34 protein-coding genes and 1 pseudogene are annotated in these 45,328 nt (G+C 45.5%); 20 read left to right on the top strand and 15 right to left on the bottom strand.

Features of this window, described 5'->3' with window-relative positions:
• The coding region (locus tag C8R30_RS12160; protein WP_143068222.1) for a transposase at window positions 1-156 on the top strand (156 nt) is incomplete at its 5' end.
• A gap of 211 nt (window positions 157-367) precedes the next feature.
• On the opposite strand, the gene C8R30_RS12155 is transcribed toward C8R30_RS12160, so the two are convergent.
• Together C8R30_RS12155 and C8R30_RS12150 are read right to left on the bottom strand one after the other, a co-directional pair.
• Window positions 368-1,225 carry a PEP-CTERM sorting domain-containing protein gene (locus C8R30_RS12155; protein WP_181258743.1) on the bottom strand — a complete coding sequence of 286 codons (858 nt, stop codon included), beginning with the start codon at window positions 1,223-1,225 and terminating at the stop codon, window positions 368-370.
• A gap of 256 nt (window positions 1,226-1,481) precedes the next feature.
• A complete protein-coding gene (locus tag C8R30_RS12150; RefSeq protein ID WP_107790221.1) occupies window positions 1,482-2,261 on the bottom strand; it encodes a hypothetical protein in 780 nt (259 codons plus the stop codon).
• A 338-nt stretch (window positions 2,262-2,599) separates the two neighbouring features.
• On the opposite strand from C8R30_RS12150, the gene C8R30_RS12145 reads away from it, so the two are divergent.
• Both C8R30_RS12145 and C8R30_RS12140 read left to right on the top strand, forming a co-directional pair.
• Window positions 2,600-3,448 carry a transposase gene (locus C8R30_RS12145; RefSeq protein WP_107790220.1) on the top strand — a complete coding sequence of 283 codons (849 nt, stop codon included), beginning with the start codon at window positions 2,600-2,602 and terminating at the stop codon, window positions 3,446-3,448.
• A gap of 398 nt (window positions 3,449-3,846) precedes the next feature.
• Window positions 3,847-5,118, top strand: coding sequence for a pectin acetylesterase-family hydrolase (locus C8R30_RS12140; RefSeq protein WP_107790219.1), 1,272 nt, complete (start codon window positions 3,847-3,849; stop codon window positions 5,116-5,118).
• Between the two features lies 1 nt (window position 5,119).
• Here the strand turns inward: C8R30_RS12140 and C8R30_RS12135 are convergent, their stop codons facing one another.
• Window positions 5,120-6,061, bottom strand: a complete 942-nt coding sequence (locus C8R30_RS12135; RefSeq protein ID WP_107790218.1) for an N-acyl amino acid synthase FeeM domain-containing protein — start codon at window positions 6,059-6,061, stop codon at window positions 5,120-5,122.
• A gap of 558 nt (window positions 6,062-6,619) precedes the next feature.
• Here C8R30_RS12135 and C8R30_RS12130 point away from each other — a divergent pair.
• The gene (locus C8R30_RS12130) at window positions 6,620-8,098 is read left to right on the top strand and encodes a Ni/Fe hydrogenase subunit alpha (protein WP_107783512.1); all 1,479 of its coding nucleotides are present in this window, start codon (window positions 6,620-6,622) and stop codon (window positions 8,096-8,098) included.
• A gap of 17 nt (window positions 8,099-8,115) precedes the next feature.
• On the opposite strand, the gene C8R30_RS12125 is transcribed toward C8R30_RS12130, so the two are convergent.
• Window positions 8,116-8,907 carry an SH3 domain-containing protein gene (locus C8R30_RS12125; protein ID WP_181258742.1) on the bottom strand — a complete coding sequence of 264 codons (792 nt, stop codon included), beginning with the start codon at window positions 8,905-8,907 and terminating at the stop codon, window positions 8,116-8,118.
• Window positions 8,908-9,160: 253 nt separating this feature from the next.
• A complete protein-coding gene (locus C8R30_RS12120; protein ID WP_338065857.1) occupies window positions 9,161-9,898 on the bottom strand; it encodes a cytochrome C assembly family protein in 738 nt (245 codons plus the stop codon).
• Between the two features lie 246 nt (window positions 9,899-10,144).
• Between C8R30_RS12120 and ffh the strand changes: the two genes are divergently transcribed.
• Complete coding sequence (ffh, locus tag C8R30_RS12115) at window positions 10,145-11,497, top strand: signal recognition particle protein (RefSeq protein WP_107790216.1); 1,353 nt, start codon at window positions 10,145-10,147, stop codon at window positions 11,495-11,497.
• A gap of 135 nt (window positions 11,498-11,632) precedes the next feature.
• Here the strand turns inward: ffh and C8R30_RS12110 are convergent, their stop codons facing one another.
• From C8R30_RS12110 to coaBC, 3 genes are read right to left on the bottom strand one after another with little or no spacing between them, the layout of a single operon-like run.
• Entirely contained in the window at window positions 11,633-12,082 is a 450-nt protein-coding gene (locus C8R30_RS12110) for a DUF192 domain-containing protein (protein ID WP_107790215.1), read from the bottom strand.
• Window positions 12,076-12,525 (bottom strand): dUTP diphosphatase, encoded by a 450-nt coding sequence (gene dut, locus C8R30_RS12105; RefSeq protein ID WP_090671252.1) that lies wholly within the window; start codon window positions 12,523-12,525, stop codon window positions 12,076-12,078. Before dut ends, C8R30_RS12110 begins: the two co-directional genes overlap by 7 nt.
• A 13-nt stretch (window positions 12,526-12,538) precedes the next feature.
• A complete protein-coding gene (gene coaBC / locus C8R30_RS12100; RefSeq protein ID WP_107790214.1) occupies window positions 12,539-13,744 on the bottom strand; it encodes a bifunctional phosphopantothenoylcysteine decarboxylase/phosphopantothenate--cysteine ligase CoaBC in 1,206 nt (401 codons plus the stop codon).
• Window positions 13,745-13,880: 136 nt separating this feature from the next.
• Between coaBC and radC the strand changes: the two genes are divergently transcribed.
• From radC to rpmG, 3 genes are all read left to right on the top strand, one after another.
• Window positions 13,881-14,555 carry a RadC family protein gene (radC, locus tag C8R30_RS12095; RefSeq protein ID WP_090671256.1) on the top strand — a complete coding sequence of 225 codons (675 nt, stop codon included), beginning with the start codon at window positions 13,881-13,883 and terminating at the stop codon, window positions 14,553-14,555.
• Window positions 14,556-14,618: 63 nt separating this feature from the next.
• Window positions 14,619-14,855, top strand: a complete 237-nt coding sequence (gene rpmB, locus C8R30_RS12090) for a 50S ribosomal protein L28 (RefSeq protein ID WP_090671258.1) — start codon at window positions 14,619-14,621, stop codon at window positions 14,853-14,855.
• Between the two features lie 48 nt (window positions 14,856-14,903).
• The gene (gene rpmG, locus C8R30_RS12085) at window positions 14,904-15,059 is read left to right on the top strand and encodes a 50S ribosomal protein L33 (RefSeq protein WP_090671260.1); all 156 of its coding nucleotides are present in this window, start codon (window positions 14,904-14,906) and stop codon (window positions 15,057-15,059) included.
• A 178-nt stretch (window positions 15,060-15,237) separates the two neighbouring features.
• Here rpmG and C8R30_RS12080 read toward each other — a convergent pair whose 3' ends face one another.
• Together C8R30_RS12080 and tsaE are read right to left on the bottom strand one after the other, a co-directional pair.
• Entirely contained in the window at window positions 15,238-16,572 is a 1,335-nt protein-coding gene (locus C8R30_RS12080; protein WP_090671262.1) for an N-acetylmuramoyl-L-alanine amidase, read from the bottom strand.
• Complete coding sequence (tsaE, locus tag C8R30_RS12075) at window positions 16,554-17,042, bottom strand: tRNA (adenosine(37)-N6)-threonylcarbamoyltransferase complex ATPase subunit type 1 TsaE (protein WP_258192032.1); 489 nt, start codon at window positions 17,040-17,042, stop codon at window positions 16,554-16,556. Before tsaE ends, C8R30_RS12080 begins: the two co-directional genes overlap by 19 nt.
• 12 nt (window positions 17,043-17,054) lie before the next feature.
• Between tsaE and queG the strand changes: the two genes are divergently transcribed.
• The gene (gene queG, locus C8R30_RS12070; protein ID WP_239654270.1) at window positions 17,055-18,119 is read left to right on the top strand and encodes a tRNA epoxyqueuosine(34) reductase QueG; all 1,065 of its coding nucleotides are present in this window, start codon (window positions 17,055-17,057) and stop codon (window positions 18,117-18,119) included.
• A 102-nt stretch (window positions 18,120-18,221) separates the two neighbouring features.
• Here the strand turns inward: queG and C8R30_RS12065 are convergent, their stop codons facing one another.
• Window positions 18,222-18,584: an exosortase system-associated protein, TIGR04073 family gene (locus C8R30_RS12065; RefSeq protein WP_090671269.1), complete on the bottom strand. Its 363-nt coding sequence runs from the start codon at window positions 18,582-18,584 to the stop codon at window positions 18,222-18,224.
• A 165-nt stretch (window positions 18,585-18,749) separates the two neighbouring features.
• Window positions 18,750-20,435: a glutamine--tRNA ligase/YqeY domain fusion protein gene (locus C8R30_RS12060; protein WP_107790212.1), complete on the bottom strand. Its 1,686-nt coding sequence runs from the start codon at window positions 20,433-20,435 to the stop codon at window positions 18,750-18,752.
• A gap of 174 nt (window positions 20,436-20,609) precedes the next feature.
• Between C8R30_RS12060 and lysS the strand changes: the two genes are divergently transcribed.
• From lysS to C8R30_RS12045, 3 genes are read left to right on the top strand one after another with little or no spacing between them, the layout of a single operon-like run.
• Complete coding sequence (gene lysS / locus C8R30_RS12055; protein ID WP_107790211.1) at window positions 20,610-22,118, top strand: lysine--tRNA ligase; 1,509 nt, start codon at window positions 20,610-20,612, stop codon at window positions 22,116-22,118.
• 44 nt (window positions 22,119-22,162) lie between these two features.
• On the top strand, window positions 22,163-23,626 hold the full coding sequence (locus tag C8R30_RS12050) for a TrkH family potassium uptake protein (protein WP_107790210.1): 1,464 nt from the start codon (window positions 22,163-22,165) through the stop codon (window positions 23,624-23,626).
• Complete coding sequence (locus C8R30_RS12045) at window positions 23,626-24,285, top strand: potassium channel family protein (RefSeq protein WP_107783522.1); 660 nt, start codon at window positions 23,626-23,628, stop codon at window positions 24,283-24,285. The genes C8R30_RS12050 and C8R30_RS12045 overlap by 1 nt, the downstream gene beginning before the upstream one ends.
• Window positions 24,286-24,322: 37 nt before the next feature.
• Here the strand turns inward: C8R30_RS12045 and C8R30_RS12040 are convergent, their stop codons facing one another.
• Window positions 24,323-26,509, bottom strand: coding sequence for a copper-transporting P-type ATPase (locus C8R30_RS12040; RefSeq protein ID WP_276527289.1), 2,187 nt, complete (start codon window positions 26,507-26,509; stop codon window positions 24,323-24,325).
• Window positions 26,510-26,869: 360 nt separating this feature from the next.
• Here C8R30_RS12040 and C8R30_RS12035 point away from each other — a divergent pair, with 360 nt between their 5' ends.
• From C8R30_RS12035 to C8R30_RS12005, 7 genes are all read left to right on the top strand, one after another.
• Window positions 26,870-27,076, top strand: coding sequence for a hypothetical protein (locus C8R30_RS12035; protein WP_107790209.1), 207 nt, complete (start codon window positions 26,870-26,872; stop codon window positions 27,074-27,076).
• Window positions 27,060-27,998, top strand: coding sequence for a DUF4007 family protein (locus C8R30_RS12030; protein ID WP_107790208.1), 939 nt, complete (start codon window positions 27,060-27,062; stop codon window positions 27,996-27,998). Before C8R30_RS12035 ends, C8R30_RS12030 begins: the two co-directional genes overlap by 17 nt.
• Window positions 27,995-31,489, top strand: a complete 3,495-nt coding sequence (locus C8R30_RS12025) for a hypothetical protein (protein ID WP_107790207.1) — start codon at window positions 27,995-27,997, stop codon at window positions 31,487-31,489. Before C8R30_RS12030 ends, C8R30_RS12025 begins: the two co-directional genes overlap by 4 nt.
• Window positions 31,486-32,277, top strand: a complete 792-nt coding sequence (locus C8R30_RS12020; RefSeq protein WP_107790206.1) for a phosphoadenosine phosphosulfate reductase family protein — start codon at window positions 31,486-31,488, stop codon at window positions 32,275-32,277. The genes C8R30_RS12025 and C8R30_RS12020 overlap by 4 nt, the downstream gene beginning before the upstream one ends.
• 116 nt (window positions 32,278-32,393) lie before the next feature.
• Window positions 32,394-34,166, top strand: a complete 1,773-nt coding sequence (locus C8R30_RS12015) for a hypothetical protein (protein ID WP_219908865.1) — start codon at window positions 32,394-32,396, stop codon at window positions 34,164-34,166.
• On the top strand, window positions 34,163-35,695 hold the full coding sequence (locus C8R30_RS12010; RefSeq protein ID WP_107790204.1) for a hypothetical protein: 1,533 nt from the start codon (window positions 34,163-34,165) through the stop codon (window positions 35,693-35,695). Before C8R30_RS12015 ends, C8R30_RS12010 begins: the two co-directional genes overlap by 4 nt.
• Window positions 35,692-41,433, top strand: a complete 5,742-nt coding sequence (locus C8R30_RS12005; RefSeq protein WP_204800371.1) for an FtsK/SpoIIIE domain-containing protein — start codon at window positions 35,692-35,694, stop codon at window positions 41,431-41,433. The genes C8R30_RS12010 and C8R30_RS12005 overlap by 4 nt, the downstream gene beginning before the upstream one ends.
• A gap of 375 nt (window positions 41,434-41,808) precedes the next feature.
• Here C8R30_RS12005 and C8R30_RS12000 read toward each other — a convergent pair whose 3' ends face one another.
• Window positions 41,809-44,349 (bottom strand): DNA phosphorothioation-associated putative methyltransferase, encoded by a 2,541-nt coding sequence (locus tag C8R30_RS12000; protein WP_219908864.1) that lies wholly within the window; start codon window positions 44,347-44,349, stop codon window positions 41,809-41,811.
• A 190-nt stretch (window positions 44,350-44,539) separates the two neighbouring features.
• Window positions 44,540-44,794: a hypothetical protein gene (locus tag C8R30_RS11995; protein ID WP_107790203.1), complete on the bottom strand. Its 255-nt coding sequence runs from the start codon at window positions 44,792-44,794 to the stop codon at window positions 44,540-44,542.
• Window positions 44,795-44,886: 92 nt separating this feature from the next.
• On the opposite strand from C8R30_RS11995, the pseudogene C8R30_RS16445 reads away from it, so the two are divergent.
• Window positions 44,887-45,003: pseudogene (locus tag C8R30_RS16445) on the top strand (IS1182-like element ISCARN109 family transposase); the annotation flags it as partial.
• Window positions 45,004-45,328: the final 325 nt, after the last annotated feature.

Genomic DNA, 45,328 nt, shown 5'->3' with positions numbered 1-45,328 from the left:
CAGTTTTCCAGCGGAATTGTCGAGGGTTTCAATACCAAAGCAAAACTGATTACGAGAAAAGCCTATGGCTTTCGAACCTTTCATGCTACTGAAATTGCTCTGTATCATACCCTTGGCGAACTACCTGTGCCTAAAACTACCCACGAATTTTTCTGACGAGGCAAAAATTTTTGAGATTGCTCAAATCAGGAATTTTTGATCTTATAGCAAATTGCTCTCTTGTGTAGGCTAAAATTGAATCTTTGCGCTGTTTTTTATCACCGACTACGGGGCTGTGTGAATGTAATCATTGAAACAGGTACAACTTAAACACTTTATACGAAACGCTCATATTGAAGCTGTGAGCGTTTCGTTTCTCATTACTTGATTATTGATAAAATCTTTGTCTGCGGCTTGCAAAAGTCAAGCCAATTAGACCAATACCGAGCAGGGCGATTATGGATGGCTCTGGAATTTCTGTGTTGCCCCGTATGTTAGCGGTTCCTTGGAAGCACCAATCGCCACTTTGTGGTGTGGCGCTTCCGCAGCTACCGGTAAGTCCGGCTGAAATGTCATTCGGATTTAATATTAAGTTGTTAGCTGATGAGGTGATCGCAACATCGGCAAAGCCACCGAGTGAATCTGCAATGGTATTAGCATTTAAAAAGTCAGCAACACCTGGCAATCCTGATCCTCCAACTACATCTAGCAAGCCGCTACCAAGAAAAGAAAGGCTTGCTCCAGCGAATGTACCAAAAGCATTCAACACTGCATTGGCACTTGCAGGGTCTCCAAGGCCGGCATGTCCTGTGAAGCTTACCCATGGAGTTAAGTCATCTATAAAATCGATATTATTGGGGGAGTTATCAAACGTCAATAAATTTACTTGAGGTTGGTTACTGTAATAAAGATCTACCGTGGCCCCCGTAAACTCCACATAGCCACTAGAAAAATTCTGGGAGCCAGTAAAATTTGCAACATAGTAAAGGGAGCAAGAGCTATCGCCTGCAGCACCGCAATAATTAGAAGATCCGTTTACAGTACTAATGACGCCATAGGCAAGTGAACTTTGACCATCTCCAGTAACAATTTGCTGTGCAAGCGTTGCTGTTTCCAGGTGGATTCTGGATGGATCGCCGCCTAATGCACCAAAATTAATGCCACCTATAACTACAGCTGATGCGGGCGTAACTATAGCTATACCCATAGCTGCAAGCAGTGATGCAAGCATGTTAGATTTTTTCATGATTCTCTCCATAAAAGATGTTTTTTTACAACATAAAAGGCAATATTTTTACCCCATTAATAAATAAGCAAGATACGTGCCGAAATGTGTATTAGGTATTTGTTAAGTTATAATATATTGATTATTAATGATAATACCGTAAATATTGTGAGCTTCTAGTTTTTGGCTATTCATTATATTTTTGTGAATGTAAAATTTTTCGACAATTCCTTTTGTTGAAATTTGTGTGCATTAAGCTTGATAGCCTTGAGCCTATCTATTTTTCTTTGGCTGGATATCCTACTAAAAAAGTTACAGGCAACCCTTTATGGCGGTATTTTCCTGTTTTCCAGATATAGTGTTTAGCATTTGTTTGGTGGGCCATATTCATGAGCTCCTCTGGGGTATAACAGCGTAATATCGAAACTAAGCTGTCCCATGATACTACTATTGGGGCGATAGGAATCAAGTAAGTCAATATTAGTCTTGTGATCGATCTGGGCTGAACCCATGGGGTTAGTAGTAATAAATTTATGGGTGTTAGCATAAAATAAAAAAAATCAAACCATGTCCGCTGAAGAATTTCAAAAACTACGATTGGCTGATCATTTTTTACCGCATCATTAATTATGTCAAATGCATAATCTGGCGGAAAATGATGAAACCCGTTAAATAAAGTTCGAATACCTTTTAGATCACTCGGTACAGCAAGAGCATCAACAGAGTAAGGGAAGTAATTTAAGCCAGAAATAGGATTTAATTTTTTTGCTCTTTCACTATTGGGGTATTTGTCGGTAAGCAGAATTGAAATATTCTCTCCAGAAATCTTTTGGAGATCTTTTATTAAGCTTAACCATGGGCCGCCACTACCAGAGCATAAATCAACAAATCGAGTTTGTTTGGTTTCCTTCATTACTTCCGTCAATAATGATATCTTTGGCGAAAAAGGCTGCGTTACTTTCATCAATAGTTCTAAAAAATCAGTAAGCAAACTTCTTAAAACTTCTGGCCACCATGGCAAGTCTGTAAACTCAAATATTTGCATTCTTTTCATCATTTTGATCTCTATAAATAAACGAGGTAATCCCAGGCTTTGTCAGGGACTATTAAAGGTTTAACCATGTGAGGGACTTGCAAAATTCAAGAATTAAGCTGAATTAATAGTCCGGATGGCCAAAAAAAGAGGGAGTAGCCTATCCATAAGTGATAAAGTTGAATTGTCAAAGACTCGAAAATCGTCAACAAATGAAAAGGCTACGAGAAACTTTATCATAAACTTGGTTGAGTATACAAAGTTCGTTATTTCCCTGGTTATCTGAAGAATTAGGTCCACTAACGGCGAAGCAACAGGAACTGGTGACTGCGTTGGAATGAGTTCGTATAGAAGAATTCATCATGACGTATCGCGGTTATCCAGGACATCCGGCACAGGATCGCGCAGCGATTGCAAGAGCATTTGTGGCGAAGATGATTTATAACCTGCCCACGACGCGGGCATTACTGGAGCGGTTGGCAACAGACAAATCATTACGTCGTCTTTGCGGTTGGGAGAATAAGCATGAAGTTCCAGATGAATGGACGTTTTCACGTGCATTTTCAGAGTTTGCCAAATCACGTTTACCGGAACGCGTGCATGAAGCATTGATCCGGAAGAATTATGCCGAAGTATTAGTGGGACACCTTTCTCGTGATTCCACGGCGATAGAAGCGAGAGAGAAACCTGTCAAAAAACCTGTGACTGAGTCAGCACCTACCAGGCGGGGGCGCCCCAAACAAGGTGAAGATCGGGTTAAGCAACAAACTCGTATTGAAAGGCAGGTGAGCGGCATGACACTGTCCGATATGATTGCGGATCTACCAACGGCTTGTGATGTCGGTACTAAACAGAATAGTAAAGGCTATAAAGAGAGTTGGATAGGTTACAAGCGACATCTTGATGTAGCAGACGGCGGCATACCCATGAGTGGAGTATTAACATCGGCGTCGACTCATGATAGCCAGGTAGCGATCCCTTTGGCGTACATGACGCATGAGCGGGCTGTTAATCTGTATGACCTGATGGACTCGGCCTATGATGTACCGCAGATTCGTGAGATAGGCCCGCAACTGGGCCACGTACCGCTGATTGATGTGAATCCGCGCCGGAATCAGGCGTTGAAAGAAGAAATTATGGCTGAGAACAAACGTAGCCGTTTAGTTGACCACAAACCAGCTGATGACTTTAGTCACGTAAAAGTGCTTTGACTAATTTTTTGCCATCAATCTTAACGGTTGATGGGATAAGTATGCCCAAATTTTGAAAGAAACGATGACATAGCCTCGTAACAACACAAAAAGCAAAACGATCACTCAAAAAATTTTGCTTTAATTAGCAGATACTGAACTTTTTTCGGCTAGCTCGTGATAATTTTGCAAGAGGTTCATAAGTTAATGTTTTCTACAATCCATGGCTAATAAAGAGCGCAGCCTGCTTATGCTGTTCAAATAGTGTTGGATGGTGCAGCTCATGCTGGGTGGAGAGTAAGGCTATGTTATCGATTATATAGGTAGGCACAATATGTTTACGCTGCGCATTTAGTACCCCGATCTTTTTGGGTGAATCGTTACATATTTACTTTTTACGTTAAATCTAGGAGGAAAATATGGAAATCAACCAACTACTGAGATTAGTCATTGTTGTCCTGTGTTTACTGGTTTCTAGTGTTTTCGCGGATGGATGGCAGAGAATAGAAGTGCCAAATGCTCTGTCAACAGTGGTCGATGATGATGGTCTGCATAGAGAAATCAAGCCGGGTTGCGCTTTTAGTTATTTGCCGGATGATGCAGGAGTGTCCAATCAGGCCTTTCATTTCTATTACAGAAAAGGTAAGAAAAAAGATAAAACCCTTATTTATTTTAATGGGGGGGGTGCTTGTTGGAATGGTTCAACCTGCCTGACTTCGTTGATGGTAGGTGATCGCCCTGCTTATAATCCAGCTATTGAAGTAGAGAATAACCCGAGCCAGGTTGGCGGCATTCTAGACTTGTCACATAGTGATAACCCTTTTAGGGAATGGAGTATTATATTTATACCTTATTGCACCGGTGACGTGCATATTGGCTCGAAGGATACGTTGTACAGTGATCCACTGGGACTCGTTAATGAAGGTAATCCTGTGATAGTGCAGCATCGTGGATTTGATAATTTCATGGCTGTTCGGGAATGGATAAAAATCAACATTGACAGGAAAGATGCGGAGAAGGTTCTGGTGGCTGGGTCTAGTGCGGGGTCTTATGGTGCTATTCTCAATTTTTCGAGATTACATAGTTTGTATCCAAATAAAACAGTTATTGCTTTATTAACAGATGCGGGTGTGGGAGTGTTTACGCAGCCATTTATCGAGCTGTTTTTTAAATCCGACGACGGTGGGCCGTGGGGGGTAGAAAGCACGCTGGCAACCTGGATTCCAGGTATCGATCATTTAGGAGCATATGGTGCTGAGACGTTTTACCAAGATCTGGTAACGAATATGGCTGGTTATTTTAAAAAAAATCGATTCGCTCAATATACTACCGCATGGGATAGTGTCCAGGTGTACTTTTTAAACGTTATGCAACAAACTGATGGTGGATCTGTCGATCCACGTGAATGGAGTATTACAGAAACGTGGCCGTGGTTGGAATGGCATGCCAGAATGCTAGCTACGCTAGATATGGTTTCTTTGAATAAGAATGCCTATTTTTATATAGGCTCGGGGATATATCATACTGGTTTGACAGATTTGTTCAAACCTATTCCACCAATCGGCTATTTTTACCTGGAACATAGTGCAGAAAATACTTTTTTGGTAGATTGGGTGCGCCAACTTGTCACGGATGATAAGGAAACTGAACTACGTAACCTAAGCTGTGACAGCGATTGCGGTGCTCCATAAGTTAAGCTGGCGCGAGCGATAAATATGGTTCGATTCTTTTGGGGAGACTATGTGAGTTCATGTTTGTTTGCCTAGGCTGAATGCGTTGAATAACTCGTTGTTCCTCATGAAAAGGGAGAAATAGGGGGTATATACTTCTTTCTTTCTGCCTGGGGAGTTGCCCTGCCATGGTAGTGATTTGAGCTCCCATGAATGCTAAACCTAAATGGAGTAATACAGCCGGAGCGTTTACGCGAGGGCAGATTTGTTGCTGACCTATCTGGCGAAAACCGAGCATGCGTTGATAGAAGAGTGCATGACGGGGGTTGACCTCGATGAATGCATCTTGGGTACTATGCAAATCGTTTGCGTACAGATAGGCTAAATGAAATAGTGCTGCTAGAATTTCCTTGGAGCTGCTCTTGGGAATAAAGGCAAGTTTTGATACTTCGCAAAGTCTGTGGCCCTGTTGTCGAAAATGATCTAGTTCTTTTTTGTAAAGGGTATCGGCAAGTAATCCTTTGTTTGTGTCAATGGTTAATGTCAGTGTGCCGATCGGTCGTTGTGCTTGACGTGCTTCAAAGGTATATTGATGCAAATTTGTTGAGAAAGCGTCAGTGCTTTCGGTCAGATAGCCACGGGAAGCATACATGCGCTTGATAAGTTCGCTTACTTTAACTCGTTGTGTAAATGAGTTAATCAGATAAATGCTATAGCCATTTCGTTCTAAAAGCATGCTGTCTGTTTTTTTATTCCCATTTTGCTTTTTCTCTGAGGGAATTATTTTGTTATTTTCATTTTTTTCTGGAGTAGCTGCATAAAATTGATCTCTTTTTAGCAAAAACCTCTCAGAGTTAATTGGGGACGGGCTAGGATGATGTTTGTTAGCGTGGTGAGTTGTGGAAAGTGGCGTGTTGATTATTGATTCTGCGTTTGAAATAGCTGTTTGATCCACATTTTGCATTGATTTGCCTCAAATAAAAGTAAGTCTACGATTTTGCCGTAATTACGAAATTGTCTTGTGTCCTTGCTGGTTGTTTTAAGAAAGAAACAGAGATATTCCTGTCAGGATCATTTGTCTTAAATAAAGCAATATTTGTGCCAATATATAGTCTATTCATATAATCAACAGGTTGTGATGATGTGTGACTAGAGAGTTGAGTGGTTTTTGTCGCTGATATTCAGCTGTATTTTTTTGTTTATTTGTAATTTATTGATTCTAAAGTTATTTGTTTGTCTCAATTTAAAGACAATTTATAATGAAAGATAGGGATCTTGCTTAGGGTGCGGAGGGGCAATCTTAATTTCTTGGAAATCCAATCGCGGAATAAGGGAAATGAAATCTTTCAAGAAACAAATATAAGTAATTGATTATATAAAACATAAAAATATAATATTCCGATTGCATTAGTATATTTCTTCCAAACGCCTTGTAGTCAAAAACCGATTATTACGCTAAAAATAGAGATATTCTTCCAAATCTGTGGAATACTGAGCGTTCAACACTTTCCGAAGTATTGCAATGTCAACAGCGGAGCATAATAAACAGTTTTCTGGGAAGAGTAGGCGGATTGCTATCGATCCTGTGACGCGTGTGGAAGGGCATGGCAAGATCACTTTGTTGCTCGATCAGGATAATCATATCCAGGAGGCGCGTTTTCATATCGTTGAATTCCGTGGCTTCGAGAAATTTATCCAAGGTCGGCCCTATTGGGAAGTTCCTTTTATCGTTCAGCGTTTATGTGGCATTTGCCCAATCAGTCATCAATTGGCGGCAGCCAAAGCGGTCGATCAATTGGTGGGGGTCGATCAGCTTACGCCGGCTGCCACCAAGTTGCGCCGCCTGCTGCATTTTGGTCAAATTCTTCAGTCACACGCACTGCATTTTTTTCATCTGTCATCCCCTGATCTGCTGTTTGGTTTTGGTGGCGACCCCTCGCAACGGAATATCGTTGGTATACTGGAAAAGTATCCTGAAATCGGATTGAAGGGCGTCAAACTACGTAAATTTGGTCAGCAAATTATTCAGGCTATTACAGGCAAACGTGTTCATGGTGCGGCAACGGTGCCGGGTGGAATGAATAAACCGCTCACCCTCAATGAACGCGATAGCTTGCTTGCCGATATCGACGCAATCCTGGCTTGGAGTCAGGACGCGGTCGCGCTCAATGAAGAGATCCATGTCGCTAATCCAACACATCGCGATTTTGCTACGCTTTATACCCCTTTCCTGAGCATGGTTGGCTCAAGGGGTGAGCTCGAATTCTATCATGGGGGGCTACGGGCGAGCTTAGCGGCAGGCAGTAAGATTTTTGATCAGTTCGACTATCGACACTACCATCAAATCATTCATGAAGAAGTGCGTTCCTGGAGTTATCTGAAATTTCCGTTTCTGACTGAGCTTGGCTCAGTCGAGGGTTGGTACCGTGTGGGGCCATTGGCGAGAATCAATAGCTGTGACGCGATTGCTACACCGCTTGCTGAAGCGGCACGCAAACGCTTCAGGGATTACGCCCAAGGGGATTTTGTGCACGACACACTTGCGTATCATTGGGCTCGGATGATCGAGTTGCTGCATTGCGCTGAATCGATACATGCATTACTGCTGGACGCGGACGTCATTGGGACTGATTTGATCGTTTCCAAGGGGCAGAAAAAAGAAGAGGGAATCGGCGTGATTGAAGCGCCACGCGGCACGCTTTTTCATCACTATCGGGTGAATGAGGAAGGGTTGGTTACCCAGGCAAACCTTATTGTTTCGACGACAAGCAATAATCAGGCAATGAACGAATCTGTTCGGACCGTTGCAAATGACTACCTTGAAGGACAGGAAATTACCGAGGCGCTGCTTAACCATCTCGAAGTAGCCATACGTGCCTATGATCCTTGTCTTTCTTGTGCAACCCATGCGCTGGGTAAAATGCCGTTACAAATCGAATTGATCGATAGTAAGGGCGTGCAGATCGACCGCTTTCGTTCTGGTCAAAGCCGGTTTCGGTAAACAAGCTTGAAGCCTGTTCAATGACGTAAGTTTTGAGGTTCGGTGCGTACTTCTATCTGCTTGTTCGGAATCCAGCCCAATTGCCCATCGTTTGTTTGTACGCGTAGCCAGTTACCTTGATAAGCGTTGGCCGATAATGCTGTATGCTTATTGAGCATACTAAGCACGGCAGCTTTATCGCTAGGCTCCCTATACAGTTGGCTATCATCTGTGGTGCGGAGCAGCACCAGGCTGCGCAGACTGACTACCGCTTGCTGCGAATCGGGTAACTTACGGTTGGGGTTTGCAATCATCTCGATGAGTGCTTGTGATTGCGCGGCATGATTCATTGCGTTGGCGTAATTATTGCGCTCAAAAGCGGCTGTTGCCATACTCAATAAGCGTTGCGCTTCCTTGATTAATTGCCGATCCGATTCAGCAGATTCGCCTTGTTTTAAACTTGCAAGCGCGACTTCTACCTCGGCTATTTTCGATGCGGCGCCCGGTTGCGTCGCCAGTCGATGAAGTTTTGTTTGGGTTCGACTCACTTCGGTGGCAGTTTCACTTAAAACTTGCGTCAAATCTTGTTGGCGCGTCTCATACATCTGGATCAGCTTATCTTTTTCAGCTAACAGTTTTCTTAGATGTGAAATTTCTGCTTGATGCTGCTTAACACACGGCAATTTTTCAGGGATGGGTATGTTGGTTGTCGGTTCATCGGGGATTAAAGCTATTGTCTCAGGTTGTTCTTGTGATTCTGATTGCTGTTTCAGATGTGCGCATCCAGCCATACTGAGGCCAACTGCCAGTATGGCCAGCCAGCGGAGCATAGTGTTTTTTTTACTCTGAAATGGGTGGAAACTACACATCTTATCTAAGTTCTGATTTAAGTTTGTTTTACTAGATATGATGATCGATTGCGCGTGGTTTAGTTCCTAAAATAACCGACCCCGGGAGAGGGGGCATAGCGCATCATCTTTCATTGCTAAAAGTACCGAGTATGTTACGAAGGTTTGAAAAGATCCAAACTTAGAATTAAGGGGTTTTTATCGGCTAATTTAGCATGATCGAATCGAATTTATATTAACGATCCAATATTATTTCAAGTACAAATTTACTTCCGATGTAGGCAAGTAATAAAATGGTGAAACCGGTTAATGTCCATCGAATCGCAGTGCGTCCTCTCCAGCCGTAAAACTGTCTGCCAATGAGCAATGCCGCGAATACGCCCCAGGATATAAAACCAAACAGTGTCTTATGTGAGAAGGTGACTGACTGCCCAAAAAGCTCTTGTGAGAAAATGATGCCGCTCAGGAGCGTCAAGGTCAGCAACATAAAGCCTGACCAAATAATGCGAAACAGGATTTTCTCCATGACAAGAAGCGGGGGCAGATTCATGAGCACGGGTGACAGAGTGGGATGATGCAGCCGATATTCTACAATCGTCATCAAAATTGCATGTAACGCGGCGATTGTCAATAAGCTATAGGCAAGCAAGGCAACGAGTAAGTGTGCCTTGAATGCGGGTAATTCGGTATTTTCGAGAGGGCGCAGCGAGGGCAGCATTAAAGGCAGTAACACGGCAATGGCTGCTACAATAGCAATGGGTGCAATTAAATTCTGTAACTCTTTCAATTGTGAGAAAAAGCCAGAGAACCAGTAAATCAGTGCGGTAAGCCATACGATGGACGAAATGGCGTTGCCTACACCAAAACTGAGTCCCGCATCGATGAATATCGATTGGTAAAGTATGTAGCTATGGAGGATAAGGGGCGCAAGCATGGCAAGATGTTCCCATTTGGCAATCATCGTTGCGTTCATGCCACTCATGTGAGAGATGGGCTGGTTTTTCCAGCGTGTGCGCCAAAAATGCCATCCAACTAATACATAAAGTAAAAAAGCGAGAATATAAACTAGAATGCTGAGCATTAATGTAACAGGTCCAATAAGCTGATTTGTTCAGTCTACATTGCGCTTGTGTAAATTCAAAGTGCTATTAATAGAATTCAGGAAATTATAATTTAAAGCTGCTAAACGAGATTGGTCTTAAATTTTTGAGGAATAAGAATGTTTGATAATCTGACTCAACGACTTTCAGGTGTCATTAAAACCCTCCGTGGGGAAGCAAGATTGACTGAAAGCAACATGCAAGAGGCATTGCGTGAGGTACGCATGGCGCTGCTCGAAGCGGATGTTGCCTTGCCTGTCATCAAGGAATTTATCGAGCGCGTCAAACAAAAGGCAATTGGTCGGGAGGTGATGAATAGCCTTTCTCCTGGCCAAGCGTTGGTTGGCGTTGTGCATGAAGAACTCATTGCCATTATGGGTGGCGAGAGAGCGGAGATCAACCTCAGCACAGCGCCTCCCGCCATTATTCTTATGGCCGGCTTGCAAGGTGCAGGAAAGACGACAAGCAGCGGAAAGTTGGCGAAATGGCTTATAGACAACAAGAAAAAAAAGGTGCTGCTGGTTTCTTGTGATATTTACCGTCCTGCCGCTATCGAACAATTAAAACTACTGGCGGGTCAAGTAGGCGCTGATTTTTTCCCAGTACAAGCCGGCCAGCGGCCAGCGGAAATCAGTGCTGCCGCATTAGATTATTCCCGCAAGCATCATCATGACGTCATGATTGTCGATACTGCTGGCCGTTTGGGTATTGATGAAGTCATGATGAAAGAAATCAGCGAACTCGAATCCTTGCTTAAACCGATCGAAACACTTTTCGTGGTCGATGCGATGCAGGGACAAGACGCTGTAAATACTGCGAAAGCCTTTGCCGATGCCCTGCCCCTGACAGGCGTCATTCTGACCAAACTCGATGGCGATGCACGCGGCGGGGCCGCTTTATCAGTCAGGCATGTGACAGGCAAGCCGATCAAGTTTGCGGGGGTTGCTGAGAAATTGACAGGTCTTGAGCCCTTTTATCCCGATCGTATGGCTTCTCGAATCTTGGGCATGGGGGATGTGCTGGGACTGATCGAAGAAGCACAGCGCAGCGCTGATCAAAAAGAAGCCGAGCAACTCATGAAAAAAATGAAATCAGGCAAGGGTTTTGACCTTGATGATTTCAAAATGCAATTTCAGCAAATGAAAAAAATGGGTGGGATGAGCGCGATGCTGGAAAAGCTTCCCCACCAGTTGACGCAAGCTGCCCAGAATATGAAGGTGGACGACAAAGTCATCAGCCGTACCGAGGGCATAATCAACGCAATGACGCAACAGGAGCGTACCAAACCGGAAATTATCAAAGCGTCACGTAAGCGCCGGATTGCTGCAGGTTCAGGTGTTTCTGTCCAGGAAGTGAATCGTCTGCTCGCGCAATTCGAGCAAGCGCGTAAGATGATGAAGATGGTGAATAAAGGAGGCGGATTGGCCAAGATGATGCGCGCTGTAAAAGGGATGCTGCCACAAATGCGTTAGAGCGGGTTTTATCAGCGTGAGACTGCCGTGGATGCCCATCAGCCTGATGGCTGTCAATAGGCATGGGCATCTGTCTTTTTTGGCGCTTCAGTACAGCCAAGTGGAGGGCGCATGCGGCAGCCGCCAGGCGCAATCTTATTCAGCTACCGGGGCCTGATCCAGTCCATGTGCCTGGTGACCCACTGTGATTCCTTTCTCTGCAAACCAGCCAAGATTCATTTCAAGCGCATATTTTGCTGGTTTGGCTGAATAGTGGGGAAGAGTCGAAAAGGGTGCCATATTGGCGATATTGAGAATGATGCCTTGTTCATCCAGAAAAGCCACACTGAGCGGGATCCCTGTATTGAGCATCCACATGCCGTAAATATCCACTGTGGGGAATATGAACAGCATGCCCCTGTTCTGCTCGAGTGCTGAGCGATGCATTAAACCTTTTTCACGAGCAGCTGGGGTATGGGCGATTTCTGCGGTAAGCGTATGATCGAGAATTCTTAGCGTTATGACGGGGGGGGGTGCTGGGGTATCCGCGCATGCCTGGGCTGGCAGTAGCAAGACGAAGATCACGATCGATAGCGACCTCAGCATTGGCCTGTACTTCCGAAACCACCTTCCCCGCGATCGCTTGGAGCGAAATCTTCCACGATATTGAATTGGGCTTGTACGACTGGAACAATCACCAATTGCGCAATCCGTTCTAGCGGATTGAGTAGGAAGTTCGCTTGTCCACGATTCCAGCAGGAAACCAGTATTTGCCCTTGATAATCCGAGTCGATCAGCCCTACCAGATTGCCTAAGACAATGCCATGTTTGTGTCCCAAGCCAGAACGGGGCAATACCATGGCAGCTAATCCGGGGTCGTTCAAGTGAATCGCGATCCCCGTTGGAATTAATTGGGTTTCGCCGGGCTGGACTTGTATAGGGTGTTCCGTGCAGGCACGCAGATCGAGGCCTGCTGATCCGGGGGTGGCATAGGCGGGTAATTGATTTTTTAAACGCGAGTCGAGTATTTTGATATCGATTTTGATCATGGACTTTATCAATTTATGTTCTATAGGCTTGATACAGTGAAGCAATGTGCTCGATTAAACGGCGCGCTTGCGTAATTTTCGGTGCTCTGGGGAGCGTATGTTTACCATGATCATCGAACAGTATCAACGTATTCTCATCTGCACCAATCGCTTCTTGAGCGAGATTGGCAACGAGTAAAGGAAGATTCTTCTTGCGGCGTTTGGCCGTTGCGTGCTTATCGATATCGTTCGTTTCGGCAGCAAAACCCACGCAAAAAGGGGGATTAGGCAAATTGGCCACGTATTGCAGGATATCCGGATTAGGAACGAGTGCCAGCGTCCAATGATCATCGGACTTTTTGAGCTTTTGAGTGTGGCTGATGGCAGGGCGATAATCTGCTACGGCGGCTACACTGATAAAAATATCGCAATGTTTGCTTTCATTTTCTACTGCGGCCAGCATTTCAGTTGCGCTTGTGATCCTGATTAGCTTTTTAACCGGGGGAGGCGCTAAGCAAACCGGCCCCGAGATCAATGTTACTTCAGCGCCTGCCTCACTTGCTGCTTTAGCGATGGCGAATCCCATTTTTCCGGAACTTAAATTGGTGATGCCGCGTACCGCATCGATTGCCTCAAAAGTGGGGCCCGCCGTGATCAGAACGCGCTGATCCTGTAACCGTCCAGGCTGGAAGAAATGCTGTATGGCTTTAAACAATTCATCCGCTTCCAGCATACGTCCAGGCCCAGTTTCGCCGCAAGCTTGCGTGCCATGAGCCGGGCCAAGAATCGTCACGTCATCTTGCTGCAGGGTGGCTAGATTGCGTTGTGTGGCAGGGTTTTCCAGCATTTGCCTATTCATGGCGGGGGCGACTATCAAAGGACAATTACGAGCAAGGCATAAGGTTGAGAGCAGATCGTCGGCCAACCCATGTGCAATTTTGGCTATAAAATCTGCGCTTGCGGGCGCCACCAGGATCACATCAGTTGCCCGTGATAAATCGATATGCGCCATGCTGTTGCTGACGCTTTCATCCCACAGTTGCGTATACACAGGCTTGCCAGTCAATGCTTGTAATGTGGTCGGCCCAATGAAATGGCAAGCAGATTCAGTCATTACCGCTTGAACTTCAATATTGTCCTGTATCAGCAAGCGAGCAAGCTCTGCCGCTTTATATGCTGCAATGCCGCCTGTAATGCCCAGTAACAAACGTTTCTTATTCAGGGGATGATTACTTGTCATGTCGCAGTTTCAGCTGTCGAGAAGAAGATAGCATGCGCAAAAAATGAAGATACTAATGAACATAAACGAATTACTGAATTGTTGCAAAAATTAGCCGTTTAATCTGCTTATTATTTTTTTCATGATTGATTAAACGATGGCTATACCCGATTGGCCTGAATTGGAACGTCCGCGCGAGAAGCTCCTAAAACAAGGCGCTAAAAGTCTTTCAGATGCTGAATTATTGGCAATATTTTTGCGTACAGGCATTGCCGGCAAAAGTGCGGTTGATCTTGCGCGAGAATCGTTGAAGCATTTTGGCAGTTTAACGGCATTATTTCTTGCTGATCAGCACGCTTTTTGTCAATTACCCGGTATGGGCTTGGCTAAGTATACACAGCTGCAGGCCGTCCTGGAAATGGCTCAGCGGGCACTCAAAGAGGAGATGAAAAGCAGGGATGTCATGGATTCGCCTCAATCGGTTCGCAACTATTTATACTTGAACCTCGTGGGAAAAGAGCGCGAAGTCTTTGTTGGGATTTTTCTGGATGCGAGAAACCGGATTATTGCCGCCGAGGAGCTGTTTGTCGGCACGTTGACACAAGCAAGCGTTTATCCGCGCGAGGTGGTCAAGCGCGCGCTGCATCACAATGCTGCGGCAATGATTTTTGCCCATAACCATCCGTCGGGTATCGCTGAGCCTAGCAAGGCCGACGAAATCCTGACTCAATCTTTAAAACAAGCACTTGCACTGGTCGATATCAAAGTACTTGATCATTTCATCATCGGCGAGGGGGATACGCTTTCATTTGCAGAACGCGGTCTGATTTGAATTGAAGGAATAGCCCGAGTCAGGATATAATGCAACGTTTTGAACATTTAGGAGTATGCTAACATGGCGCGAGTATGTGAAGTTACTGGTAAAAGGCCGATGACGGGCCACCATGTTTCCCACGCAAACAATAAAACGAAGCGGCGCTTTCTTCCCAATTTACAACACCGCCGATTCTGGGTTGAAAGCGAGCAACGCTGGATAAGATTGCGTTTGACCAATGCGGCATTGCGCACGATCGATAAAAATGGAATCGATGCAGTGCTTGCCAAGATGCGTGCACGTGGCGTGGCTGTCTAGCTTAGGAAAACATCAAGGCTTAATAAATTAGAATGAGGAGATATCTCGATGCGTGAAAAAATTAAACTCGAATCTTCAGCAGGAACGGGTCACTTTTATACGACGACAAAAAATAAACGCGCTAACCCTGAAAAGCTTGAGATCATGAAATTTGACCCAGTCGTACGAAAGCATGTCAAATACAAGGAAACAAAACTGAAATAGCAGGGGAGATGGCTTGCACGCACTTTAATTGGTATCTAACTTTTCTCTTCAGTGATGCAGAAGCATATAAACGGCTCTGCCTAATTCCGCATAGTAATATTTCTCTACTATACCGATCGGTAAAGTAAGCGCAGTTTCCTTGTCCAAACAGTCGACGCTAAGCGCTGTCTCGCGCACCTTATTCTACTTGAGCGAGTTCAGTACGGGTGGGAACGGTGTTGTTAGCAAAATAGCGCTTGATGCCGACAGTAATGGCATCGGCCATTTTGTCTTGATAAGACTGGCTTCTGAGTTTTTCTTCTTCGTTTGGATTGCTAATGAAGGCGGTTTCCACCAGAATGGAAGGGATGTCGGGTGACTTGAGAACGGCGAATCCCGCCTGTTCTACATTCCTTTTGTGTAAGTGATTGATATTGCCAATAGATGAGAGCACGTTGCTCGCGAGCTTGATGCTATCGTTAATCGTGGCGTTTAACGATAAATCGATCAACGTTTTCCGAAGGTAATGATCTTTATCGTCAAGTTTGACGCCGCCAATCAGATCAGATTCATTTTCTTTTTTAGCCAGCCAGCTCGCAGTCGTGGAAGTGGCGCCATTTTCAGATAAGGCATAGACAGAAGAGCCATGTGCTTGGAGTCTAGGCACGGCGTCGGCATGGACCGAAATAAACAGATCGGCGTTGGCTTGGCGGGCTTTGGTACGCCGGTTTGTCAGGGGTATGAAGTAATCGCCATCGCGAATCAAAACAGCTCTCATGTTGGGTTCTTTATCGATTCTCGCTTTTAGTTTTCTGGCAATGGCAAGGGTGACATCCTTTTCACGCGTTCCTTTGGGACCAATGGCGCCCGGATCTTTTCCACCGTGCCCCGCATCGATCGCAATAATGTAGTTTCTTGAGGAACTGGGTTTACGGTCAAAGTTGGTCAGGATCGTGCCAGACGGCGTGGGCTTTCGTTGATGCTGCATTGCTCGCCTGCTTTCGAATTCTGAAACCAGTGCCATGAGCGGGTCATCTTTTTTGGGCGTGCTTCCAGACTGAGTGGAAGGATAGATGTCCAGCACGAGGCGATGACCGAACCCCTCCATGGGTTCTAGCGTAAATAGCTTGGGGGTGACATTGACTTTTAGACCGAGTACCAGTTGCAGCTTATGTGACTGGGACCGCTCGATGCGTGCTGAACGAATAAAGGGATCTTTCGCGTCGACCTTGTTCTTCAAGCTTTCCAGCGCAGGCGTCAGGGATACGCCCTCAAGTGCCATGACGATTTTCTTCGCGCTGCCATTCTCACTAAGGCTATATTTGATGGGCGAATTGGATTCGATGGTCAGCCGCGTGTATTCCGGTCCTGCCCAGAGGCGGGTAGAGGTGACCTGTGGACTGGCAAATGCCTGATCGCTGATCAATACAATCAAGACAGAAAGATATGAAAAAATTGCCAGCAAGAGAACCCGATAGCGTTTCCACTTAGAGATGTCTAGGGAGGTTCCAGAATTTACCAGTGTTGTAAGCATTGTTTTCCTGTCTCCGTTCCAGCTTGAATACAAATTTCCCGACCAAGTTGAGTAAATTGAAAAGAAATCGTGATATCCGCCTCTGGTATTAGTTTGCCGGCTTTTTCTGGCCATTCGATGATGCAAATCGTGTCCGCGTTAAAATAATCGCGGAAACCCGCTTCTTCCCACTCTAAAGGGTCATCGAAACGATAAAAATCAAAGTGATACAAGTATAACCTAGAAAATTTATAGATTTCAACCAAATTATAGGTTGGACTCTTCACTTTTCCTGGGTGCCCCATGGCTCGCAAAATACCGCGCGTTAATGTGGTTTTCCCGGCTCCCAGGTCGCCTCGCAAGAAAATGACGAGGCCCGGGCGTAGAATTTTTGCAATTTTTTCACCGAGCGCAAGCGTTGCTGTTTCATCGGCAAGCGGTAGAATGAGCGGTTGTGATTTGTTGGAATGAGAATGAAAGGAACTATGCACGAGAAAACCTCCATGAATTCATCGCGAGATATGGTCTCGTTAAAACAATCGATTAAAAGCTGGGGAATGCAGCTTGGCTTTCAAGATATCCGAATCGCGGATGCGCATGCCGATATGACATCGGCGGAAGAGGGTATGTTTGCATGGCTGGAGCAGGGTTTTCATGGGGGTATGGATTATATGGCAAAACACGGCACAAAGCGTAGCCGCCCGTCCGAGCTTGTTCCAGGCGTGCTGCGCGTGATCTCGGTCCGCATGAATTATAAGCCACCTGCGGCCAAAGAGAGCTGGGAAGTTATCCATGATGGCGATAAAGCATTTATTTCACGCTATGCGGTGGGGCGAGACTATCATAAAGTAATGCGCGCGCGGCTACAAAAGCTGGCAGATCATATCACCAACGAAATCGGTCATTTCAATTATCGCGTATTTTCCGATAGCGCACCGGTGATGGAGGTGGAGTGGGCAAAAAAGGCCGGCTTGGGCTGGCGGGGAAAGCATACTTTATTGCTGTCAAGAGAAGGGGGCTCCTACTTTTTTCTGGGCGAAATGTATACCGATCTGCCATTGCCTGTAGATGAGCCGATTGGCGATTATTGCGGGAGCTGTACGCGCTGCATCGATATCTGTCCTACTCAAGCTATCATAGGTCCTTACCGCCTTGACGCCAGGCGTTGTATTTCCTATCTGACAATTGAGCTGAAAGGCAGCATCCCGGAAGACTTGCGCCCCTTGATCGGCAATCGAGTTTATGGATGCGACGATTGCCAATTGGTCTGCCCTTGGAATAAGTTCGCTAAAGTGACGCAAGAAGCAGATTTTGCCGTGCGCCATGGGCTAGACGATGTGTCATTGATCGAGCTTTTTAACTGGAGTGAGCAAGAATTCGAATCGAAGCTTGCAGGTAGCCCCATTCGGAGAATTGGTTATGAACAATGGCTGCGCAACCTCGCCGTTGGGTTAGGTAACGCGCCGACATCGCCTGCCGTTATTGAAGCACTGCAGGCACGCAGCCTTGATCCTTCCCCCTTGGTGCGAGAGCACGTGCAGTGGGCATTACGGCAACATGGTGAATAGCCGCTCGGGCAGGATTGCGGCTATTCATTATGAGAGTAAAGATTAGCGAATTTTTTCCAGAATCTTCCTGGAAGGGCGATTCTGGAAAAATTATGATGACGACTAACGCATTTGCCAAGTCTGGTATGTCGTTTCTCTATCGAAATCATCCCAGACATACGCTGGATTTATGATCGGTGTGGTCGGGACGAGAAAAGTGGCGATATCCAGTGCTCCGGTCAGGGATCTTCCTATCGTGTGGACAATTCCAATAAAAAATCCAGCAGTCATACCATAGGTGGCGCCTTTCTTTCTGCCGGTGATCATCATGGTTTTAGGTATTTCAACTACGCCCGTCACTGCATTGGCCACACCATTAGCCAGTTTCTCACCAACTTTTATAGGGTAATTATTGGCCATCGCCATGTTCGGTAACAAGAAAAAGAATGCGAAAACCATAAACAACGAAGCAACTGCTTTTTTCATTGAGCTCTCCTAGTTATCAATATTGTTAATTGCACCCGTTTGCCGCTGGGTGCGCCTTGAAGTAACACTCGCGAATACGACGATATCACAATTTGCTGTATTGGCTCGCAAATTAGTATGAATTACCTGATTGATTGAGCCTAACCACCAACTGCCGAGTATCATCTATGCGCCCTTCGTTATTTTTCCCCACGTGTCACGCAAAGTCACTGCCCGATTGAATACCGGTTTCCCGGGCTGAGTTTCAACGCGATCCGCCACGAAATAGCCGTGGCGCTCAAACTGAAAACGTTGTTCGGCTTCTGCTTCAAGAAGAGAAGGCTCCACGTGAGCGGTTGTCATTTGCTTGGAATGGGGGTTCAAATAGGCCTTGAAGTCTTTATCGCCAGTATCCGGATAGGGATGATTGAAGAGGCGGTCGTAGATTCTCACTTCTACCGATTGCGCATGTTTGGTGGATAGCCAGTGTATATTTCCCTTGACCTTGCGGGTATCGGCACCGGCTGTCCCGCTTTTGGTTTCGGGATCGTAAGTGCAGTGAATTTCTTCAATTTCACCTTGGTCATTCTTGACAACCGAAACACATTTTATGATGTAGGCGTAGCGTAAGCGCACTTCTGCCCCGGGCGACAGCCGGAAATAACCTTTACTAGGGACTTCCATGAAATCGTCCCGCTCGATATAAACGGTTTTGGTAAGCGGCAGTACGCGTTTACCCCACTCTGGTTTTTGGGGGTGATTGGGCGCATAGCATTCTTCTTCCAAATCTTCCGGAAAATTGTCAATGACCAGCTTGAGTGGTTTTAATACCGCGATACGCCGTAATGCGTGCTCGTTGAGATCTTCTCTCAGGCAATCTTCTAAAATCGTCATGTCGATCCACGAATCTGCTTTGCTGATGCCAATGCGTTCGGCAAACAAGCGAATCGACTCAGGCGTAAATCCGCGGCGACGCACACCTGCCAAAGTATTCATGCGGGGGTCGTCCCATCCGTCGACAAAACGACCTTCAACGAGCTCGATCAATTTGCGTTTGCTCATCACGCAGAAGGTGAGGTTCAAACGGGCAAACTCGATTTGCTGGGGATGGCACGGTACTTGGCCTTCCAGTTGATTCAGCACCCAATCATACAAGGGACGATGGTCTTCGAACTCCAGTGTGCAGAGCGAGTGTGTAATGCACTCCAACGCATCCGAAATACAATGCGTGTAATCGTACATCGGATAGATACACCACTTGTCGCCTGTGCGCTGGTGATGGATACGGCGAATACGGTATATGACCGGATCACGCATATTGATGTTGGGTGAAGTCATGTCGATCTTGGCGCGTAGAACATGGGCGCCATCGGGAAATTCTCCGGCACGCATACGCCGGAACAAATCGAGATTTTCTTCGACGGTGCGATCACGGTAGGGGCTATTTTTGCCGGGTTGATTGAGCGTGCCACGGAATTCCCGAATTTCCTCCGCGGATAGGCTATCGACGTACGCTTTGCCCTTTTTAATCAGATATTCGGCAAACTCATACAGTTTCTCGAAGTAATCCGATGCATAGTAAATGTGCGATCCCCAATCAAAACCCAGCCACCTGACTGAGTCACAGATAGCGTCTACGTATTCTTGCGCTTCTTTCTCCGGATTGGTATCGTCGAAACGGAGATGGCAGGTTCCGCCATAATCCCGAGCCAATCCAAAATTGAGGCAAATGCTTTTGGCGTGGCCGATATGCAGGTAGCCATTCGGTTCTGGCGGGAAACGTGTTTCGACGCGTCCGCCCCATTTGCCGGTGCGGTTATCCTCGTCGATGATGTTGCGAATGAAATGGGTAGAAGTGGGTAGTGTGCTCACAAATTTATCTTTCTAAATGGTTTGGGAATGCAATCGTCAAAAGAACTATAATACACGCCATATTATAAAGGGCGTTTGCCCAGGGAAGACGAGAATTAAATCCGTGAAGAAAATGCACGTGCGCTACTACAGCGTAGAACCAATCTGAATACAATATTAATAAAGCCAATTTTTATGACTCAAGAGACTTCACCCGCCATTTCCCAAGACGAGAACCACATCATTGCCGAGCGGCGCGGCAAGCTGACTGAAATGCGCCAGAGCGGCAATGCTTTCCCAAATGATTTCCGCCGTGATAGCCTCGCTGCTGAATTACATCAACGCTATAACGCGTACAGCAAAGAAGCCTTGGAGCAAGCGGAGATCATTGTCAAGGTTGCAGGGCGCATGATGTTCAAGCGCGTCATGGGCAAGGCAAGCTTTGCCGCATTGCAAGACATGAGCGGGCGAATCCAGCTCTATGTTTCCAATGATCACACGGGTCAGGCAGCGCACGAAGCTTTCAAGCATTACGATTTAGGCGATATTATGGGTGCCGAGGGCGTATTGTTCAAAACCAAGACAGATGAATTGTCTGTGCGCGTTACCCATTTGCGATTGCTGACGAAATCTCTGCGGCCCCTGCCTGAGAAATTCCACGGATTGGCCGATCAAGAGCAAAAATACCGGCAGCGTTATCTCGACCTGATGACCAATGAAGAAGCCCGTAGGGTGTTTACTGTCCGCTCCAAGGTGATTCAGGCCATTCGCGAGTTTTTTGTCGCGCGGCAGTATCTCGAAGTAGAAACACCTATGATGCATGTCATTCCAGGGGGAGCAGCAGCCAGACCTTTTACCACGCACCATAACGCACTGGACATGGCGCTTTATTTGCGCATTGCGCCGGAGCTCTATCTGAAGCGGCTCGTCGTGGGCGGGATGGAGAAGGTTTTCGAGATCAACCGGAATTTTAGAAATGAAGGCATCTCGACCCGGCATAACCCTGAATTCACTATGCTGGAATTCTACGAAGCCTATCAAGACTATCGCTATCTGATGGATTTGACGGAGTCGATGCTGCGCGAAGTCGCGACAACAGTGCTCGGTACCAGCAAAATGACCTATCAGGAACGGGAAATCGATTTGTCGCAGCCCTTTGCGCGTTTGACCATCACGCAGGCTATCCAAAAGCATCACCCCGAATATACGACCGAGCAGCTCAGTGATCGCAATTTTCTTATCAATAAACTGCAAACGCTCGGCATTGCCTATAACGCGCACGATGGTGTTGGGGGATTACAACTTTCCTTGTTCGACGATACTACCGAGCATCTTTTATTTGAACCGACATTCATCATCGATTATCCGGCAGAGGTGTCTCCTTTGGCGCGCCGCAATGACCACAACCCGGACATCACCGATCGTTTCGAGCTTTATATTGCGGGGCGTGAAATTGCCAACGGTTTTTCGGAATTGAACGATCCGGAAGATCAGGCCGCGCGTTTTCTCGAGCAAGCCAAGGCCAAAGAAGCGGGGGACGCCGAAGCCATGCATTACGATGCCGACTACATTCGTGCGCTGGAATATGGTTTGCCACCGACTGCAGGAGAAGGAATCGGCATCGATCGGTTGATTATGCTGCTGACGGACAGTCCCAGTATTCGAGATGTTATTTTGTTTCCACAATTGCGCAGGGAAGATTGAGCAGCGGCTTCCATCATAATCAAGCCGATATGATGGATTAGCCCATGCTTCTCGATCGTAAGCTTGCGCCCCTGCAAAGAACGGCAAGAATCGAGGTCGTAGCAAAATTCACCGGCCAGTTACTGGGGGTATTGGGTTGGTTGATACTGATCCCGACTTTGGTTTCTCTTTATTTTCACGACTTTGAGATTACCCTCCGTTATCTGATCGTTGAGCTGATTCTGTTTGCTTGTGGATTTGTTTTTTCCCGTCTGGATACGCCAACGGATATTCAGATCAATGAAGGCTTGGTGATTACCAGTCTGATTTTTATCCTCACCCCGCTCATGATGACCATTCCATTTACCGGGGAAGGATTGGGTTTTGTGGACGCGTTATTTGAAGCGATTTCAGCCGTGACCACCACGGGGCTGACTACTGTTTCAGCGCTCGAGTCGATGTCTGCAACCTTTATTTTTTCCCGCGCTTATTTGCAGTGGATTGGCGGGCTGGGGATCGTTGTGCTGACGGTCGCTCTGCTGCTACGACCGGGCATGGCTGCCAAACGCTTGATTCATCTGGATGAAAGCGAAGATTTGGTGAGTTCCACGCAGGCCTATGCGCAAACTATTTTAAAAATCTATCTTATCCTGACCGCATGCATAACAGCACTGATATGGGCGACGCAAGGCAATTTCTTTGTCGCGATCACGCATGCGTTTGCTGCCGTTTCTACCGGCGGGTTTTCCGGCTATAACGATAGCTTGGCTGGCTTTAACAATACGGTTGGCATGGTTGCCGTCATGGTAGGCTGTGTATTTGGCGCGCTACCGCTTCTTCTCTACCAGCATGTGCGGCGGCTTGATTGGCGGAGCTTTATGGCCGACCCCCAGCTTCGCGCCTTGCTGATATTGGTTTCAATCGCCAGCTTTGTGCTGGGTATGCTGTTTACTTTGCAGCTCAACATGCCATGGTCTGAAGCGTTGCTGCATGCCCCATTGCTGGCCATTTCTGCGCAAAGCACAGCTGGTTTTGCTAGCTTGCCCCTGGCTGAATTGGGGGGAGGTGTGTTGCTGATATTGATACTTTTGATGTTTACTGGTGGCTCGCTGGGTTCGACGGCAGGCGGAATTAAATTGTTGCGTATGCTCATCTTTTTAAGCTTAATGAAGCTAAGCATGCAGCGCATTGCCGTGGTGCAGCATGCGGTCATCGAATCAAAATTGGGTAAAGAGCCCCTCGGAGAGGACGAAATCATCCGAGCATTGTTACTCATTCTGCTGTTTATCGCGGTCATTTTTTTATCTTGGCTCGCATTTGTGATCGCAGGGTATGATCCATTGGGCGCCTTGTTCGAAGTGGTATCCGCAGTAGGCACGGTTGGTTTGTCGAGTGGCATCACAGATTCCGATTTACCCGCTTTTCTCAAAGCGGTACTTTGTGTGGATATGCTGCTTGGGCGGCTTGAGATTATTGCGCTTTTGGTATTACTCTACCCTGCAACCTGGATCAAATTAAGGAGCGTCTGATGAAACTGGCCTTTATAGGTGCAAGCGCGACAGCTGTGGCCACAGCCCGGCAACTGGCGCAGCGAGGACACGATGTCATCGTTATAGACAAAGACAAGGATCGCATCGACAGTCTTACCGATCAGCTTGATTGCGGCTTCGTATTGGGAGATGGCACGCGGCCGGATATTTTGCGCGAAATAGACGCCTCGACCACACACGCTATTTTTTGCATGACATCGAATGATCAGGCGAATATTCTGGCAAGCTTAGTAGCGCGTTCACTTGGCTGCCCTAGAGTCATCACGAAAATCGAGGACCCCGAGTTCGAACATATTGCCATTGAGTTAGGGCTGGAAAATATTATCGTGCCCGCGCGCACCATTGGCCGTTTTCTGGCGGACATGGTAGAAGGTCAAGATATCCTCGAGTTGTCGTCCATTATAAAAGGCGAGGCCAGGGTATTTTCCTTCGTCGTGAATGAAAACCAGGCAGGGCCGGTTTCCGCTTTGGAACTGCCAGACGATACCCGTTTAATGTGTATTTATCGAGGCGGCAATTTCATTCTCCCCGATGAAGACATGAAAGTAAAAAATGACGACGAAGTCGTGCTGATTACCCATAGCAAACAAATTCCGGGTTTGCGCGAACGGTTTATCGATGCCGTCAAGATAAAGTAGCCAATATGACCACCTGCAAGTCGTCTCTATTGGCGACCTACTTCAGCGCCGTGAGCCGTAATCTCAGGGCATTGCCGATGACGCTGACCGACGAGAGCGACATGGCTGCAGCAGCAAAAATCGGGGAAAGCAGGATGCCGTAAAACGGGTAGAGTGCCCCTGCAGCCACGGGTACGCCCGCCGCATTGTAGACGAATGCGAAAAACAGGTTTTGCCGGATATTGCGCATCGTTGCCACAGACAACTTGCGGGCACGAACGATACCTGTCAGATCACCCTTGAGCAGGGTGATTCCTGCGCTTTCCATCGCTACATCCGTGCCAGTCCCCATGGCGATACCCACATCCGCTGCTGCTAATGCCGGTGCATCGTTGGTGCCGTCACCGGCCATGGCGACGACGCGGCCTGCTTCGCGCAGTTTTTTAACGATTTTGCCTTTGTCTTCTGGAAGTATCTCCGCTTCGACCTCCGTGATCGAGAGTTTTTTGGCAACGGCCTCGGCAGTTCGTTGATTGTCACCGGTCAACATTACGATATGAATACCCTGCCGCTGCAACGCTTCGATGGCTTGGGGTGTCGTTGCCTTGATCGGGTCGGCGATAGCCAACAGTCCGGCAGGCCTATTGTCCACCGCAATGAATATGACGGTTGCTCCTTCGCTGCGCAGTGTATCGGCTTTATCCATGAGCGATGAAACATCGATGGATCGTTCATCCATTAGCATGGTGTTGCCCAACGCGACAGGCTGTCCTGCTATTTTTCCGATCACCCCTTTACCCGTCGGTGAGTCAAAATCTTCAGCCGGTGAGAGCGCGAGCGCCTTCTCTTTCGCTGCTGTGACGATGGCATGGGCCAGCGGGTGCTCGCTCCCCAGTTCCAGCGAGGCGGCGAGCGTCAGCAGTGCCTCTTCGGTATATCCTTCCACTGCGACAATCTGGGTGACAGTCGGCTTGCCTTCGGTGAGCGTGCCGGTCTTGTCGATAACCAAGGTATCAACTTTCTCCATGTGCTCCAGCGCTTCGGCATTTTTGATGAGCACGCCAGCTTGAGCCCCTTTGCCGACCCCCACCATGATCGACATGGGTGTGGCCAGACCCAAGGCACAGGGGCAGGCGATGATCAGAACGCTGACCGCAGCAACCAGCGCGTAGCTGAGAGGAGGTTCCGGTCCAATGAGGGCCCAGACAATGAAAGCCAGCAAGGCTACAAGTATCACCGTGGGTACGAACCAAGCGGAAACGATATCCGCCAGCCTTTGAATCGGTGCACGGCTGCGTTGCGCTTCGGCCACCATATGCACGATTTGCGAAAGCATGGTGTCCTTGCCGACACGCTCGGCTTTCATCACGAAGCTGCCGGTTTGGTTCATGGTGCCGCCAATCACCTTGCTGTCGGGTTCTTTTTTAACAGGCATCGATTCACCTGTGACCATCGATTCGTCCACTGCGCTGCGGCCCTCGGTCACGACTCCATCGAGGGGAATTTTTTCACCTGGCCGAACGCGCAATAGATCTCCCACATGAATGTTCTCCAGCGGAACATCTTCTTCACCCTGTTCGCTGATCCGGCGTGCTGTTTTTGGCGCGAGCTCGAGCAAGGCACGGATTGCGCCCCCCGTCTGTTCGCGCGCTTTGAGTTCGAGCACCTGCCCCAATAGAACGAGCACCGTAATGACCGCGGCGGCCTCGAAATAGACGGCTACCGTGCCGTCCGCATGCTGCAAAGCGGCGGGAAAGATACCTGGCGCAAGTGCAGCCACCATACTGTATAGCCATGCTACCCCTGTGCCCATGGCAATCAGAGTAAACATATTCAGCCTGCGTGTTTTCAACGAAAGCCAGCCCCGCTCGAAAAAGGGTTTTCCCGCCCAAAGCACCACGGGTGTGGCCAAAACCAGTTGTATCCAATTGGATAGGGTGTGACTGAGATAGCGGCTCAGATCGATGAAATGAGCGCCCATCTCCAATACGAAAACGGGCAGCGTCAAAACCAACCCGACCCAAAACCGCTTACGCATATCAGTCAGCTCAGGATTCTCTTCCTCCTCGACTGTTGCGGTTTCGGGTTCCAGCGCCATCCCGCAAATGGGGCAGTTCCCGGGCCCATTCTGCCGGACTTCGGGATGCATGGGGCAGGTGTAGATTCTATCGCTGTCCGCTGAGGGTACGGATGATGCTTCATGTTCATTGAGTTTGTGCTCATGATGACCGTCGTGCTTAGCCATATAACCTCCTTGGTAGTGAGCTTTCTGCATGTGCATCCGAGCTCGAAGCGGTTTTAGAACGTAGCCTGCCCATAAAGAATATCCTGGCTGGCTCATAAAGTAATCACGCCACAATAGGTATCACTGGCAGCTCTCTCTATTAAAGATGCATTACCCACAAAAATCAACCTGAAGATGGCTGAGGAGTCTGTGTTGGCGAATGAGATTTGTTGCCGTGCTGGAAGATCTATTCAGTCTTAAATGATAAAAAACAGAGAAATTTTTCTGTGGTTAGTTATCGAAAAAAATAAACCTTTACGATACTTAAATATTCGCGCATCATTTGTAATGTTACATAAGTTATATTACATAGAGGATTAGATGAGTATCGGAGCAAGTGGTCGCGTGGTAATCGAGATGGATCCAACACTGAAGAAAGCTTTATATTCTGCTTTAAGACAGAACGGGCTTACCTTAAAAGACTGGTTTGTTCAATCCGCTGAAAATTACCTAACGAATACGACTCAACTGGCACTAAATTTTGAAGAACGCCAAGCGAGGGAAACTGAAGATGAAACCACTAAATAAAGTATCCGTGTCTTTTGGTCGACACGAAACCTTTGCTCTCCGATTTGGTTGGTTAACAAAAGGGTTTCATGAATGGAATCGAAATAAGAATGTATTTGAGAGTGATGATGCGACAGTTATTCTGGGCGTGGGCAAGAATATGGTTCATGCTATACGTTATTGGCTGATAGCAAGCCAAATTTTAGAGGTTGATGAAAATTCTCTAAAACCCTCAGAAGTAGGGGAGCTAATATTTAATAAAAAAAATGGTTATGATCCTTATTTAGAAGACGATGCGACCATCTGGCTGGTACACTGGTTAATTGCTTCAAATGCAAGTAACGCAACTTCCTTTTTTTGGTTTTTTAATCATTTTCATAAACCCGAATTTACACAGAAAGAGTTGTGCGATGCGTTACATGAATTTGTAAGCGAACAATTAGGTGCTAGAACTTCGACTAATACGTTAAAAAGTGACATTGCTTTGTTATTACGGATGTATGAGCCTACGATTGACTATAGAACAACTCCAATTGAAGAAGGCCTGGACTCTCCGCTCTCAATGCTTGGATTGATTAATGAAATCAGTGATACGAAATATCATGAATCCAAGCTAGAAAATCGTTGGAATCTTCCAATTGCACCTTTTAGTTATTCAGTCCTGGAGATTTTTGGAGCTACTCAAATATCCAGTCTGCGCGTTGAGCAGCTAATGATGAGTGATGGTATTCATGCAGCGCCTGGAGCCGTATTTAGGTTAAATGACGAAGGGTTGATAGCTAAATTAGAAGAGATGATTGCATGGTTGCCTGGCTATTTCGAACTAAGAGAAACAGCGGGAATACATCAGCTTTATAAACTTAAAGATATACAATTTGTGGATGTATTAGCTAAATACTATAACGAAAATCGTAACTCTCGACTGGGGGAGGTTGTTGCATGAAACTTGCAGATTTTATAAAAATTAATACCAATTACATGCGGTCGATCAATCTTGAACGGGACTCTGATAGCAACAATGTTCATCCTTATATTCCAACAAGTCGTGCTATTCAAACGCTAGCGCGTATTGCTGAGACAATTAATAAAAACGAAACTCCTCGTTCTTGGGCATTAATCGGACCTTACGGCTCTGGTAAATCTGCTTTTGGATTATTTCTTGATCAGTTATTAAGTGAACCTGGTACAGCGAGCTCAAAACACGCAAGAGAAGTGTTAAGGAATGCAGATTTAAATCTAGCTCAGAAATTTGATAAAACTCTTAATAATACCCGAGGCTATTGCTGCATAAATTTAACTGGCAGCCCTGAGTCGTTAGGGAAAAGACTCATAAAAGCAACGCTCGCAGGTGCTCGAATTTTTCTTGGCAGTAGACGCGGTCCAGTACCTAATGTGGTTAAAGGATTAGAAGCCTTATTACAATCTGAATTTATTACAACCTCAGACATTATCGAACACATTGCTGAGCTTCAACGATCTGTTCATCGCGCAGGTGGAGCAGGTATTCTTATTATCATTGATGAGCTAGGTAAATTCCTAGAATTTAATGCTAGACATTACAATACTAGCGACATCTTTTTGCTACAAGCTATTGCAGAATCTGCACACAAACCAAATCCAATCCCATTGCATTTTATAGTTTTGTTACACCAGGCTTTTGACCAGCATTTTAAAGGGCTGGGTGAACAGCTTAAGAATGAGTGGAAAAAAGTACAAGGTAGATTTGAAAGTGTTGCATTTCTAGAATCAACAGAACAGATCCTGCGTATTCTTTCTGCAACACTCACCCCAAATTTTATGGATGAGGTGAATGCTGATAAAACTGCAGAATGTAATCGCATTGTGACTTCATTAGTAGAAGCAAATGCGCTACCTGCTGGAATGAATGCAACCATTGCGAATGATTTATTTAGCAAATGCTATCCTTTACATCCGTTGACTGCTTTACTATTACCTACTTTATGCCAGAAAGTAGCACAAAATGAACGTACTTTATTTACTTATTTAGGTAGTCAAGAACCTCATGGATTTAATGAGGCCCTAAGTAACCTTGAAATCATTCAGAACAGAGAGCTCCCTTGGATTATGCCTTGGGATATTTATGAGTATTTCATTCTAAATCAACCTGGATTGACTACGGATCACGCGACTCACCGTCGTTGGGCGGAAGTAGTGACTGCGCTAGAACGTCTAGGAGATGCAACTACTCAGGAGATTCAATTACTTAAAACAATCGGTCTCTTCAATATTGTAGGGGCACAAGGTGGCTTAAAGGCCTCAAAGGAAATCATTTCTCTATGTGGAAAAGGTGATGAACATGCTTTTAAGCATGCGCTTGAGTCATTGCAAAAAAAATCTATTATCACTTATCGAAAATACAGTGGAGAGTATCGCGTCTGGCAAGGCAGCGACTTCGATCTTGAAGCCTCTGTGCAAGAACAAAAGAACCAAATGGCTAACATTCAGCTTGCAGAATTACTCAACGATAGAAAGCCATTACAGCCAGTGGTCGCAAGGCGGTACAGTATTGAAACCGGAACCTTGCGATACTTTAAGCCCATATTTATTGATAGATTAAATTTAGGGCAGCTAAAACTGACTAGCGAGCCCATTATGTATCTTTGCCTGTCAGAAACAGGAGAAGATAAAGTAATTTTCCAACAGCATCTGAGCAACCTTGGACATTCGCTCGTAGTTGGGGCCATCATTGATTCGGCCACCACAATGCGGGAATTATTACTTGAGGTAATTGCGCTACAAAAAATACAACGAAGTAGTCCCGAACTAGCATCTGATCCAATTGCACAACGTGAGCTTAAAGATCGGCTGAGTGCTGCGATTAGAAATGAACGGCAAGCAATTTCAAGGGTTCTGGAAGAGCCTAATCGCTCTGCTTGGTACTGGAATGCAAAATACCACCAACTCGATAATAAGCGTGAATTACAAGAATTGTTATCCTCGATTTTAAAAAGTAATTATACAAAAACACCTTATCTTCATAATGAGTTAATTAATCGTGAGAAACCTTCTGCAAGTGCAATGGCAGGTCGAAAAAAATTGCTACTAGCTATGCTGGAAAACGAAGGTGCTGAAGATCTTGGGATTGAAAAATTTCCACCAGAAAAAGCTATCTATCGTTCTATTTTGCGATCAACAGGTCTTCATACTCAAACAGATCAAGGCTGGCGGTTCGTAGCACCTAGATCGAACGATGCAGCCGAGGGAGACGTACAACTGCTTTGGCAGGTGATTGAGGATTTTCTGAATCGGACAGAACAAGTTCCATTGACAGTTGCACAATTTTATGACGAACTCATGAACCCACCTTATGGTATTAAGGCTGGCGTGCTTCCAGTATTTTTTCTTGCGGCTTGCTTGATTTATAAAGACGAAATTGCAATCTATGAGAATGGTTATTATTCACCATTCCTCACGCAAGAATTGTTAGAAAAAATCCTAAAATCACCTGAGTTGTTCTCCATTCAGCGCTTTAGAATTGATCATCTAAGAAATCAACTTTTCAAGAAATACGCTCAAGCTATTACGCTTGATGAACCTGAAACAGTCAACATGATGGCGGTAGTCAAGCCATTATCTCGATTTATGGTTAATTTACCAGACTATACTAAACGTACTAAACGTGTCTCAGAAAAAGCACAGAAAGTAAGAGAACACTTCTTCTCAGCAAAATCCCCGACGAAACTGCTATTTCAAGATTTACCGATTGCTTGTGGCTTTGAGCCAATTAATTCGGGCACAACAGCCGAATTTCTTGATGAATTCTCAAAAGAATTAAAAACAGTATTCGCTGAATTTCGTGTTGCTTACCATAAACTGCTAGCAGAGTTTCAGTCTTTACTGAAGCGTACATTTTGTGAAAATGAGAAGACATCGCTTTCAGAACTAAGAGAACGACTTCGCGGCCGTTATGGACTACTTCAAACTTATACGATAGATACACATGGACTAAAAGCCTTTTTGGGGCGCTTAGCTGATCCTTATGGTGATGATGGACATTGGTTAAATAGCTTAGCAACTTTCATCGCTCGCAAGCCCCCTGAAAAATGGATAGATGAAGACATCAATATTGTTGATTACCGGCTTGTTGAGTTTTCAAAACGCTTACGGGATCTGGAGCGGCTTCGCCTTCATTATGAAGATAAGGCAATCTCCTCAAATAATCAGATAGAAGTTGTCATGCTGCGCACAGTGCGACAGGGTGGCAATGATCATGATGTCATTGTTACTCTAGATGAATCTAAGAAAAAAGCTATCAGTGAGAAACTAGCAACTGTTCACCAAATATTGAGAGATTTGCCATCTGAAGAGCTTCGCTTAGCACTTCTGGCTCAACTTTTTGAAGAGCATGTCGTTATTCAGAAAAATATTGAAGCTGAGTCACAAGCTATAACTGAAAAAGGGAGGAATTCATGAGCGACAAACGAATACGTCATGTACTCGGTCTTTCAGGCGGTAAGGATAGTTCAGCGCTGGCAATTTTTATGCGAGATAAAGTACCAGATATGGAATATTTTTTTACCGATACCGGTGCTGAGCTTCCTGAAACCTATGAATACCTGGATAAATTGGAAGCCTATCTAGGCAAACCCATTGCCCGAATCAACGCGACGCGTACTTTTGATCACCTTCTTAAAACTCAGTATAACAACTTTCTTCCTTCACCCAATACCCGGTGGTGCACACGCGAACTTAAGATTAGACCATTTGAAGAGTTTGTAGGGAATGATGAAGTGATTAGTTACGTGGGAATTCGGGCTGATGAAGATCGAGAAGGGTATATTAGTACTAAGCCCAACATTAAAGCGGTATTCCCTTTTAAAGAGGAAGGCCTTGTCTATGCCGATATTATGCGTATTTTGAATGACTCAGGTCTTGGCATTCCCGCTTATTATGAATGGCGTAGTCGATCTGGCTGTTATTTTTGCTTTTTTCAACGTAAATCCGAATGGGTTGGCCTTAAGGAGCGTCATCCTGAGTTATTTAAAGAAGCTAAAAAATATGAAAAATTTGATCCTGAGACAGGTACGCGTTATACCTGGTCTCAGGGTGAAAGCTTAGACGAACTAGAAGCTCGATCCGAAGCCATTAAGCAGAGTGCAAAACAAAAGATGAAATCAATTTCTTCAAAAAGTTGGCAGGACAAGCTCGCTGCAGTAGCTGAAGAAGAAACTGATGAATCTTGTTTGATTTGTTCCTTGTAATCTTTGCAAACAAATTTAGTTTATTTCTCAAATAGATATAATTCGATAGTATGTCTCATACTAACAATTTAATTTCTTTCTTACGACATTACGGGCCAATCCCCGCAGGGGACAACATGTACGACGAGCTAATCCAGTCCGAGATCGAACGGCATGGGATTGACCCTGCAATTCATATTACTCCTGCCAGATTACAGAAGGTCCAGGAGAATTTTGAGTCATCTGAACCTCGCAACGTGATCCTGACGGGGACGGCTGGCGATGGTAAAACATACCACTGTCGACGAATCTGGACGGACCTCGGTGGCGATCCTGAGCAATGGAAAGTGGGCAAGAAGATTGTCTCGCTTACACTTCCTGCTTCCGGAAAAATGCTTACGATTGTTAAAGATTTGAGCGAATTGACAGTAAGCGAGAAAAACAACTTATTCGCCAATCTGGCCATTGCTGTGGTTGGCGGAAGCGCAAACAATGTTTATCTTGTGGCGGCCAATGACGGTCAACTTCTCGCAAGCTGGCGTGATTGGTCGGATTCCCAAGGGAAAGAAGAGCATAAGGTTTTCAAAATTGTAGAGGATATGCTGGTTGATGAACGAACAAGTGACGATGCTCTTAATTTGAATCTTTTCAATCTTAGCCGTCTCGATGCATCTGAGCATTTTCAGGAACTCGTCGAACAACTTGTCGAACATCCTCAATGGTCACAATGCGAAGGCTGTGACTTGCTCAATAAAGATGGATCAACGATTTGCCCAATTCGTATAAATCGGGAACGACTCCGCAATGGAAGTAACGGGTCGGTATTTCGAAAGCGTCTCGGGGAATTGATGAAACTTGCGCGCGCCAACCACATGCACATACCTATCCGAGACCTTCTTCTTCTTGGCGTGAACATACTTTTGGGCGACCGGCAGGAGAGACAAATTTTGTTGACTTGTCGAACAGCGAAGAATCGGGCAGAAAAACAAGATTATCGACTGACAAACCCATACGCAAACGTGTTCGGAGCAAACTTGCCTGAACGTCAGCGGCAACAATATCAGGTTTTCAATACACTTGAAGCTTTCGGCATCGGTCGCGAAACAGATAATAAATTTGATAATTTACTTATTTACGGGATATACGATGGTTCGAAACTCTACAAAGAATTAGTGTCGATGGACACTCATTACGGAGCATCGGCCTATGAGGCGTATCTACGTGATTATCTTGAAGGGGAAAGGGAAAGTATAGACGAGTTTATGAGCGCTCTGTCCCGGCAAAGGCAGCGTCTTTTCTTCTCATTACCGACGGAAAGTGCATTGGATCCCTGGCGACTAACCGTTTATCAAGCATCAGGCAGGTTTTTAACATTTGTAGACGGATTAGCAAATAGAAGTGATGTGTCACGCGTGACCGAACTTTTGGTTCGAGGGCTCAACAGAACGTTTTGCGGCATGATGATTGATGATGGTGCGAAGCTATACCTTGCCTCCTCTGGCGGTGATGGACGTGGTCGGATAGCATCTCTTCTCAATTATGACCTGCCGACAACTAGACATCGAAGAGACCCCTACCTCAACTTTGCAATAGGATCGGACGGCGCGACGCCATGTTTGCAAATTATTGATCCTGCGAGCCAAGGCGATGGCATCGTCGACAGTCTCACTCTTCAGCTCACTCACTTTGAGTATCTTGTGCGCGTGGCAAGTGGTAGCCTGCCAGCTAGCTTCTCGCGTCAGTGTAATGAGGATTTCCTCGATTTCAAATTGCGGCTCATTAAAAGGCTTGATGACCTTGACCTGATCGGTGAAGAGTCTTCTGGTGATGAAATCAGTTTACAAGCGCTAACAGTGGATGAGCGTGGGCGAGCGCATACCGACAACATTCGTATCAGGTTAAGCTCATGAATAAACGTCTCGAGGCTCCTGCCAAATACAGAAATGATGTTAATGTTTGGGTTGATGAGGCTATTTGGGGACACCGCCTATACAACGACCAGACGCCATGGCTTGTATTTCTAGAATTTCTTGCAATCTTTCAGTCAAGATATGCCGAGGGCAAAGCGCTGCATGAGGGTGAACGCGACGGAGCGCATGAATCATTTACCTACTATATTCCACGTCTAATTCCACTACGGCAGCTGGTTTTCAATAATCCGCATATTCGTTATGTTGAGGATAACCATCAATCTGACCAGGAACGGTGGCGTACCTGGTTAAAGGCATTTTCTTCTGACGAAGACTTAGGGTATCTGCAAGAGCGCTTTGGCTCGTTTGCAAGGCTTGGCCGTGTGGTGGAATTCTTCCAGACGTCTGCAATTGAACCACATCGTCAGCGCCGATGGAGTTCCCGTTTTCTATTTCCATACGGCCCAAATTGTCTCTATGCAGATTTGCCCGCAAATATAAATGGGAGCCCAGACCGACGCTTCTTCGCACGAAGCGGTGAATTGCTCTACCTCATGCTTAATCGCAGTGGCAAGGGCGTAGAAATAGCGAAGATGATTTCAGAGAAGCTGCTACGGCAAGACGAAACATGGAATCGTGTGGTTTGTGCATTGTTGCCGAAGGGTTACCGAGTAGATTCAAATCCAGTTTCAAGCACAATTGGCTATCTTCCTTTTGCCGAGCGTCCTGAATATGAAGAACTTGCGGAAACATGGACTCAGCTTCTCGACTTAGATCTAACTGGCGAGGTCCTGCTCGACCCATTGATGCGTCTTTCAGCTTTGCATATGCTGCTTTATATACTGCGACGTGCCAATGAGGAGGTTGGTGACTCAAGCGAACCCAAATTTGTATTGGAAATTGCTTCACCACGAAGAACAACGTTGTTCGAGCTATCGAAGGAAAATTTCGGAGCAAATCGAATGTTATCAACGCGCGCGGTTCGCGCGTATATAGAATCTGCCAAAGAAGACGAGCGGTGGCGTGCCGCGCTGCAAGCAAGGGCGCCATCCGAGGCTGTGAGGGAATACCTTGAAGAACGCTACGAATGGCAACCGGATGATGGCCCGCCTTCCGGTGATCCCGAGACAATATTTGAGACCCTCAGAGGCTACGCAGAGAAGCGCCACCAACAACACGTTGCAAAAGTACATATGGAATGGGCGAGGCAAATTGGGTTGGCGGTATCACGCCGAGGTGCAGGAACATGGTACTCGCCTGACGATTCGCTGCTCAAAGCGCTTGTCATGTGTACTGTTGACGAAGGTCGCGAAGAGTATCACCGGTTCCTTGCAAAGCTGTATGACCGTTTCCGACTGGTTATTGGCGCTAGCGAGGCAGAACGTGCCTTTGGGGCTCTTCCAACGGATCAGAACGCTTTTATGCAGAATACACAACGCTTGGAGCAGCGCTTAAGGACTTTGGGGCTGCTGCGCCGTCTTTCTGATGATTGTGCCTACGTCGAAAATCCGTTCAGGAGCAATGCATGACAAGAAATGAACTCATTGCGGCGGTGGCGCTAGACTTTATCAAGAGACATCTAAATCAGGAACCCGAAGGCTCTTTACGCTTTTGTATGCTTGGGTTAGAGGCATCTCTTGTGTGCTCAATTGCGAAGGCAGTCTTGGCGGATTCAGATGCTGGGGCTATCGTTTCAGTCAAAGTCTCCTCCTTATTTGATCCAGAAAGCACTCTGCCCTCGGATGCAAGAAGCGACCAATCCATTACACACTGGCGTCACTGTCGCTTGGTAGACGGCACACGTGCGGTACTCTTTGCTGCATCGCAAGAAGAGCTACAACGTAATGACAAGAGTGTTGAAAAGATCACAAAGATTGAAACCGACACCTTGAGAACATGCTATAACTTTTGGATTGATAAGGTTGGATTGACATCAACCTACCTTGATGAAAATAAGCAAGATCATCTACTCACCGCTCTACAATCTGCGAACTTTACACATGCAGCACGAACTATTGAGACCTTTGCAGATTTTGTGCTAGCCATCTCGGACGGAATTATTCTAAAAGGGCTTCCTTTACAAAAGGCCATAGACAATGCTCTTCCGAGCCTCAGGCTTCCTCGCTATTCAGGGTATTTTGATCGCATACCCGAGAAAAAGCGTCGAGTACTCGGTGAATGGAACAAGATATTCAAGAGCCTCCAAAGTAAAGTTAGACCGCTTCTTGTTCGAGAAACAGAAAGAGGTGAACCTATTCCCCGTGACCAACTTCTGGCAAATTTCGAAGATATCTCAGGTCGGCTGACCGATTCAGAAAACCAGGCTATACAGAGCTTTCTTGATGCTGATTTGCGTATTGATAATTGGTCTGATGCCCAAAAAGGGTTAGTGGACCTGGATTGGAGGTCAATCTCTGACCTGTTCGAAGGCATTATAAGAACAGCTTCCTTGTCTTTGGGAGAACAAACGATCAAGTTCTTTGACGATGAATTTGATGATTTGCTGGAAGATGAAGAGCGTGAACTACTTTCAAGAGATTTTCCTAAGGAGCCATCAGACGATCTCCAGGAATTCTTTGAAACCCACCGTGAACACCTTGCACGCGACAAAAAACTGTCTGGAAAATGGGAGCGTTATATCTATTGTAACCCACAAGCCTATCAAGATTTCCTTGTGGGATTGCTGGAAACTCTGGATAGTTTGCGCCGCCGTGTAAGTGACGAGGAGCTGAAAGAAAATAAACTGGCAATACGTATTCCTAATGCCAGAGAGAAAAGTTTTTGGCGCGGAAAGAACGCAAAAGTTGCGCGATATCTTGCCTTCCGTTACCGAGGACTTCAAACAATCCTAGGCAAAAATGTCGAATTGGATTTTGGAAAGTTGTTGGAGTTTTATTATCCAAAAGTCGAAGATGATCTTGCGAAGAATACGTCTGGTTCAAAAGAGGCTCGGTCTATCAAATTCGAGGCTACTCTAGATCCTGAAGGTGCAAAGACTAAGCTTATATTCCACTGGGAAATGCCGGTCGATGCTATTGCGACAGCCTTGCCTGATGATTTGTTGAATATCGCTAACCAAGATAAAGAGTACGCCTTATTACCGACAGCAGATATCGCAAGGCAGTCTGTCAGTGCCAAGGGTAGTATTCAGCGCATAGCGCTCAATGATGTTAATACCATCCGGGACGTCACCAATACAAATGATGGAAGGCTGGTTGCCCCTAACAAAGATAGCGGAGACAGAAGTACACCGTTCTTGTCTGCACTCGATGAAATGTCTATCGTATTGGGAGCACACAGCACAAAAAGCATACGTGAAGCGTTTGAGCGATTCCTAAATTTGTACACAAAGGCTATACGAGATTGGGTCACGCCAGAAGGCTCCGGAATTGCATCAGATGCTCTTATAGAGCAAGCTATAGCCTACGGTGAACTTCTTGACGCTCTTCTAGAACATGCAAATAACGATCTCTCACGAGAAAGACTTTGGCAGGAGATTTTGCGTTTTGGTGTCGCAAATGTTGGCGCTGGTACTCCTGCTGCAATTGTTACGCCGTGGCATCCGATGCGACTCGCTGAAATAAGTATTAAGGCACACCAATCTGCGAAGCTGATCAATGATGTTCTCAATGCTAAAGAAGATGATATTTTCCGTGCTGACTTGCTGTTTGGCCAGGTACAGACTGAACTCATTTCGAATTATTATCCAGAAATCTGTATTGGTTTTGATCAAGATCAACCGATACTCCTTGCAGCAGCTGACACAGTATATGATTACACTCTTGCAGAGCCGCCGCTGCGTGGAGCACGCCCGAATGGGGATGAGGCGCTTGACATTGAGCCAGGTATAGCAGCCAAAGCCTTTGGAAATGTCGGAGAACAGTATCTTAAGCTCCTCCCTCACGAACGCAGTAATTTCTCAATAGTGCTTTATAACGCTGAGTCTAAAGCTTTACCGAGTGCTCTAGCTTCCGAGCTATCAAGCAAAGTCGAGCAAGAAAATGATCTGCAATGTGATCTATTGTTAACACATTCGGAACCCAAGCGTATTAGGCGGATTTATGAACAACAAAATGTTACCGTTAACGAGGAATCCGGATCGGTCATGGCCAGCGAAGCCGCAAGGAACTTCCTCTCTAGGCTGCGCGTTGGCTTTCTCGACGCCGCTAATATCCCTGATAATGATACTGACCGGGCTGCTGACCTTGTGGCGCTTCAGGATGTAGTTGCACGGAATGCAAAGCTGGTCTGGAAACGGGCACCTGGTGAAAGACATCCTGAATTGCTTGATCATGTTCCGGCGCGCTGGTCTAGACGCCGCCCCATAGGTTTGGCTGATACAGCAACAGCAGTCTATCTAGCTTGCCCTGTTCAGCCTCATGTGGGCCAGTGCCACCTCAACCTCGTACAGGGTTTCCTCGAAGGTGGCAATGCTATGCCGAACAATGTCATCCCTGCGCGTGAAGTCAATTTCCGCGATGGCGATATTGCGGATGTATTTCGTCAGACACACAAGATCGGTGAATGGGTTGTTAACTTCGATCAATTGGTTGACCGTCGTCTCTTGAGCAACAATGGAGTTCGTGTTATCCGTCATATTCATGACCGTCATGTAGATCGCAATATTGTTGTATCGACAACATCTAAGCCCAGACTCCTTCGTGTACTTCTAAAGGAGCGATTGGAACAGCTTGATCCAGCAATTATCGATGGAAATGAAACCGTTATTGATAGACTCATCGAGCAGGCCAATGCGCTGTCCGGTCAAGTCGTGATGCGTGCAGCGCGTTACGGCCACTATGCGAATGAATTACTAGGCATTGTATTATCCATGGAACAAATCCGCACAGGACTTGGAGATACAAATTTACCGCTTGGTTGGTTTTTTCTGGATGATTTTGCCACTTGGTTCGGCCAGCGGGAAGAGCAGATGGCCGATATCATGGCGATTGCTCCTCGTATTGTGAATGGTATGCCCGTTCTAAAGGTTGCAATTTCTGAGGCCAAATTTGTAAGCTCGCGTGGTTATAGAACTCAGGCAAAGAAATCTGCAAAACAGCTTGAAGAAACTGTTGCTCGTCTTGGCCGTGCGATTGATCCAAAACACAAACGAATAGACCGTGAAATCTGGCTACATCGATTAGGGGATTTCATGATAGAAGGCATGGAGCCGTTTGATCCGGATTTAATGAACGGTTGGGACCTACACAAATGGTCTGATGAAGTCAGGCAAGATAAAGTTCCAATTCAGCTAGCTGGATTCTCACATATCTTCATTCATGACAATGAAGAATACGTAGATGCTGGAGATGCGATACCTTTAAAAGGAATGCCTCATTGTGCACAGCAAGTCTTTGACAAGAAAAGTGTTTCCAGGTTTTTCTGGTCTTTCGCTCAGCAGAATTCAATTTCTGCTATGCAGGCAGTGCCTGAAGGCGAAGTGTGGGCTGAAGCGCTTGTTTCTAAAGGGACAGCCTTTGAAAACTTGCAAACTGATACCCGGCTTAGTAGCAACCATATGTCACAAGGGACAGTTTCAGTACCCATATCGAACGACAAGATCGATAGATTAAAACCACTCGAAGAACCAAAACAAACTGATTTCTTAACAGCAGGAGAAAAGACAGAATCTCAAATGGAATCAGTGACTGAAGATACTAAAGATGCTATCCCAAATAAATTGTTAAAAATGTGGCCATCAAGCCAACTCACGGATTGGGTGAAACAAATCTTTGACAAATCTAGTGTTGTCCGGTCTTTTCGGTCTTCTGCTAAGCACAAACTAGTTTCAACCAAGCAGGCAGTGTCTGAAGACGAAGAGTGGACCGACACACTTGTTTCTAAGGAATCAGCATCTGACAACGCGCAAGCTAATACCCAGCCTAGTAGCAACCAAATGCCGCAAGCAATGGATTCATTACCTGTATCGAACGACCAGGTCGATAGCCAAGAATCACCCGAAGAAACAAAATATATTAATTCACTAACAGCAGAAGAAGAAAATGTATCATCTCAACCAGAACCTGAGATGGGAAATAACGAAGATGCTATACCAAATGAGTTGCTAAAAATGTGGCCATCACGCCAACTCGCAGAATGGGTGAGTTCAGGCACTGTCTCAGATGAAGAAGATGAAGATACCAAAGCCTGGCTAGATACAACGGTCAAATCATTGCAGAGAGCATTGCGCGGTTATGAAATGACCGCAGAACTCATCGGAGCACGATTAACACCCAATGCGGCACTCGTGCGCTTTCGGGGGTCGGACGATTTGACTGTGATAAAGGTCGAAAAGAAGCGACAGGAGTTGCTGACGTCCCATGCTGTTGATGTCATCAATATTTTGGCCGCCCCGATGGAAATTATCATCATGGTAAAACGACCACATCGGGCAATATTGCATTTGCGGGACCTTTGGCAACGACGCGATCTTCCTTCAACCGCGCCTGAGTCAAATAACAGTCTGCTGCTTGGCGCAAAAGAATCGAATGGTGAGTTGCTATATCTGAATGTCGGCAATGAGTTTGGAGGGCATCAGTCTCATGGTCCTCACACACTGATTGCTGGGGAAACAGGAAGCGGCAAAGGCGTCTTGGTACAGTCCCTCCTGCTAGATATTTGTGCAACAAATTCTCCGAAAAGAGCACGCATACGTATGATTGATCCTAAGGCAGGGATTGATTTTCCGTGGCTTCGACACATGCCGCACCTCGATGGTGAATTAATTACTGAGCAGGGTCAGGCTATTCATGCTTTAGAAGAATTGGTTACTGAAATGGAGCGAAGGAACCGATTACTGGCTGAGGCAGGTGTTACTAAGCTCGATAACTATAATTGCAAAGTTTCTTCTTCCGAACAGCTTCCACGCATATGGTTGTTTCATGATGAATTGGCAGACTGGATGATGATGAATGAATATCGGGATGCCGTGGATCTGAATGCAAGCCGTTTGGGGGTAAAAGCACGTGCAGCAGGAATTAACCTCGTTTTGATTACGCAACGACCTGACAAAGATGCACTGCCAATGCAACTTCGTGCAAACTTGACGAATCGCCTAGTCTTAAAAGTTGCTGACAAGAAAAATTCGATTCTAGTCCTTGATGAACCAGGTGCTGAGCGGCTCTTGGGAAAGGGGCATTTGGCTGCGCGTCTTTCTGGTGAAGGAAAAGTCATACTGGCACAGGTTCCATTTGCAAGTGAGGAGGAAATTGTAGAGTTAGCGAGCATCATCAGACGGTCGTGGCAGAATCCGCAGATATCTCTCTAATAAATACTTAAATGAGTAAAAAGTTTAATTTACACAGTTTGGTCGTCAATTCATATGTGGTGTATTGAAGATATTTTGACAGAGCCACCAATATTTGCAGATCCAAAACTATTGGAAAGCGCGATGTTCAAGATATTCGTGACACATTGGAGCATTATGAGGCTAGTGGTTTTTTATTAATAGCTCTCCCAAGAATAAGTTCTTCTTTGTTTGACCATTTAGAAAAACTTAGAAATAGTACAAATCAATTAACAGAGTGGTGGGATTCTGGTGACGTGGAGCGAAAACTAAAGCGACATCCAGATATCGCTAGGCGCTACCCTGATATCTTAAACATTAAAATTTAAAAAGTGATGGGGCATGTTGTAATCTTAACTATTTCTTTGATGTGCAGGGGATAATTCTTCCATTGCCTATTAATTTTATCTTTGTAAATTGCCTAGATGGTAAACTAGAAAAACTCACATGAATAGGACGATCATTCCCATAAAAATATATCCTATCAAAATTAATATTCTCACTTATCCATTGAACCACCTCCTCCATATCTTCGTTTTCAACAATAAAATCACAAGCTGCACCTAATCGTTCACAAATAAATTTACCATTGCGTTTCTTTTCATGAGCAGCGTGCTGGTCTAGATGTAGTGCGATACGACCAGGGATATGCTTAGCTAATTCTGGAGTGCAAAATCCATAAGTCAGCTTGATCATCCCGAAATAGTCAATCACCGGGTCTAGGATATTCGTTGCAAGTTCGTATAGGGCTGTATAGGAATCTGCTTCTTTCGGTAAATTGGGTAATCCTGTTCTGGCTTGTGTTTCACCACATTCGATAAAATCACGGTACGTAAAATACTTACCACATGGGTCATCAAGATCAGGAATAGAACGGCTTCGAATTAAACGCATTCCGTCAATTTCCCAGCGGGCAAGATTTAGAGTGTGATCAAATTCTTTTGGGTTGGGACCATAACCCGAGAGATCAAAAATATTCAATAATTCTAGCTGGTTATCGAATGCATTTTGTTCTGTATAACTCTCCATTTCTTCATTCATGAATCGTGATTTCAGGTAAAGATAAGGTGGTTCAAACTCTCCCTGATACTCAAATAGCTGGAATTCTTGGCGATGGAAGAGTATTTTTACTCGAAGAGTCATTCTGGGAAGGGGTTTTCCAAGAAAATCATCAAACTGCATGAGGGTTAGTTTTCCAGAACGAATGTGAATTTTGACTAGACCGGCAGATGTGATATCGCCGTATAAGGCAGCACCACAACCAATATAAACTCGAAGAACTGGTGGAAGACGTTCGACTAGGCCTGAATGGAGCTGTAACGATTCTCCTTCTACGTACCAACCGAGTCCTTCTGAGGTTGCTCTACGACAAGCTGCATCGATTAGTTCGGGGTGTGAAATTTGGAACAGCAGTTCTCTCGCAGCGAGTTGTGCGGTTTCATAATCAGCAAAGAACGCCTTGATATCACGCTGTAGATGCGATTCAAGATGGCGATATGGCTTGCGCTTCTCAAACATTGCAAGGGCAAAGTAGACTAATAGATCGTCTTGTCGCAGCTTGCGCGCAGTCTCCAATATGGCTTCGTCTTTCTGGCTGCGTAAGAAACGAAGTGCCTTTGGCAGGCTACCGAAAGCTTCAAGTATCTGAGGTAAATTTGATACTTCACTTTTATCGGGCTCACGTCCCAACTCCAACCATTGCTGCCAAAGTGTATCAAGTAGTATTTGATTTTCAGCGTAGCGAGCAGAATCTTTTTCAGCTCTTGTTGGTTGAGGGGTACGTCGCGCCTGGCTTGCAGCACGTAACAGATTAGAACGTGAACGGCTTCTATTAACTAGAAAACGTTGCTCAGTATCTTTATCTTTAAAAACAAAAAATATCCCTGGAGCTACTGGTATAGATTCTTCATTCAAATGCTGTTCAATGAAAATCTTAAGTTCATTGGGGGTGTAGTACTTCTGGAAAGTGCCGCGAGATGTCAACATACCATCACGAAAAGGTTTTCCTCTGGCTGAATACTGATTTGCCAACATTACCGATACTACGAGTAGCTCTTTAGCTAACGTATAAGCACCCTGAAGTGCTTCAACTCGCTCATTGATATCTTCAATGACATTAATTACAAATCCAAGATTAACAATATTGGCTGATTGTTTTTGATTATCTGGCGCATAGTATGGATCCCAACCAGATACTTGAATGTTGTTCTCCTGTAAGCCGCGTATATCATCTCCTCGCCCACATCCGTAATCAAATATACTTCGTGAGCTATCGAGAAAGCCAAATTTTGCGAGCATTTGAATCGGCGCAGAAAATCCATAGCGCACCAGTGCTGTTAGATGGCGCTGTATTTCATCAGATGAAGAAATTACAATATTTTCATTAGTTTCTGAGAGGTCATTTCCAAAAGGAACAAATTCATGGTCAATTAGACGATAACCTTTTTCAGTTATAAGTCGTTCCCACTGTTTTCGAAATCCAATCTTGGAGGGATCATCAAAAAGACCTATTGCTTCAGCCGCTTGGGTGAGCGCTTGAAATTTAGGGATCTCTTTATGCTCGGGTGGGAGTAAGAGTTCTTTGCGGTGAAGAATAGGAGGATTGAGTGAATCAGCGTAGGAGCGATTTCGAATAGATTGCTCTCCTGCGAGCTCAACGCGCCAACTTGCAATGAGCTCAGGAAATGGTTGTTCAAAAAAACTCGGATAGTGGAGAAAAGAAATTGAATTCTTGTCTGTAGCAATGCGTACAACGTTGTAATCGACCCCCCGGCTTATCTTTGCGAGACCTTCAGCAAGTGTTATTGTTTCTAAATCAGTTTCATTCAATAAATGAAACATTTCAATATGTAAGTATCGAGACGAATAAACTGTTTTTCCGGTGATTTCTGGAAGCATTCTTCTAGTGTTTATCAGTTAAACGTAAATTATAGACTCGGTGGTTTTTAAATTAATTTGAGAATGGGGATAGGTGTCAAGAAGGTTGGCTCTATTGAATATAGTTATATTTTAATAAATTGAAAACAAAGAAACAAAATTACCGTTTTGTACGACGTAATTTTTATAGCATGCGGGGAATTACGATCTTTCACTGAATGAGTAAAGCGGTCAAAATCGATTTTGTTGCATGATAAGGTGCGCTTTGCTCCATGATGCTGATGTGTGGTGGATGGCTTGCACATTTATCATCGACAATTTCGATATATTGGGTTTTCTGCCTGGGTCTGCAAGTAGGCAGGCAATACTCGGTCATTTCGCCAGCAATAGCAACCTCTTCAGCCGTCGGCAACGAGTGTGGGGGGAGAGTGTGGTTGTGGTCATAACAGCCACTTAATAGATCCAAACAGTTTCATGAGAGCAGGTATAAACAAAATAAACGAATATTCAAAATGTCCGAAACAGAATATTTCAAGTGTAGCTTAAGACTGAGACACTCAAAATGAATTTGGCGGTCGCATGGTGCGTGTGCGTGGACATGCCAAGGTTATGTGTCATTTGATGTTTGGCATTCTTGTGCTGACAGCAAATCAGCTGATGACTTTAGTCATGTGAAAGTGCTTTGACTAATTTTTAGCCATCAATCTTAACGGTTGAGGGGATAGGTATGTCCAAATTTTGAAAGAAATGGTGATATAGCCTCGTAACGACACAAAAGCAAAACGATCACTCAAAAAATTTTGCTTTAATTCAGACAACCTGATCCCGAAACGATCCTTATTATTAAGGGATTCTAAAGAATAGATATAAATCAATCTATTACATGAGTTAGCAGAGGGAGTGGAAAAATTAGCAGCCAAACAGTCTGGATTTTGCGAAGATACGACTTTTTGAGATGGGCTTTACACAGAAATTGTTTTCGAGGGATTCCTGATGCCAC

Source organism: Nitrosomonas nitrosa (assembly GCF_003051105.1).
Lineage (GTDB): Bacteria > Pseudomonadota > Gammaproteobacteria > Burkholderiales > Nitrosomonadaceae > Nitrosomonas > Nitrosomonas nitrosa.
The sequence above is the reverse complement of the archived record's forward strand: the minus strand, read 5'-3'. Positions and strand labels throughout refer to the sequence as shown.

Coding starts and splice junctions, on each gene's coding strand:
- coaBC (WP_107790214.1), bottom strand. CDS start 13,744: ATGACAAGTAATCATCCCCTGAATAAGAAACGTTTGTTACTGGGCATT.
- C8R30_RS12020 (WP_107790206.1), top strand. CDS start 31,486: ATGAGCGACAAACGAATACGTCATGTACTCGGTCTTTCAGGCGGTAAG.
- queG (WP_239654270.1), top strand. CDS start 17,055: ATGAATTCATCGCGAGATATGGTCTCGTTAAAACAATCGATTAAAAGC.
- dut (WP_090671252.1), bottom strand. CDS start 12,525: ATGATCAAAATCGATATCAAAATACTCGACTCGCGTTTAAAAAATCAA.
- C8R30_RS12145 (WP_107790220.1), top strand. CDS start 2,600: ATGACGTATCGCGGTTATCCAGGACATCCGGCACAGGATCGCGCAGCG.
- C8R30_RS12110 (WP_107790215.1), bottom strand. CDS start 12,082: ATGCTGAGGTCGCTATCGATCGTGATCTTCGTCTTGCTACTGCCAGCC.
- C8R30_RS12080 (WP_090671262.1), bottom strand. CDS start 16,572: ATGCTTACAACACTGGTAAATTCTGGAACCTCCCTAGACATCTCTAAG.
- C8R30_RS12040 (WP_276527289.1), bottom strand. CDS start 26,509: ATGGCTAAGCACGACGGTCATCATGAGCACAAACTCAATGAACATGAA.
- C8R30_RS12000 (WP_219908864.1), bottom strand. CDS start 44,349: ATGCTTCCAGAAATCACCGGAAAAACAGTTTATTCGTCTCGATACTTA.
- rpmB (WP_090671258.1), top strand. CDS start 14,619: ATGGCGCGAGTATGTGAAGTTACTGGTAAAAGGCCGATGACGGGCCAC.
- C8R30_RS12125 (WP_181258742.1), bottom strand. CDS start 8,907: ATGCTCCGCTGGCTGGCCATACTGGCAGTTGGCCTCAGTATGGCTGGA.
- C8R30_RS12140 (WP_107790219.1), top strand. CDS start 3,847: ATGGAAATCAACCAACTACTGAGATTAGTCATTGTTGTCCTGTGTTTA.
- C8R30_RS12045 (WP_107783522.1), top strand. CDS start 23,626: ATGAAACTGGCCTTTATAGGTGCAAGCGCGACAGCTGTGGCCACAGCC.
- C8R30_RS12025 (WP_107790207.1), top strand. CDS start 27,995: ATGAAACTTGCAGATTTTATAAAAATTAATACCAATTACATGCGGTCG.
- lysS (WP_107790211.1), top strand. CDS start 20,610: ATGACTCAAGAGACTTCACCCGCCATTTCCCAAGACGAGAACCACATC.
- C8R30_RS12030 (WP_107790208.1), top strand. CDS start 27,060: ATGAAACCACTAAATAAAGTATCCGTGTCTTTTGGTCGACACGAAACC.
- ffh (WP_107790216.1), top strand. CDS start 10,145: ATGTTTGATAATCTGACTCAACGACTTTCAGGTGTCATTAAAACCCTC.
- C8R30_RS12130 (WP_107783512.1), top strand. CDS start 6,620: ATGTCAACAGCGGAGCATAATAAACAGTTTTCTGGGAAGAGTAGGCGG.
- C8R30_RS12035 (WP_107790209.1), top strand. CDS start 26,870: ATGAGTATCGGAGCAAGTGGTCGCGTGGTAATCGAGATGGATCCAACA.
- rpmG (WP_090671260.1), top strand. CDS start 14,904: ATGCGTGAAAAAATTAAACTCGAATCTTCAGCAGGAACGGGTCACTTT.
- C8R30_RS12150 (WP_107790221.1), bottom strand. CDS start 2,261: ATGATGAAAAGAATGCAAATATTTGAGTTTACAGACTTGCCATGGTGG.
- C8R30_RS12155 (WP_181258743.1), bottom strand. CDS start 1,225: ATGAAAAAATCTAACATGCTTGCATCACTGCTTGCAGCTATGGGTATA.
- C8R30_RS12015 (WP_219908865.1), top strand. CDS start 32,394: ATGTACGACGAGCTAATCCAGTCCGAGATCGAACGGCATGGGATTGAC.
- C8R30_RS12135 (WP_107790218.1), bottom strand. CDS start 6,061: ATGCAAAATGTGGATCAAACAGCTATTTCAAACGCAGAATCAATAATC.
- radC (WP_090671256.1), top strand. CDS start 13,881: ATGGCTATACCCGATTGGCCTGAATTGGAACGTCCGCGCGAGAAGCTC.
- C8R30_RS12120 (WP_338065857.1), bottom strand. CDS start 9,898: ATGAACGCAACGATGATTGCCAAATGGGAACATCTTGCCATGCTTGCG.
- C8R30_RS12065 (WP_090671269.1), bottom strand. CDS start 18,584: ATGAAAAAAGCAGTTGCTTCGTTGTTTATGGTTTTCGCATTCTTTTTC.
- C8R30_RS12050 (WP_107790210.1), top strand. CDS start 22,163: ATGCTTCTCGATCGTAAGCTTGCGCCCCTGCAAAGAACGGCAAGAATC.
- C8R30_RS12005 (WP_204800371.1), top strand. CDS start 35,692: ATGACAAGAAATGAACTCATTGCGGCGGTGGCGCTAGACTTTATCAAG.
- C8R30_RS12010 (WP_107790204.1), top strand. CDS start 34,163: ATGAATAAACGTCTCGAGGCTCCTGCCAAATACAGAAATGATGTTAAT.